Here is a 57,671-nt window from a genome sequence, read left to right on the forward strand (position 1 = left end):
GCAGCAGCAAGTCCAGCTCGGGCAGGCTGTCGGGCGCCAGCAGGGCGGTCGGCAGCAAGGCGCTGGAGTACCGGGCGCCCGTGGCATCGCCGCCGGCCAGGCGCAGACACAAGCCCGCCGCCGGCCATGCTAGGCAGGCCAGCAGGGCGCCGCAACCGACGGCGTAGCGCGCCTCCGCACGCGCATTGCGCAGGGCCGCCCACGCCAGCGCCGTGGCGCAGCCGATCAGCAAGCCTTGCCACAGGAAGTGCAGCAGGGTCCAGCCTAGCGCCGGCACGAAGCCGTTCATGACTGATCGTCCTTGAGCATTTTTTCGATTTCCTCGCGTTCGGCGCGCGACACGCCAGTGCGCAGCGCCGCCAGCACCAGCGCCTTGGCCGAACCGGCAAAGGCCTTCTGCATCAATTCCTTGAGCAGGTTCGTCTGCAGGCTGTCCTGCGCCTGGGCCGGCGCATACACGTGCGAACGCTGGCTTGCGTCGCGGATCAGCAAGCCCTTGCCGTGCATGATCTGCATCAGGCGCAGCACGGTGCCATACGTGATGGCAGGCTTGGCCATCGCCATCGCCTCGTGTACCTGCTTGGCCGTGGCGGCGCCCAGCGGCCATAGTGCCTGCAGCAGATCGAGTTCGGCTGCCGTCGGTTTCGGGATGTCGTGCGTCTTGGCCATGCTGTTTTCCTCTTGCCTGAAATTCAATATGGCTAGATTAAACCTTGTAGACAAAAATGTATACTTTAATTTCTGGCGGTCTGAAAACGCCCTTGAAGGAAGAGGAAAAGTCTAGACAAGACTGTTTATAAACGATGCGTACAGGCGAAAAAAAAGACGCCGCAGCGTCTTTTTTGGGGATGGGGAGAGTTAGCCCGCCAGCTTGGCCTTCAGCAGTTCCGTCAGCTGGGCCGGGTTGGCCTTGCCCTTGGATGCTTTCATAGCCTGGCCGATCAGCGCGTTGATGGCTGCCTCCTTGCCGGCGCGGTATTGCTCCACCGACTTGGCGTTGGCCGCCAGTACTTCATCGACGATGGCTTCCAGGGCGCCCGAATCCGAGATCTGTTTCAGGCCCTTGGCGTCGATGATGGCGTCGACCAGGTGCTCGTCGCTGGACTTCGCTTCCCACATGCCGGCGAAGACTTCTTTCGCCGCCTTGTTCGAGATCGTGCCGTCGGCGATGCGCTTGAGCATGGCGGCCAGCTGCGCGGCGGAGACGGGGGCATCGTCCAGGTCCACGCCTTCGCGGTTCAGGGTCGACGAGACGTCGCCCATCAGCCAGTTGGCGGCGGCCTTGGCGTTTTCCTTGCCGGCCTTGTCGACCACGGAGACGAAATAGGTGGCCATGGCTTTCGATTGCGTCAGCACCAGCGCATCGTAGTCCGGCAGCGCGTATTCGCTGATGAAACGGGCGCGCATGGCGGCCGGCAGTTCCGGCATCGAGGCCTTGACGGTGTCGATCCACGCTTGCGAGATGACCAGTGGCGGCAGGTCAGGATCCGGGAAGTAGCGGTAATCCTGGGCGTCTTCCTTGCTGCGCATTTCGCGCGTTTCCTTGCGGTCCGGATCATACAGGCGCGTCGCCTGCACGACCTTGCCGCCATCTTCGATCAGTTCGATCTGGCGGCGCACTTCCACGTGCACGGCTTCCTCGATGAAGCGGAAGGAGTTCAGGTTCTTGATTTCGCAGCGGGTGCCGAATTCCTTCTGGCCGACGGGGCGCACTGAAACGTTGACGTCGCAGCGGAACGAGCCTTCCTGCATGTTGCCGTCGCACACGCCCAACCACATGACCAGCGAGTGCAGCGCCTTGGCGTAGGCCACGGCTTCGGCGGCGCTGCGGATTTCCGGTTCCGAGACGATTTCCAGCAGCGGCGTGCCGGCGCGGTTCAAGTCGATGCCGCTCATGCCGGCGTAGTCTTCGTGCAGCGACTTGCCGGCGTCTTCTTCCAGGTGGGCGCGCGTCAGGTTGACCGTCTTGGTGACGAATTCGCCATCCTTTTCATAGCCGAAGGTCAGGGCGCCGCCGATGACGACGGGGTCCTCGAACTGGCTGATCTGGTAGCCCTTCGGCGAATCCGGATAAAAATAGTTCTTGCGCGCGAAGACCGAGTGCGGCGCGACGGTGGCGCCGACGGCCAGGCCGAAACGGATCGCGCGGTCGACGGCCTGCTTGTTCATCACCGGCAGCACGCCTGGCAGCGCCAGGTCGACTGGGCTGGCCTGCGTGTTGGCTTCGGCGCCGTACTTGATCGGCGAACCGCTGAAAATTTTGGATTCGGTCGTGAGCTGCACGTGGTTCTCAAGACCGATGACGACTTCCCATTGCATAGTGTTCTCGCTTATTTTTTGGTGGCGCCGCCTGGGCGGCGCGAATTTTTTCTTAGATGCCTGCAGGGCTGCGCGTATGCCAGTCCGTCACTTGCTGGAACTGGTGGGCCACGTTCAGCAGTTTGGCTTCGCCGAAGTAATTGCCGATGATTTGCAGTCCGACGGGGCGCTTGCTGTTTTTCTCGCCGTCGCCAAAGCCGCATGGAATCGACATGCCGGGCAGGCCGGCCAGGCTGGTCGACAGGGTATAGATGTCGGCCAGGTAGTTCGCCACCGGGTCATCCGTCTTGTCGCCCAGGTCCCAGGCGACGGTCGGCGCGACCGGTCCCATGATGACGTCGCAGACGGCGTTCGGGCCATTCAGCACGGCGTCGAAATCCTGCGCGATCAGGCGGCGGATCTTTTGCGCCTTCAAATAGTAGGCGTCGTAGTAGCCGTGGCACAGCACATAGGTGCCGACCATGATGCGGCGCTGTACTTCCGGGCCGAAGCCCTGCGCGCGCGACTTCTTGTACATGTCCTGCAAGTCCTTGTACTCGGTGGCGCGGTGGCCATAGCGCACGCCGTCGTAGCGCGACAGGTTCGACGACGCTTCGGCCGGCGCGATCATGTAGTAGGCGGGAATCGACAGGGCCGTGTTCGGCAACGAGATATCGACCAGGGTGGCGCCCAGCTTTTCATACTGCGCCAGCGCGCCGCGCACGGCCGCTTCCACGTCCTTGGCCAAGCCTTCGCCAAAGTACTCGCGCGGCACGCCGATGCGCAAGCCCGTGAGGGGCTGGTCAAGATCGCGCGAAAAATCTTCCGCCACGCCGCCCTGTTCCGGCGACAGGCTGGTCGAGTCGCGTTCGTCGAAGCCGGCCATGGCGGTCAGCAGCAGGGCGCAGTCTTCGGCCGAGCGGGCCATCGGGCCGCCCTGGTCCAGCGACGAGGCAAAGGCGATCATGCCGAAGCGCGAGACGCGGCCATACGTCGGTTTGATGCCGGTGATGCCGCAAAAAGCGGCAGGCTGGCGGATCGAGCCGCCCGTGTCGGTGCCGGTGGCTGCCGGCGTCAGGCCAGCCGCGACGGCGGCGGCCGAGCCGCCCGACGAGCCGCCTGGTACGGCATTCTTGTCCCACGGATTCTGCACGGCGCCGAAGGCCGAGTTCTCGTTGCCGGAGCCCATGGCAAATTCATCGCAATTGACCTTGCCCAGGGTGACCATGCCGGCCGCGCGGAATTTCTCCACCACGGTGGCGTCAAACGGGCTGGCGTAGTCGGCCAGCATTTTCGAGCCGGCCGTCGTGCGCCAGCCTTTGGTGACGAACAAGTCCTTGTGCGCGATCGGCACGCCCGTCAATGGCGTGGCCGTGCCTGCCGCGATGCGTGCGTCCGCCTCGGCAGCCTGCGCCAGGGTCAGGGCACGGTCGACGTGCAAAAAGGCGTTCGAGTTGTCCGCTTCGATGCGGTCGAGGAAATGCGTCGCCAGCGCAACGGCGGAAATTTCCTTGTTCTGCAAGAGCGTGGACAGCTGTTTGATGGATTTTGTATGCATGGCGTTTCTATTTTTATCTATTCGGCAAGGTTGGGATTCGTGCACTGCGCCGTTCTAGCGCCTGACAGAAGCGTAGCGAGCGGAAGTGAGTTGTGGCCGAGAAGCGGAGCTGTGCTTTAGCACAGTGAGCATCGCAGGCCGCAAATCGCGACGCGCAGTAGCTTATGTCAGGTGCCAGTTACTCGATGACCTTGGGCACGAGATACAGGCCATCCTGTACCTTCGGCGCCACGGCCTGGTAGGCATCGCGGCGGTTTTGTTCCGTGGCGATGTCCTCGCGCAGACGCAGGGCGATATTGTCCATATGGGCGGCCAGCGGGTGGCTCAGGGGCGCCACGCCATCGGTATTGATGGCTTGCATTTGTTCTGCCAGTGCAAAAATCTTGTTCAATTGGGCCAAAGACGTGACGGCCTGGTCGTCGGCCATTTCAAGTTGGGCCAGGTGGGCGATGCGTTTTACGTCGGAGAGTGTCAGGGACATGGCGAATGGCGCGGAGTGCCGCGCATTAGTATTAAGTTGGCGTTTTGATAAAACGCGGGTATTTACTGCTATTTTGCTCACAAAAATCGAGGAATGCCGCGTAACTCGCGGCTGCAAGAGTCGCACTTTTCCATGGTTTTTGAGCAAATCGCATTCAAATTATAAGGTAGAATGGCGGGTTAATGCGTTGCCGGCGCTGATGGACTGCTGCCGCAGCATAGAAAAGATTGCGCAAGCGCCAAGCGAAACCCGGAAAAATCGCCTTTTGGATTTTCAGGGTGCCTGAAAGCGCCCGCTTTGAAACTCCCCATAAACAGCTTTTGCGCAGCTCGATGCGCTACAGGACACTCATGTTTGGTTTTTTACGCAGGTATATCTCCACCGATCTGGCCATTGACTTGGGCACGGCCAACACCCTTATTTATGTACGCGGCCTCGGTATCGTCCTGGACGAGCCATCCGTTGTCGCCATCCGCCAGGAAGGCGGTCCGAATGGCAAGAAGACCATTCAGGCAGTCGGCAAGGAAGCCAAGCAGATGCTGGGCAAAGTGCCGGGCAATATCGAAGCGATTCGTCCGATGAAAGATGGCGTGATCGCCGACTTCACCGTGACCGAGCAGATGCTCAAGCAATTCATTCGCATGGTGCACGACTCGAAATTCTTCCGTCCATCGCCGCGCATCATCATTTGCGTGCCGTGCGGTTCGACCCAGGTTGAGCGCCGCGCGATCCGCGAATCGGCCCTGGGCGCCGGCGCCTCGCAGGTGTACCTGATCGAAGAACCGATGGCTGCGGCCATCGGCGCGGGCTTGCCCGTGTCCGAAGCGACCGGCTCGATGGTGGTCGACATCGGCGGCGGCACCACCGAAGTGGGCATCATTTCGCTGGGCGGCATGGTCTACAAAGGTTCCGTGCGCGTCGGCGGCGACAAATTCGATGAGGCCATCGTCAACTACATCCGCCGCAACTACGGCATGCTGATCGGCGAACAGACGGCTGAAGCCATCAAGAAGGCCATCGGTTCGGCCTTCCCTGGCTCGGAAGTGAAGGAAATGGAAGTCAAGGGCCGCAACCTGTCCGAAGGCATCCCGCGTTCGTTCACCATCTCCAGCAACGAAATCCTCGAAGCGCTGACCGACCCGCTGAACAACATCGTCTCGGCCGTGAAAAACGCGCTGGAACAGACGCCGCCGGAACTGGGCGCCGACATCGCCGAAAAAGGCATGATGCTGACGGGCGGCGGCGCACTGCTGCGCGACCTGGACCGCCTGCTGATGGAGGAAACCGGCCTGCCGGTGCTGGTGGCCGAGGATCCGCTCACCTGCGTGGTGCGCGGTTCCGGGATGGCCCTGGAACGTATGGACAAGCTCGGCTCGATCTTTTCCTACGAATAATCTGACAGAAGGGCCGGAAACCAACTCCGGCCTTTTTTTGGTTTTGGCGCCGGCGTTTGACCGGGGCCTGCACGTTGGCGCACTGCGCCTGGCCTGATTATTGGAAGTCATGGAATACAGTCCTCCGCCACTTTTCAAACAAGGCGCCTCCGCCCGCGTCAAGATGATGGTGTTCGCCGGCATTTCAATCGCCCTGTTGCTGGTCGATTCGCGCATGCACGCGCTGACGGCCGTGCGCCAGGCCGTCGGCACCGTGCTGTATCCGGTACAGATGGCAGCCCTGGTGCCGCGCGATGTGGCGGTTGGTGTCGGCAACTACTTCTCTTCGCTGTCCGCCCTGGAAAAACAGGTGCGCGACCTGAAACACGAACAGATCGCCTCGGCGCAGATCCTGCAGCAGGCGCAGCTCAACATCGTTGAAAACAACCACCTGCGCAAGTTGATGGAAGCGCGCGAGCGCGTGCCCGTCAAGACCATGATGGCCGAAGTGCTGTACGACACGCGCGATTCGGCCACGCGCAAGATCGTGCTTGACCGGGGCATCCAGCATGGCGTGGAACTGGGCCGCCCCGTGATCGACAACCTGGGCGTGGTGGGACAAGTCACGCGCGTGTTCCCGTTCACCTCCGAAGTGACGCTCCTGACCGATGAAGAGCAGGCCATTCCCGTGCAGCTGCTGCGCAATGGCGTGCGCAGCGTGGCCATCGGGCGCGGCAAGTCCGGCACCATGGAGCTGCGCTTCACTGCCCCCAGCGCCGACATCCAGATCGGCGACATCGTCATTACCTCGGGCCTCGACGGCCTGTATCCGGCCGGCCTGGCCGTGGCGCGCGTGACCCTGGTCGAGCGCAATGCGCATGGCCCGTTCGGCCGCGTCGTGTGCCAGCCGCTGGCCGGCATCGAACGCAACACCCAGCTGCTCATCTTGATGACGTCGCCGGAAATTCCGCCGCGTCCGCCCGCTGAAGAAGTCAAGACGGGACGCAAGATCGCCGGCAAGATGGCGCCGATCAAGGATCCCGCCAAGGAGCCGGCCGCTGCGACACCAGCGGCCGCCAATGCGGCGACCGCGCCGGCCGCGAAACCGCCGGCCAGCCCGGCGCCGAAACCGGCGGCGCCTGCCGCAACACCAGCAGCAACGCCAACACCTGCCGCCGTGCCACCGAAGGAAGCGACACGATGAACCGCCCGCATTACATCCTGCTGCCGGTCAGCCCCCTGTTCATCGGGTTTTCCCTGCTGTGCGCTTTTCTGCTGAACCTGCTTCCATGGGGGCAGTTCGTCGGCGTGCCCGATTTCGTCGCCCTGGTGCTGGTCTTCTGGGGCATCCACCAGCCGCGCAAGGTCGGTATCGGCGTGGCGTTTTTCATGGGCCTGATGATGGATGTGCACGACTCGACCCTGCTGGGCGAGAATGCGCTGGCCTATACCTTGCTGTCGTACTTCGCCATCATGATGCACCGCCGCGTGCTGTGGTTCCCCATCATGACGCAGGCGCTGCACGTGCTGCCGCTGCTGCTGCTGACGCAGGCGCTGCAGTTGCTGACGCGTCTGATCGTCTCGGGCCGCTTCCCCGGCTGGCTCAATTTCATCGAGAGCTTCGTCGCCGTCGCCCTGTGGCCCATCGTCACGTGGATCTTGCTGGCACCGCAGCGCCGCGCCGTGGACCGCGACCATAACCGGCCGATTTGACGGGCGCCTGCAATGACTGAACTTAAGAACACCGAGCGCGAACTGCATTTTTTCCGCATGCGCCTGACCATCCTGGGCGCGCTCGTCTTCGTCTGCTTTTCGCTGCTGCTGGCGCGCTTCATCTGGCTGCAGGTGATCAAGCACGAGGACTACGCGACCAAGGCCGAGGACAACCGTATCGCCGTGGTGCCCATCGTGCCCACGCGCGGCCTGATCCTCGACCGCAACGGCGTGGTCCTGGCGCGCAATTACTCGGCCTATACGCTGGAAATCACGCCATCGAAACTGAGCGCCAGCCTCGATTCCGTGATCGACGAGCTGTCGACCCTGGTGCAGATCGACATCAAGGACCGCCGCCGCTTCAAGAAGCTGCTGGAAGAATCGAAGAACTTCGTCAGCGTGCCGCTGCGCACGCGATTGACGGACGAGGAAGTGGCGCGCTTCACGGCGCAGCGTTTCCGCTTCCCTGGCGTCGAGGTGCAGGCGCGCCTGTTCCGCCAGTATCCGATGGGCGAGGTGGCGTCGCACGTGGTGGGCTTCATCGGCCGCATCAACCGCAATGAAGCGAAGGCGCTGGAAGAGGGCGAGGACGCGGCCAATTACAACGGCACCGACCATATCGGCAAGGAAGGTCTGGAAAAAAGCTACGAAAAGCAGCTGCATGGCACCACCGGCTACGAAGAGGTGGAAGTGTCGGCCGGCGGGCGCGCCATGCGCACCCTGTCGCGCACGGCCGCCACCCCTGGCAACAATCTGATCCTGTCGATCGACATCGAGCTGCAGAAGGTCGTCGAGGAAGCGTTCGGCGAATGGCGCGGCGCGGCCGTGGCCATCGACCCGGCCACGGGCGACATCCTCGCTTACGTGTCCAAGCCAGGCTACGACCCGAACCTGTTCGTTGACGGCATCGACCAGCAAAGCTGGAACGAACTCAATACCTCGCTGGACCGGCCGATGGTCAACCGTCCCCTGTCCGGCACCTACGCGCCCGGCTCGACCTTCAAGCCCTTCATGGCGCTGGCCGCACTCGAATTGGGCAAGCGCACGCCGAGCCAGTCGATTTCCGATCCCGGTTTCTTCATCCTCGGCGGCCACACCTTCCGCGACGACAAGGTGGGCGGCCATGGCACGGTGGACATGCACAAGTCGATCGTCGTTTCGTGCAACACCTATTACTACCAGTTGGGCCGCGACATGGGCATCGACGCCATCCACGACTTCATGAAACCGTTCGGTTTCGGCCAGCTGACGGGCATCGACCTGAATAACGAAAAGACGGGCGTGCTGCCGTCGACGGAATGGAAGCGCAACCGCTTCAAGACGCCGCAGCAGAAAAAATGGGTGGGCGGCGACACGATTTCGGTGAGTAACGGCTCCGGCTACAACTCGTATACGCCGCTGCAGATCGCCCACGCGACGGCCAACCTGGCCAATAACGGCGTGGTGATGAAGCCGCATCTGGTGAAGATCATCGAGGACGCGGCTACGCGCGCGCGCACCCTGACGGTGCCCAAGGAAAGCTACCGCATCGCGCTCAAGCAGGAAAACATCGACGTCATCAAGCGCGCCATGGTGGGCGTGACCAGCGAGCAGGGTGGCACGGCCGCGCGCATCTTCACCGGCGTGCAGTACACGGTGGGCGGCAAGACGGGTACGGCGCAGGTGGTGGGCATCAAGAAAAACGAGAAGTACAATGCCAAGCTGCTGGCCGAACGCCTGCGCGACAACGCCCTGTTTACGGCCTTTGCGCCGGCCGACAAGCCGCGCATCGCGATCGCCATCGTGGTGGAAAACGCGGGCTTCGGCGCCGGCGTGGCCGCGCCGATCGCGCGCAAGGCGCTCGACTACTACCTGCTGGGCAAGCGCCCGAGCGACAAGGAAAAGGACACCACCAAGGTGCCCAAGGAAGATGTCGACGAAGTGCGCACCCTGGAAGAAATCACTGACGAGCAGGCCGCCCCGGCGGTACCTGCCAGGCAATAAGGAAGCACATGCCCATTAACGAGAGGCGCTCGCTGTGGCGGCGCGCCAAACCCTATCTGGCGGTGTTCGATCCGCCGCTGATGATCATCATCCTGATGCTGCTCAGTACCAGCTTGCTGACCCTGTATTCGGCCAGCATCGGCATCCCCGGCAAGATCGAAGACCACCTGCGCAATATTTTGCTGTGCTTTTTCGTCATGTGGGTGGCGGCCAACGTCACGCCGCAGATGATGATGCGCATCGCCGTGCCGGCGTACACGATATCGGTGATCTTGCTGGTGGCCGTGGCGCTGTTCGGCACCATCAAGCTCGGTGCGCGGCGCTGGCTGCATATCGGCGTGATCGACATCCAGCCGTCCGAATTCCTGAAGATCGCCACGCCGCTGATGCTGGCCTGGTTCTTCCAGCACAATGCGGGCGCCTTGCGCTGGAAATCGTTCCTGATGGCGGCGATATTGTTGCTGGTGCCCGTCTACCTGATTGCGCGCCAGCCCGACCTGGGCACGGCGCTGCTGGTGGTGGCGGCCGGCTTTACCGTCATCTTCCTGGCCGGTTTGTCGTGGAAGGTGCTGGCCGGCTTGCTGATCACCTTTGTTTCCTGCCTGCCGATCGCCTGGTCGCACCTGCATGATTATCAGCGCGACCGCGTGATGATGCTGATCGACCCGACCAAGGACCCGCTGGGCAAGGGCTTCCATATCATCCAGTCCATCATCGCCATCGGTTCCGGCGGCATGACGGGCAAGGGCTGGACGCACGGCACGCAAGCCCACCTGGAATTTGTTCCCGAGCGCACGACCGATTTTATTTTTGCCGTATATTCCGAGGAATTCGGCCTGGTCGGTAACTTGATCCTGATGCTGATGTATTTGCTGCTGGTGGGACGGGGGCTGATGATCGCCGCCAATGCCCCCAGTTTTTTCACTCGCCTGCTGGCAGGAGCGATCACTATGATTTTCTTTACTTACGCCTTTGTAAACATGGGCATGGTCAGCGGCATCGTGCCGGTGGTCGGCGTTCCCTTGCCATTCCTTAGCTATGGCGGCACCGCGCTGCTGACCCTGGGCGTGGCCACCGGTATCCTGATGAGCATTCAGCGCCACCGCAAGCTGGTGCAGACCTGATGCGCGCGCCTTTCGATACTTTCGCCATGCGCGGGCTGAGTCTGACGGTCTTGCTGACCCTGGCCGCTTGCGGTACGACGCCGCAAAAGCCCGCATCGAATAACGTGCCGCTGCCGTCCGGCGGCAAGGTCAAGGCGCCCGTGCGCCAGGATCCCACCTTGCCGGCATTGCCGGCGGCCGGCTCCGGGCGCGGCGGCTACTACAAGGATGACGGCCCGGGCGACAATCCGCCGGCCAACCTGCGCGACGTGCCCGATGCGGAAGTGCGCAACGAGCCGTATTCGACGCGCTCGAACCGCCCGTATGTCGTCTTCGGCAAGACCTACACGCCGATCACCGACAATGAGCCCTTCAAGCAAAAGGGCACGGGCACCTGGTATGGCAAGAAATTTCATGGCCAGCGCACCTCGTCGGGTGAAATCTACGATATGTACAAGATGACGGCGGCCCATCCGACCTTGCCGATTCCTTCGTATGCGCGCGTGACGAGCATCGACAGCGGCGAGCAGGTGATCGTGCGCATCAACGACCGCGGCCCCTTCCATGCCACGCGCGTCATCGACGTGTCGTACACGGCGGCGCTGAAACTGGGCTTCCTCGGCAAGGGCAGCCACCAGGTGGTGGTCGAACGGCTGCTGCCTGCCGATATCGACGCCATCCTGGCCGCCCGTGCGGCACCGAAGCCGGTGCCGTCCGTGGTGGCCATCTCCATCGATACGCCGGTGGAAACGGGCGCCGTGGTGCAGCCGGAAGTGTCGTCGCAAATGCTGCCCGTCGACGCGACGGTCGCCGCACCGGCACCGGCGGCGCTGGCCAGCGGTTTCTATCTGCAGCTGGGCGCCTACTCGCGCGCCGACAATGCGGAAACGGGCCGCTCGCGCCTGGAACCCTACGCGGCAGCCCTGGGGACCCTGGGCGTGGTGCAGGCCGGGAATCTGTTCCGCCTGTACGGTGGCCCATTCTCGAGTCGCGCCGATGCGGCGCGGGCGGCGGCCAGCCTGCCTGAATCGACAGGCATCAAGCCCATCGTCATTCAACGATAAAGCACCTGACAAAACCGTAGCGAGCGGAAGGGAGAGGCGCCCGAGAAGCGGAACTGTGCTCAAGCACAGCGAGCATCGCAGGTTGCCTATACCGACGCGCAGCAGGTTTGGTCAGGTGCTTATTTGCAGCTGCGCAGTTCCTGGTCTGGGAATTGTGATTTGATCTTCTCGAGACGCGCGCGTGTTGCGGCGTCGAGGTCGCGGAACTGGTAGGCCAGCTGCTTGCCGGCGCTGTAGCGCGGCGCGACGCGGGCGCTGTGCACGCCCTGTTTGTTGAGCGATGCCAGCTGGCTTTGCGCGCTGGTTTCCGACTTGAACACGCCCAGTGAAATGCCCCAGCGCAGCGGGCTGCTTTCATTCATGATGAAGTAATTCGTCACGCCCAGCTGCTTCAATTCGCCGGCCTTGCGGTCGGCGCCTTCCTTGCTGCCCTGCGGCGGGATATACACCATGTAGCTGGAAATCTCCTGGCCGGCCACGTTGCGGCGCGACTGACGGTCGCCCAGGTCCAATGCCGCCACTTGCGCTTCAAAGCGGCGCCCATCGGCCAGCAGGAAATTGCCCACTTCCGTGCAGGCATACGATGTCGGCGGTGCCGGTGCCGGTGCCGCCGTCGGCGTCGCGCCCTCTTCGGCGGCGGGCGCCGTGGCCTGCTCCTGCGTCAGCAAGGTGAGCTTGCCCGCCTGCAGCTGGTTTTTCAGGCGCGCCGGTTCGCGCGTCTCGGTGCGAAAACTGCCCAGATAACCCTGGCCGATGGCCAGCACCAGCAGGTTGACGCCGGCCAGCAGCCAGAAGACGAATTTCAGCATACGTGGTTTCCTTGTGTTCCTGCGGTCCCGGCGCGCGCGGCCGCCTGCAGGCCGAGCATGACGATATTGTCCACCAGATGCAGCGGCACGGCCAACGCCAGGGCCGGTGCGATGCGCGGTGCGGCGCCGCCCGACAGCAAACAGGCGCTGGCGCCATGCATGCGCACGGCCCGTTCGATGGCGCCCGCCTGTGCCGCCAGGCAGCCGGAGAGGATGGCGTCGTCCGTGTTGTCGGCAAAGCCGGCCGGCAGCAGGGCGTCGCTAGCGATTTGCGGCAGCTGCGCCGTGTTGCGCGCCAGCGAGCTGGCCATCAATCCCAGTCCCGGCAAGATCATCCCGCCGAGGAAAACGCCATCGGCCGTGACGGCGTCGATGGTGGTGGCGGTGCCGCAATTGGCGACGATGACGGCCTGGCCAGGCGCCAGCGCCTGCGCGCCGATGGCGGCGGCAAAGCGGTCGCAACCCAGCTGCGACGGCGCGCGGTAGCCATTCGTGAGGCCCGCCAGCTGCGGCAGCGATACAAAGTCGCGGGCGACGACCGGCAGCATGGCGCGCAGGCGCGTGCCGATGGCGGCGCCTGCCACGTTCGACAGCAGCGCTTCGCTGATGCCGAGTGTCTCCCACTGCGCGGCCAGGGTGTCGATCTGCGCATGCGCGACGGCGCCGCTGGCCAGCCAGCCGCCGAGGGGACTGCCGGCGGCCACGAGCGCCCATTTGATGCGCGTATTGCCGGCGTCGATCAGCAGTAGCATGCGCTTACTCCCCCGTCAGGCGCAAGGACACGTCGCCGGACATGATTTCCTGCAGGCCGCCATCGGTGCGCAGCAGCAGGCGGCCCAGCTGGTCCACGCCTGCCGCCACGCCTTGCTGCAGCAGTTGGCCATTGTCGAGGATTTTTACGTGCTGGCCTTGCCAGGCATGCAGCACGTTCCAGCGTTCGGTAAACGGTGCAAAGCCCGTGTCGTCGAATTCGGCCAGCACGCCGGCCAGGCGGCTGAGCAGGGCGGCCACCAGGGTATTGCGTTCCATCTGCGCCAGCCAGGGCACGGCCGAGACGCTGCGCCCGATCTGCCGTTCCAGCGCATCAGGCATCAGCAGATTGATGCCGCAGCCGATGACGGCCCACACGCCACCGTCCGCTGCCTGCTGGGTCTCAACGAGGATGCCGGCCAGCTTGTGTCCATCCTTGAGCATATCGTTTGGCCACTTCAGCTGCACCGGCACGCCCAGCGACGTCATGGTCTCGGCCAGCGCCACGCCGACGGCCAGCGGCAAGCCGACCAGCTGCTGCAGCGGCCCCTTGAAGCGCCAGGCCAGCGAAAACATCAGGCTGGCGTCCGGCTGCGACACCCACGGCCGCCCGGCGCGCCCCCGTCCGGCCGTCTGCTGGCCGGCGATGCGCAGGGTGGGGCCGGCCAGGGTGGCGCAGCGCGCCAGCAGGTCGGCGTTGGTCGATCCCGTTTCATCGACCACCTCGATGGCCACGTGGGAGGCGCCCGTGGCGCAATGGGCGGCGATGGCCGCGCTGTTCAGGTCTGAGTGCTTCGTCATGGGGAGAGGTTGGTTTTACTGGCTGCCGCCGGATGGCTTGCTGCGTGCCTTGTGCGGCGCGTTGGCGAAGGCCATGTCGTAGACGGCATTGGGCAGCGCGCGCAGCAGCTTGGCGACGACGCCCATCTGCCACGGGATCACGCGGTAGCTGTCGCCATCGGCGATGGCGCGCGCGGCGCGCACGGCGAATTTTTCGGCCGGCATCAGGAATGGCATGCGGTAGGCATTGTGGCGCGTCATCGGCGTGTCGATGTAGCCGGGCGTGATGGTGACGACCTTGACGCCCGCCGGTTTCAATTCCAGGCGCAGCGATTCGCAGTAGCTGATGACGGCCGCCTTCGAGGCGCTGTAGGCTTCGGCGCCGGGCAGGCCGCGGATGCCGGCCACGCTGCCGATGCCTACCAGGCGCCCGCTGCCCTGGCTTTTCATGGCGGCGATGAAGGGCGCGAAGGTGGCGACGGTAGCGGTGACGTTGATGGCGATGAGGCGCGCGAAGGCGTCGAGGTCTTCCGCGTGTTCGCTCAAGGTACCGTAGGACACGCCGGCGCTGGCGATGACGACGTCGATGCCGCCCGCATGGGCGATGAAGTCACCGGCGGCGCTTTTCAGGGCGGCGTGGTCGCACACATCGACGGCGTAGGCGCGGTGGCGTTCAGGGTAGGGCAGGGAGGCGATCAGTTGCTGCAGGGTGTCGCCACGGCGGGCCAGCAAGCCCAGATGGGCGCCCTGGCGCGCGTACTGCAGCGCCAGGGCGGCGCCCAATCCGCTCGACGCGCCCGTGATGAAAACGCGATGCATCAGGCGATGCCCGGGCGCGCCAGGGAAGTGGCCATGCTTATTTCTTTTCCGCTTTGGCTTTCGCGACCAGCACGTCCATCACGCTGAGCGCCTGGGCGTTCAGCTGCTCTTCGTTCCTGGCAGACTTGCTGCCCTGATCGGCCTGCGAAGGCGAGGTGATGTAGCGGCCGTCGATGGCGATCATGGGCCAGAACGTCACGTTATAGCCCTGCATCATGGCGTCAGCGCGGCGCACGCGGGCCGAGACGCCCATCGAACGGTAGGTGTCGATGAATTTCTGGCGGTCCACGCCTTGCTTGGCGACGAAATCGAATACGGCGTCGTCCGTGTTCAGGCGGTTGCGTTCCACGTGCATGGCGTGGAATACGCTGGTGTGCAGCTTGTCGACCAGGCCCATGGCTTGCAGGGTGAAGAACAAACGCTGCTGCGGCGCCACGCTGTCATCGCGCGACACGTGCACGCGCTTGAAGACGATGTTGTCGCCCTGCTTCTTGACCCAGGCCGCCAGCTGCGGTTCGAGCACGTTGCAATGGGGGCAGTAATAGGCGAAGAATTCCGTCACTTCGATTTTCTTGCCCGATTCCGTCGCCTGCGGCGTGGGCAGGGTTTCGTATTCGACGCCGTTTTTCGGCTCGGCCGGCGAGGCCGATGCGCCCATGGCGGCGGTGCACAGGGCGGCGGCGAACAGGATTTTCTTCAGAAAACGCATGCTGGTTCCTTATTTTTGGTTGCGGACGACGGCGACATCGATGCCGTTTTCAGACAGTTTGGTGCGTGCGCGGTTCATCGCTTCGAGCTGGTTGAACGGCCCGATGCGCACGCGGTGCAGCACGCCGGCGTCGGTGCTGCGGTCGCTGATGGCCGCTTCGAAGCCGAGCAGCGCCAGTTTGCCGCGCGTGCTTTCGGCGTCCGACATGTCATGGAAGGCGCCGGCCTGCAGATAATAAATCCATTTGTCGCTGGCTGCATCAGCCTTGGCCTCTTTTGCGTCGGCCTTGGCTTGCGGCGCGGGCGCCGCTGGTGCTGCCGCCGGCGTTTTCGGCGCCGGCTTGTCCTTTAATGTACCGATCAATTCCTGCAGCGCGTCCGGCGGTGGCGCCTTCGGCTGCTGCGCTGGCGCCGGCGCAGCAGGCTGCGTTGGCGTGACGATCTCGCGTGGCTCCTTGGAGAAGTCGCGCGCCGCTTCCTTGGCCGCTTCCTTGTTGCCGTACATCGGCTTGTTCGGGTCGGCGATCTGGCCGGCCGTCGGTTCGGTCGATTTGCCGGCCTTGCCCGACTTGTCGGTGAAAGGCGAGGCGCCCTTGGTGATCACCAGGGCGACCACCACGGCGATGCCCAGGCCGATGACCAGGCCGATGATGATGCCGACCAGGGTATTGCCCTGCTGGCGCCGGGTCGAAGAGAAGCGGGAAGCGTGATTCATTTTGACGGTTAGACCTTCGCGATTACATTTTGTTTGGCGCGGACACGCCGATCAGTGCCAGGCCGTTGCGCAGTACCTGGCGCGCGGCGATGACGAGGGCCAGGCGGGCCATCTTGACGGCTTCGTCCTCGACCAGCACTTTTTCGGCGAAGTAGAAGCTGTGCAGGTTGGCGGCCAGGTCGCGCAGGTAGAAGGCGACCTGGTGCGGGCCCAGTTCCGCTTGCGCGCGCGCCAGCATTTCCGGGTAGGCGGCCAGGGTCGCCAGCAGGGTCGCTTCAGTCGGCGCTGTCAGGGGAGACAAGTCGACGCCGGCGACCGTGCTGGCATCGCCGCCCCAGTTTTCCAGGATGCGGCAGATGCGCGCATGCGCGTACTGCACGTAATAGACCGGGTTTTCATCGGTGGTTTTCAGCGCCACGTCGACGTCGAAGACGAATTCCGTGTCGGCCTTGCGCGAGATCAGGAAGAAGCGCACGGCATCGCGGCCCTTGGCGATGTCGCCGCCGCCCGACCATTCGATCAGGTCGCGCACGGTCACGTAGGAGCCGGCACGCTTCGAAATCTTGACTTCTTCGCCGTCCTTCATGACGGTGACCATCTTGTGCAGCACGTAGTCGGGGTAGCCTTGCGGGATGCCCATGTCGACGGCCTGCAGGCCGGCGCGCACGCGCGCTATGGTGCCGTGGTGGTCGCTGCCCTGGATATTGATGGCCTGTACGAAGCCGCGCTGCCATTTCACCAGGTGATAGGCCACGTCCGGCACGAAATACGTGTAGGTGCCGTCCGTCTTGCGCATCACGCGGTCCTTGTCATCGCCGAAGTCGGTGGTGCGCAGCCACAGCGCGCCATCCTGCTCGTACGTGTGGCCCGCCTTGATCAGGGTTTCCACGGCGCTATTGACCTTGCCGTCCGCGTACAGCGACGATTCCAGGTAGTAATTGTCGAACTTCACGCCAAACGCCTGCAAGTCGATGTCCTGCTCGTTGCGCAGGTAGGTGACGGCGAACGGGCGGATCGAATCGATGTCTTCCACGTTGCCATTGGCCGTAGCAGGCTGGCCATCGCTGGCCGAGACGGTCTTGCCGGCCTTGAAGTCGCTGGCGATATCGGCAATGTAGTCGCCGTTGTAGGCGGACTCGGGCCATTCTGCGTCGCCCGGCTTGAAGCCGCGCGCGCGCGCCTGCACGGAGTTGGCCAGGGTCTGGATCTGCACGCCGGCGTCGTTATAGTAGAACTCGCGCGTCACCTGGTAGCCTTGCGCGTCGAACAGCGAGGACAGGGCGTCGCCCAGGGCTGCCTGGCGGCCGTGGCCCACGTGCAGCGGACCGGTCGGGTTGGCCGAGACGAATTCCAGGATGACCTGCTTGCCGGCGCCTGCCGTGCTGCGGCCATAGCTGTCGGCCTCGCTCAGGATGGTTTTCACCACGGCCTGCTTGGCGGCGGCGGAGACGCGCACGTTGATGAAGCCGGGGCCGGCGATTTCCACTGCCTCGACCAGGCCCTTGCCGGCCGGATTGGCCAGCACGGCCGCAACGATGGTTTGCGCCAGTTCGCGGGGATTCTGTTTCAGCTGCTTGGCCAGTTGCATGGCGATATTGCAGGCGACGTCGCCATGCGATGCATCGCGTGGTCGCTCGAGCACTACGCTAGGCGCAAGCGAAGTGCCGGCCAGGACGGGAGCGAGGGCGGCCTGGAACAGGGCGATGATTTCTTGTTTCTGTTGGGCGAGCATGAGCAGGATGGCGGTGGAACCGCGTTAAGAATGAATAGAATGAATCAAAAAGCAAAACGGACGGCAAGTACCCAAGCCGCCCAGACTGCGTTAATTATACTGGTTTGCTGCCGGGAACAATACGCTAGCCGGCAGTGTCCCCGTGCCGGCGCGTTTCACGATATTATCAGGACAGCATGCCCATGTTGGTGCACGAAAACATCACCATGGGACATTCTGCTTGTATATATGCAGTTTTTTGCCGCAATTTACATGTATCGCTGCAATCGCTTGGGTCAGAGGGCGCCACAAACGCTACAATCGACCCTTTATTGATGACGCGCGGCCGCGACTTTGCCACCATGCAGCCCGCCGCGCGCAGCCACACCGGATAACTATGAACAAGCGCCCCACGCTGAAATTGAAAACCAAGCCGGCGCCAGGCCAAGCTCCTGCCGCACCGAAACTGCGTCCCAGCTACCATCCCGACCTGAAACCGGTCTTGCAGCCAGGCTTCCAACCCGATTTGCGTGCCGATTCGCTGGCGTTTTGCCTGCTCGGCGCGGCCAATGCCGTGGCGCAAGTGCGCACGGGCACGGCCCTGCCGCAGGCGCTGGCCAAGGTGTTTGCGCAATCGAACGCCAGCCCGCAGGCGCGCGGCGCCATCCAGGATATTTCCTACCGTACCATGCGCCAGCTGGGCCGCAGCGAAACCCTGGTCGGCCTGATGACGTCGAAGGCGCCCGAGCCGCCGATGCTGGCCGCCCTGCTGTGCTGCGCGCTGTCGCTGATGTCCGCCGAGCCGGGCGAACAGCCGTACGAAGAATTCACCGTGGTCGACCAGGCCGTCACGGTCGCCACCTCGCACCCTGACCTGGCGCATGCCAAGGGCATGGTGAATGCCGTCTTGCGCCGTTTCTTGCGCGAGCGCAAGTCCTTGCTGGAAGCGGCCCTGCAGCAACCTTTAGCGCAATGGAATTATCCGCAGTGGTGGATCGACTCGCTGCGCCTGGCCTATCCGCGCGACTGGCAAGCCATTCTGACGGCCGGCAATGCCGTGCCGCCATTGACCTTGCGCGTGAATCGCCGCAAGAGCACGGTCGAAGCGTATCTGGCCGTGCTGGCCGAGGCGGGCATTGCCGCGCGCCAGGTGGGGCCGTTCGCCGTGCGCCTGGACAAGCCGATCGGCGTGGCCTTGATTCCCGGCTTCGAGCAGGGCGTCGTTTCCGTGCAGGATGCTGGCGCGCAATTGGCCGCGCCGCTGCTGGATTTGCAGGATGGCATGCGCGTGCTGGACGCCTGCGCGGCGCCGGGCGGCAAGACGTGCCATATCCTTGAGCTGGCCGACGTGCAGGTGACCGCCATTGATGCGGACGCCAAGCGCCTGCCGCGCATCGCGGAAAACCTCGAGCGCCTGGGCCTGGACGCCACCTTGAAGGCGCAGGATGCGCAATCGAGCGCGTGGTGGGACGGCCAGCAGTTCGACCGCATCCTGGCCGACGTGCCGTGCACGGCTTCGGGCATCGTGCGCCGCCATCCTGATATCCGCTGGTTGCGCCGCAAGGGCGATGCGTTCCAACTTGCAACACTTTCATCCAAAATTCTGGACAACCTGTGGCAGATGCTGCGCCCCGATGGTAAATTGCTGTTCGTGACATGTTCATTGTGGCCGCAAGAGTCCGAGGCACAGGCGGCGGCATTTGCGGTACGCAATAATGCAACCCGATTGACAGCGCCTGGCCAGCTGTTGCCGACTGGCAGCGCGGAGCAGGACCACGACGGTTTGTTCTATGCGCTATTCCAAAAAAATGCGGCTTGAGCGATTCGTCGATACTTATCCTACGGACTACACCGGCACACTTGTGACAACACGACTCTTCCGACTCCTGGCCCTGCTGCTGATGCTGGCATGTACCATGCCACGCGCGCATGCCGCCGACATGGTCGAGATCACCCGTGCCTACATCGAGTCGAGCGAAGAGGGCTACAAGCTGGCCGCCACGTACTCCTTCGAGCTCAATCACGACCTCGATGATGCGGTACAGCATGGCGTGCCGCTGTATTTCACGACCGAAATCGAACTGACCAGGCCCCGCTGGTACTGGTTCGATGAAAAAGCCATCGTGGCGCGCCAGACCAGCAAGCTGTCCTACAACGTGCTGACGCGCCAGTATCACGTGTCGGGCGTGGGCTTGCAGCAAAGTTTCCCCACGCTCGACGATGCGCTGTTCCTGATCCGCCGTCCCAGCCGCTGGCTGGTGGCGCGGCGCGGCGAGCTGAAAGTGGGGCAGACATATAACGTTACCTTGCGCATGGGCATGGACCGCGACTACCTGCCCAAGCCGATACAGGTCAATGCCTTCAATAACAGCGACTGGCGCCTGGCTTCGAATAAAAAAACCTTCTTGTATACGGCGGAGTAGTGAGTCAAGCATTGCGCTATCTGCTGGTGGTGGGCGGCGGCATCGTCAGTATCCTGCTGTTCCTGCTGGCGTCGGCTTCCGATAATTCCGGCTTTTTCGACCGCTACTACACCTGGCTGCTGGGCTTGAACGCGGCCGTGGCCGTGTCTCTGCTGGCGCTGGTAGGCATTTCCCTGGCGCGCCTGTACGCGCGCTACAAGAGCGGCAAGTTCGGCTCCAAGCTGATGACGCGCCTGGTGATGCTGTTCGCCGCCGTCGGCATCCTGCCGGGCCTGGTGATTTTCCTTGTTTCCGTGCAATTCGTCTCCCATTCCATCGAATCCTGGTTCAACGTCAAGATCGAAGCGGCGCTGGAATCGGGGATTGAGCTGGGCCGTGCCGGCCTCGATGCGGCCCTGGTCGAGCTCGACCACCGGGGCCGCAAGGCCGTCGAAGAACTGGGCGCCGACCCGGTGGCCGGCCCGGCCGTGCTGACCAGCCTGCTGCGCGAAGAGGGTATGCAAAATGTCATGCTTGTCAGCGGCGACGGCGTGCTGCTGGCCAGCGCCGGGCCGCATAGCGCAGCCGACTTGCCGACGCCGGCCATGCTGGTGCAGGCGGCCTTGCCGGCCGGCTATGCCTCCGCCGAGGGCGGGCTGGAGCTGCACGACGATGGTACGGAGTCGGGCGGCGGCGGTTTCCGCTCGGGCTTGCCGGCGTCGGTGGAAACGGCGGCCAGCCTGCGCCTGCGCGTGCTGGTGGCCGTGCCGGGGCCTTCCGTCTCGCCCCGCTACCTGCAATTGCTGCAATCGGTACCGCCCAAGCTGGCGACGAATGGCGAAGTGCTGCGCGCCGCCTACAGCGAATACAAGGAACGTTTCGTCGCGCGTGTGGGACTGCGCAAGATGTACATGGAAATCCTCACCTTGACCTTGCTGCTGGCCATCTTTGGCGCCATCGGCAGCGCTTTCCTGATCGCGGGCAACCTGGCCCAGCCCCTGCTGCTGCTGGCCGAAGGCACGCGCGCCGTGGCCGAGGGCGACCTGTCGCCGCGCCCCATCGTCGCCACCAAGGATGAACTGGGTACCCTGACGCAATCGTTCAATATCATGACGCGCCAGCTGCTCGATGCGCGCACGGCCGTGGAAAGCAACCGCGCCGCCCTGCAAAACGCCAAGGCCCACCTGGAATCGGTGCTGGCGAACATGTCGGCCGGCGTGATGGTGCTCGACGGCGATTTCAAGCTGGTGACCTGCAACGAGTCGGTCGAACGCATCCTGCAGCATTCGGGCATGAGCATGGTGGGCCAGCCGCTGGCGCATATTGCTGGAATGGAAGAATTTGGCGGCGCCATCATCAGCGCCTTCACGGCGCAAAGCGCGCAATCGGCGTCGGGCCGCAACCAGCAGCGCCTGCACTGGCAGCGCCAGATCGAGATTCCCCGCCGCCTGGGCAGTAGTGCCGACGAGCATGACATCACCTTGCTGGCGCGTGGCTCGCGCCTGCCGCTGGAGTCCGGCAGCGGCTACATCGTCGTGTTCGACGATATTTCCGACGTGATTTCCGCGCAGCGCTCGATCGCCTGGGGCGAAGTGGCGCGCCGCCTGGCGCATGAAATCAAGAATCCGCTCACGCCGATCCAGCTGTCGGCCGAGCGCCTGCAGATGAAGCTCGAAGGCAAGCTGGAGCAGCCGGACGCCGACCTGCTCAGCCGCGCCACTACCACCATCGTCAAGCAGGTCGATGCGATGAAGCGCATGGTCGACGACTTCCGCGACTATGCGCGCACGCCGCCGGCCGTGCTCACGCCGCTGCGCTTGAACGAGCTGATCGAAGAGATACTGAACCTGTACCTGCGCGGCGACGATGGCGACATCATCCACCCGCTGCTGGCGCCGAATCTGCCGATGGTGATGGGCGATCCGACCCAATTGCGCCAGGTGATCCATAACCTGCTGCAGAATGCGCAGGACGCGATGACCGACTTGCCGCCGGACTCGCCGCATCCGCGGATTGACGTAAGGACGGAAGCAATTCATTATCGCAGTGCGGACGGCGGCGTGAATATCGCCGTGCGGCTGGCCATCAGCGACAATGGCCCTGGTTTCGCGCCAAAAATCCTGGCGCGGGCTTTCGAGCCGTATGTGACCTCGAAGGCGCGCGGCACGGGATTGGGCCTGGCGATGGTCAAGAAAATTATCGATGAACACGGCGGACGCATCGATATCGAGAACCGGGTCGACGGCAATGGCGCTTCGGTGGTCATTTTGCTGTTAAAGTTAGCTCCCGACACTCCTGCCCAGGAATTCCTGGCGTGAGGGTCTGGTTTAGTATTTAAAACACTAATAAAATCATAGTTGTCCGCCGCGTGCATCTTGTGCGCGACGGCCGGCGAAATGAGGAAGGCAAGACACGAATGGCAAACATACTCGTAGTGGATGATGAAATGGGTATCCGTGAGTTGCTCTCGGAAATTTTGGGCGACGAAGGACATGCTATCCAGCTGGCCGAAAATGCGCAGCAGGCGCGCGAAGCGCGTGCCGCCGGTGCGCCGGATCTGGTATTGCTGGATATCTGGATGCCCGACACCGACGGCGTCACCCTGCTCAAGGAGTGGCAGCGCGACGGCTTGCTGACCATGCCGGTAATCATGATGTCGGGCCATGCCACCATCGATACGGCGGTCGAGGCGACGCGCATCGGCGCCATGAACTTCCTGGAGAAACCGATTGCCCTGCAAAAACTGCTGAAGGCGGTCCAGCAAGGCTTGACGCGGGCACAGGAAACCGTGCGCGCGCCGAGCGTGGCGCCGCGTCCCGTGGCACCCGTGGTGGCCGAGGAAAGCAGCCATCCCGTGCCCAGCTTTGGCGGCAGCGCGCCGCAACAGCTGATGGTACGCCCGGGCATCGCCGTACCGGCGGTGGCCGAAGGCCATGGCTACAACCTGTCGTTCGACTTGCCCCTGCGCGAGGCGCGCGACGCGTTCGAGCGCATGTATTTCGAACACCACCTGGGGCGCGAAGGCGGCAGCATGACCCGCGTGGCGGAAAAAACGGGCCTCGAACGCACCCATTTGTACCGCAAGCTGAAACAGCTGGGCGTCGAACCGGGCAAGCTGGCCAAGAAAAGCCTGTGACGGCAGCCGTGCGGCGTCCGACGCCGCTGACCCTGGTCAGCGGTGGACGCGCCGCCGGGCGCGAGGCGGCCATCGCGCAAGCCTTGCCGCCGGACCAGCCGGCCGCCGTGATCCTTGAAGGATTGGCTGACGGTAACGGCATCCTGGCCGACCTGGCCGAGCAAGTTTCTCCATCCCCATCATTTCCATTGCAACTGTTGCGCATCGCGCCCGGTTGCCTGTGCTGCAGCGGTAATCTCGTATTGCGTGTAACATTGAATCGTCTGCTGCGCCATCCACCCGCGCGCTTGTTCATCAGCCTGGCCGACGCCTCGCACATCGAACAACTGCGCACCTGGCTCACCGCCAGTCCCTACGATGCCCTGCTGGCGCTGCAAGCAGACATGGTGGTTTCCTGACGATTTCCTGATCGACTTACCGCAAGCGCAGTTTGCATCTCGTTACAACTCTGTAGCCCGCAGGGTGGCATGGCCGCTTGAAATGGCGCCGTGTAACCCCACCTCTGTTCTGACACCGCAGGAGCTTCTCCTGCTTGAGCGAAGGATGCAAAATGAACCTGATCTATAACAGCGAACAATATAGCGTCGTGGAATTCGGCGTCGACGGCGACCTGGAAGCCTTGCGCTTTGGCGGCTATGAAATCGTCGACAAGGGGGGCAAGCGGGAAACGTTTATCGCCGGCATCCTTGCGCAAAACTTCCGCCGCGATGTGACGGAGCTGATCGCCAGCGAACCCAGCATGGAAGAGATCGATGAATTTTTGGGCAGCTATGATTCCCTCATGAGCCAGCCCGTGCTGTTGCATTAGGGTGATGGCTATCGCCGCCATACCAATCCGCCAGGCGGCGTGGTATGGTGGCCGTGTTATCCCGCTGCAAACAGACCATGTGCCAACTTCTTGGAATGAATTGCAATGTCCCTACGGACATTGTCTTTAGTTTTACCGGCTTCGCCATGCGTGGCGGCCATACCGATACCCACCATGACGGCTGGGGCATCGCCTTTTTCGAGGGCGCCGGCGTGCGCCATTTCGTCGACCACCAGGCGGCCATCGCCTCGCCCGTGGCCGAACTGATCAAACGCTACCCCATCAAGTCGCGCAATGTCATCGCGCATATCCGCAAGGCCACGCAAGGCCAGGTGGCGCTGGAAAACTGCCACCCTTTCGTGCGCGAACTGTGGGGCCGCTACTGGGTCTTTGCCCACAATGGCGATTTGAAGGATTTCCACCCCGTGCTGACGGGCAGTTACCGCCCCGTCGGCTGCACGGACAGCGAACTGGCTTTCTGCTATCTGCTGCAGGAGTTGCATGCGCGCTTTGGCGATGCCCCGCCGGCGTTGCCGCAACTGCATGCCGCCCTGGCGGAGTTGTTGCCTGGCATCGCCGCCCACGGCACCTTCAACATGATGCTGTCGAGCGGCGAGGCGCTGTTTGCCCATTGCTCGACCAGCTTGCACTATCTGGTGCGACAACATCCGTTTCCAACTGCTAAACTCTCCGATGAAGACCTGAGCGTGGACTTTTCCCAGGTGACGACTCCCCAGGACAGAGTGGCCGTGATCGTTACCCAGCCGCTGACGACGAATGAGCAATGGACGGCGTTTGTGCCGGGTGAATTGAAATTATTTGTCGACGGGATGGTGCAAGAACCCCCTGCGCCCTAATTTGTTGACGACAATAAACTGGATTGCTGCCAAAATACCCACAGCGCGGGCGGAATTCAGCTAAAGTATTGTCAATAGTGAACCTTGATGCGGGCGCGGCGCGGCCGGTGTCACTCGACGTGATTGATGAAGAGTTAATGATCGATATTTCCAGCAACGACATCACCCCGAAACCCTTGCGCGTGCGCGAGTTCTATCTGGGGCGACAACCTATCCTTGACCGCAATCAAGCCTTGTTTGGCTATGAGTTGCTTTTCCGCAACGCTCCGGTCGGTCCCGCCAACATTACCAGCGACCTGTCCGCCACGGCATCCGTTATCGCCCACGCTTCTCAGCTGGGCATGGAAAAGGTCATCGGCGACGCGCTCGGTTTCGTCAACGTCGATGCCGACGTGATCATGAGCGACATCTTCGTGTTTCTGCCGCGTGAAAAAGTCGTGCTGGAAATCGTCGAATCGATGCCCGTCACGCCGGAAGTGCGCGCGCGCATCAGCGAACTGGTGGGCCATGGCTTCACCTTCGCGCTGGAAAACGTCGTATCCGATACGTCGCAAGTGCAGGAACTGCTGCCGCTGGTGCAGTACGTCAAGATGGACATGAGCACGGTCGACCCGAAAGTGCTGGCAGCGCTGGCGCCCCGTTTCAAGCAGGAAAACAAGAAACTGGTGGCGGAGAAGGTCGAGACGCGCGAAGAATTCAAGTCGGGCCTGGATCTGGGCTTCGATTACTTCCAGGGCTATTACTTTGCCAAGCCGGCCATCATGACGGGCAAGAAGCTGTCGCCGTCGCAACTGGCCGTCATGGAACTGATGACCTTGGTCACGTCGGACGCCGACAACATGGATATCGAGCGCGCCATCAAGCGCGACGTGTCGCTGGCCCTGAACCTGCTGCGCCTGGTCAATACGCCGGCCGTGGGTGCGCGCCAGCGCATCGATTCGCTGAGCCAGGCCGTGACCGTGCTGGGCCGCCGCCAATTGCAGCGCTGGCTGCAAATCATGCTGTACGCGGAACCAAGCAAGCGCGGCCATAGCATGACGCCGCTGCTGATGCTGGCCACCACGCGCGGCCGCCTGCTGGAATTGCTGGCGCATAAACTGCGCCCGAACCACGCCCATTCGGCCGATATCGCCTTTACGGTCGGCATCATGTCCCTGATGGATACCCTGTTCGGCGTGCCGATGTCGGAAATCCTCAGCCAGATCGAAGTCATCGACGAAGTGGCCGAAGCACTGCTGTCGCGCGAGGGCTTCTATGGCGACCTGCTGCGCCTGGCCGAGTGCATCGAGCGCATCGAAGACATGGAAGGCGAGATCGTGCCGACCTTGCGCGACCTGGCCATGTCGCCGGACGACCTGGTGGAGCTGGAAATGGCCGCCTACGAATGGAGCGATAACGTAGTCCGCTACGCGCTGTAGATCGGATTAGCGCGGCCGCCAGGCCACGCGTAATCCGACGACATTGTTGACGCTGATCGTAGTGATGTCGGATTACGGCCTGCGGCCTAATCCGACCTACCCGATTTATCTAAAAGAGCCCTGCACGGCGTCGCCGTGGCAGGGCTTTTTTACGCCGCTACGCGGCGGCGCCGGGCCAGTGCTTGTGCAGCTCGGGGTCGGTGCGCAATTCCCACAGGGCGAGCACGACGACGGCGATACCGACGAGCAACTCGTTCCACATGACGACGGGCTGATCGGCGAGCCGCAGTACCCATGGCGAGGCCGCCACCCAGACGCCGACCAGCAGGTTGACGACGACGGCCCAGAAATAGGTCTTGTACAGGTCGAAGGCGGCCAGTACGGCGATCACCAGTCCCGAGACAAAGGCGTTGATCATCTGCGGTGAACCCTCGGGATAGGAAAAGGCCCAGGGCGAGACGACCAGCCATAGGCCCAGCAACAGGATCACTTGATCCTGCCAGCGTTTCAGTTTGAAATTGGTTGCCATATATCCTCCTTGCCGGTTGGGAACGGGCCGGAGCGGGCATGCAGCATGCCAGCCGGCATACTGCGTTAGTGCGCTTCGGCGCGCGATAAGTTCCGCGCGCCTTGTGCATATATTATGACAGATTGGGTGCCAGCCAGCGTTCCACGTCCTCGATGTTGACGTTGCGGCGCTTGGCCATGTCTTCCACCTGGTCCATGCCGATCTTGCCGACGACGAAGTATTTCGACTCCGGGTGGGCAAAATAGAAGCCGGAGACGGCCGCGCCGGGGAACATGGCATACGATTCCGTCAGCTGCATGCCGATTTCCTCGGCCTGCATGACCTCGAACATCTGTTTCTTGACCGTGTGCTCCGGGCAAGCCGGGTAGCCGGGCGCGGGGCGGATGCCGACATACTTTTCGGCGATCATGTCGTCGTTGCCCAGGTGTTCATCCGGCACATAGCCCCACAAATCCTTGCGCACGCGCTCGTGCAGGTATTCGGCAAACGCCTCGGCCAGGCGGTCCGCCAGGGATTTGAGCATGATGGACGAGTAATCGTCGTGCGCATCCTCGAAGCGTTTTTCGTACTTTTCAATGCCCAGGCCGGACGTGACGGCGAACATGCCGATGTAATCCTTCACGCCCGATGCCTTCGGTGCAATGAAGTCGGCCAGGCACTGGTTCGGACGCTGCACGCCGTCGACCACGGGCTTGACGCCTTGCTGGCGCATGCCGTAATAGGTGAACGCCACGGTACTGCGCGTATCGTCCGTGTACACCTCGATATCGTCGTCATTGACGCTGTTGGCCGGCAGCAAGGACACGACGCCATTGGCCGTCAGCCAGCGCCCGTCGATGAGTTTTTTCAGCAGGGCCTGGCCTTCCGCGTACACCTTGGTGGCCGCGTCGCCCACCACTTCATCCGTCAAAATGGCGGGGAAGGGACCTGCCAGGTCCCAGGTCTGGAAGAACGGGCCCCAGTCGATATAGTTGGCCAGCGTGGCCAGGTCGACATTCTTGAACACGCGGCGGCCGATGAACTTCGGTTTCACGGGCGTGCAGGGGCCGTCGAACGGCACGACCATCCTGTTGGCGCGCGCCTGCGCCAGCGGCAGGATGGGCAGGGCCTTCTTGTTGGCGTGCTGCTCGCGGATGCGCGCGTAATCGATTTCGATGTCTTCCACGTATTTGTCGCGCTGCTCCGGCGTCAGCAACGATTGCGCCACGGATACGGAACGCGAGGCGTCCGGCACGTAGATCACGGGGCCTTCGTAGTTGTGCGCGATTTTCACGGCCGTGTGGGCGCGACTGGTGGTGGCGCCGCCGATCAGCAGGGGGATCTTCAGCATGCGGAAGTGTTCGTCGCGCTGCATTTCCTTGGCGACATACGCCATTTCTTCCAGCGATGGCGTGATCAGGCCCGAGAGACCAATGATGTCCGCGTTTTCCACCTTGGCACGCGCGAGGATTTCCGAGCACGGCACCATCACGCCCATGTTGACCACTTCGAAGTTATTGCACTGCAGAACGACGGTGACGATATTCTTGCCGATGTCATGCACGTCGCCTTTCACGGTCGCCATGATGATCTTGCCTTTCGGCTTGGCGACGATGCCCGTGCGCTTTTCTTCCAGCAGCTTTTCTTCCTCGATAAACGGGATCAGATGGGCCACGGCCTGTTTCATCACGCGCGCCGATTTCACCACCTGCGGCAGGAACATCTTGCCCTGGCCAAACAGGTCGCCGACCACGTCCATGCCGGCCATCAAGGGGCCCTCGATCACGTGGATGGGGCGCCCGCCATTGTGCAGCAATTCCTGGCGCGCCTCTTCCGTGTCTTCCACGATGAATTGCGTGATGCCGTGCACCAGCGCGTGCGACAGGCGCTCCTGTACGGTGCCTTCGCGCCAGGCCAGGGTTTGCGCCTCGGCCTTGCCGCCCGCCTTCAGGGTGCCGGCAAATTCGATCATGCGCTCGGTCGAGTCTTCGCGGCGGTTCAGCACCACGTCTTCCACGCGCTCGCGCAATTCCGGGTCCAGGTTGTCATACACGCCCACCATGCCGGCGTTGACGATGCCCATGGTCATGCCGGCCTTGATGGCGTGGTACAGGAAGACGGTGTGGATGGCTTCGCGGGCTGGATCGTTGCCGCGGAAACTGAAGGACACGTTCGACACGCCGCCCGAGATCTTCGCGTACGGCAAGTTTTCCTTGATCCAGCGCGTGGCGTTGATGAAGTCGACGGCGTAGTTGTTGTGCTCTTCGATGCCGGTGGCGACGGCAAAGATGTTCGGATCGAAAATGATGTCTTCCGGCGGGAAGTCGAGCGCATCGATCAATAAATGGTATGCGCGGGCGCAAATCTCGATCTTGCGCTCGAAGGTATCGGCTTGCCCTTTTTCATCGAAGGCCATGACGATGACGGCTGCGCCATAGCGGCGGCACAGTTTTGCCTGGCGCAGGAATTCTTCCTCGCCTTCCTTCATGGAAATCGAGTTGACGATGGCCTTGCCTTGCACGCATTTCAGGCCTGCTTCGATGACGGACCATTTCGACGAGTCGACCATGATGGGCACGCGCGAAATATCGGGTTCCGAGGCGATCAGGTTCAAAAAGCGCGTCATGGCGGCCAGCGAATCGAGCATCGCTTCATCCATATTGATGTCGATCACCTGCGCGCCGTTTTCCACTTGCTGGCGCGCCACCGACAGCGCTTCGTCGTATTGCTCGTTGAGAATCATGCGCGCGAACGCTTTCGAGCCCGTGACGTTGGTGCGCTCGCCCACGTTGACGAACAGCGACTCGTCATTGACGACGAACGGCTCCAGGCCCGCCAGGCGCAAGTCGTGCGATGGGGCCGGCACGGTGCGCGGCGTGTTTTTCGACAGCAATGCGCCGATGGCGGCGATGTGCTCGGGCGTGGTGCCGCAGCAGCCGCCCGCCATGTTCAAGAAGCCCGCGTCGGCAAATTCGCGCAGCAGGGCGGACGTGTCGGCTGGCAACTCGTCGAAACCCGTGTCGCTCATGGGATTGGGCAAGCCCGCATTCGGGTAGATGCACACGAAGGTGTCGGCGATCTTGGCCAGCTCTTCCGCGTACGGGCGCATCAGGGCGGCGCCCAGCGCGCAGTTCAGGCCGATGGTCAGCGGTTTTGCGTGGCGCACGGAATTCCAGAAGGCGGGCACGGTCTGGCCCGACAAGATGCGTCCCGAGGCGTCCGTGACGGTGCCGGAAATCATCAGCGGCAGGCGCACGACATCCGGGTTTTGCTCGTAGAACAGGTCGATGGCGAACAGGGCCGCCTTGCAGTTCAGGGTATCGAAAATGGTTTCCACCAGCAGCACGTCGGCGCCGCCTTCCACCAGGCCCTGCGTCTGCTGCAGGTAGGCGGCCACCAGCTGGTCGAAGGTGACGTTGCGCGCTGCCGGGTCGTTGACGTCGGGCGAGATCGATGCCGTCTTCGGCGTGGGGCCCAGGGCGCCGGCGACGAAGCGCGGCTTGTCCGGGGTGGAGTACTTGTCGCAGGCGGCCCGCGCCAGCTTGGCTGCCTGCACGTTCATTTCATAGGCCAGGTGGGCCATGTGGTAATCGTCTTGCGCGATGGTCGTGGCGCCGAAGGTATTCGTTTCGATCAGGTCGGCGCCGGCCGCCAGGTAGCGCTCGTGGATTTCCTGGATGATGTGCGGCTGCGTCAGGGTCAGCAGCTCGTTATTGCCCTTGACGAACAATTCGCGCGCGCCACTGTCGGCTGGGGCGGCGAAATCGATGAAGCGGCCGGCGGGACCGCCACGGTAGGCTTCTTCGTCGAGCTTGTACTGCTGGATGATCGTGCCCATGGCGCCGTCGAGGATCATGATCCGCTGCGCCAGAATGGCGCGCAAGGTGGCTTCGGTCGGGGACATGGCGGGGATCACGGTATCGTTCATTTCATGCTTTCAATAGGCAAACGGGCGGCGGCGCGGCGACAAGACTGGTACGAGGCGGATGCGGGCCAGCAGGATCAGCTGACGGAGAGTGCCGGCCGGGTAGGGCAGGCAGAAGGTGGCAATCGCCTGATTTCACCGGGTCTAAAATTATACGGCATCAGGCTGCTTTGGTTTTAAGCAAAAGCGGCCGTACGCCCCACGGCTGGCCTTCTTGCAACACATCGCCTCCTGCCACGCCTGCCGCTGAAAATTACATTCCTGAAAATCTTACTCAAAACGTTAATTCTTCCGCCAAAGTTGGCAGAAGAATACCGCCCTCTAGGCTGTGGAAAAATTTCCACATTATTTGTGCTGCCTCAGCATATTTTTAATGAATTGAATGGCAATAGCTGCAAAGGAAATTAATTTTGATTTAAGGCAATACAGAGTGAGGGAAATAGTACTCAGAATAAAGTTTGCCAAGCAGATATTTTAACTATTATCAAAACCAATTGAATCAAAAGCATTAATAGTTGTCTTTGGGAATCGAATTAACCCATAATATTGGTTCTTAGAAATTAAATTCTCACCAAAAGTCACCAATATGTCACATTTATCTCGTGTCCTCCCCGGCATCGCGCTGCACAAACATGGTTGCCAGCCATGAAAAACCATCTGCTCGTAGCATTGTTTGTCGTGCTGGGCCTGTCCGCCTGCGGTGGCGGTGGTGGCGGTGGTGGCGACACGGTGGTGGCGACCACCTCGGGCACGCCCGTCCTGATTCCTGCCGTGACGGCCGTCTCGGCGGCGAATGTTGCCGTGGGCGGCAGCCTGGTGGTCACGGGCACGAATCTGAGCCGCGTGACGGCCTTCCAGGTGGGCGGCGTGACCGTTGCCACCAGCGCCGCCAGCGAGACCAGCGTGACCCTGGCCATGCCTGGCGTGCCCGTCACGGGTGCCTTGAGCCTGGTCAGCGCCAGCGGTACGGCGGCCACCAGCTATAACGTCAATGTGTACCTGCCGCTGAGCGTGGGCAGCGTCGCGCCGGCGACGGGCGGTGTCGGTTCCAGCGTGACGATCACGGGCGGCGGCATGGGCGCCGTGACGGCAGTACAGTTTGGCAATGGCGCGGCGGCAACGCCGCAAAGCCAGACGGCCAGCAGCGTGACAGTGGTGGTGCCTGCGGGTGCAGCGACAGGCGCGCTGACGGTGCGCGGTCCCTACAACGATGTGATCAGCAGCGACGCGTACACGGTCCTGGCCAGCGTGGCAGTGACGTCAATCACGTCGGCCGTCAACGGCGCGACCTTGTCGGTGACGGTGCAGGGCAGCAATCTCGACCAGGTCAGCTCGGCTTCGGTGGGCAATACGCCGGCCGTCATCGTCAGCGCCAGTGCCAGCCAGCTGCTGCTGTCCGCGCCAGCCTCGGCAACGGGCAATGTGATGCTGTCGGCCGCTTCGCGCATCGCCGTGAATGCGGGCACGGTGTCGGCCTTTACCTTGGGCAGCATTGATTTCGCGCAAGTGCTGAATTTGAACGCCAGCAATACGGCCTTGCGCCTGACGCGTGGCAAGCCGGCCGCCGTGCGCGTGTCCGTGCTGGCCACGCAGGCGGGCCAGGCCAGCCCGGCCGTGACCTTGAATGCGACCGCCGCCAATGGCAGCAACCTGGGCAGCATCGCAATGACGGGGCCGGCGCTCTTGCCGACGACGAAGAACGATGACAGTTTCAATGGCAATTTCAGTGCCGTCCTGCCCTCCGGCTGGATCTTGCCCGGCGTGCGCGTGCGCGTGACGGCCGTCGGCAATGACGGCGTGCAAGTGAGCCAGGAAGCGGCACCCATGGTGGCCAGCCTGGCCAGAATCCGTCTGGTGCTCGTTCCCTTGAGCACCGACGATGGCGTGGCGCAACTGCCGGACGCCGAGGTGATCCGCGCTGCGCTGTTGCGCGTGTATCCGTATGCGACGGAAAATATCAGCATCACTACGCGCGCCGCGCTGAGCATGCCAGGCAGCAGCACGGCCGACAGCTGGTGGAGCGATACCCTGGGCAAGCTGGAAAACAAGCGCGCGCTGGAAGACAGCGGCGCCTATTACTATGGTTTCGTGCCGAGAATGTCTTCCACCCGCGCCGCCGGCCTGGCCTACATCAACCAGCGCAGCAGCGGCAGCGACTTCACGTCGGCCATCGGCCTGGATGCCCGCTTCAACAGCATCGCATCGGTCGATCCATTCGGCAATCAATGGCCTGAATGGCTGACCACGCTCGTGCACGAGCTGGGCCACAACCACTCGCTGCAGCACGTTGCCTGCGGCGGCCCGGCCGGCGCCGCTGCCGATTACCCGTATGCGGATGGTAATCTGGGTCCGCAACCCCTGTATAACAGCAACTATGCGGGCAGCATCGGCCAGCTGAGCAAGGCAGTCTATGGCAGCACGCCGATGAAAGACGTGATGAGCTATTGCAGCGGCGCCTGGTTCTCCGACTACAGCTATGCGCGGGTGCAGCAATTCCTGGAAAAACGCAGCACGCAGGGGACGGGCAGCAATGTGCTGGCCGCCAGCATGTCCGTGGCCGAGAACGGCTATCTGACCATTTCCGGCCGCATCACGCCAGCCGGCGTGGCCTTGCGCCCAGCCGTTGCCTCGTCGGCGCGCATCGGCGCCGCTGCCAGCGGCAGTGGCCATGCTTATACCTTGCGCGTGTTGACGGCGTCCGGACAGACTATCGACTTGCCCTTCGATGGCGTCTCCGTGGCCGACCATGGCGGCAACGCCATGAGCCACTTCCGCGTCAGCTTCGCCAATCCGGGCGAAATCAGCGATGTGCAAGTGCTGGCAAATGGCAAGGCTTTAGCCAAGCTGGAACGCCCGGCGCGCCGCAGCAAGGCTGCCGCCAACGATGCCACGTTTGATGCGACGCAAAGCGGCGGCCAACTGGTGCTGGTTTGGAATGCCGAGGCGGAACCGTATGCCGCCGTCATGTACGTGGCTGCCGATGGCCGCAAGACGGTGGTTGCCAGTGACTTGACGGGTGGCAAAGCCAATGTCGACGTGAGCGCCGTGCCGGCCGGTGGCCGTTTCGAAGTCAGCCTGTCGTCGTCCGTGGGCGCACGCCTGATGAAGGTGCAGCGCCGCTAAGCGCTGTGGCTGGATACAAAAAAGGCTTGCCGCGGCAAGCCTTTTTTTATGGCCATCGGCATGATGGCGCGGTGCAACCCGGTGAAGTCAGGCGAAGCGCTTGCCTTCGAGGGGGAAGCCCTTGATGAATTCGGCCGCAGGCAGGCGCTTGCCGCCCGGTTTCTGCAGTTCTGTCAGGCGCAGCGAGCCATTGCCGCAAGCCACGACGATGCCGTGCTGGGCGTCGGCCGCCAGTACCTGGCCGGGCGCTTCCTTGCTGTCCGCTTCGAGCACGTCGGCGGCCCAGATCTTGATGGTGGTGCCATCGACCTGGCCGCAGGCGCCGGGAAACGGATTGAAGGCGCGGATCTTCAGGCCCAGTTCCAGCGCCGGCAGGCTGAAGTCGAGTGCCGCTTCTTCCTTGGCGATCTTTGCCGCATAGGTGACGCCCGCTTCCGGCTGCGGCACGGCTTCCAGCGGCTGCTGCTGCATCTTGCGCAGGGTCTCGACGATCATCTTGCCGCCCAGGGTCGCCAGCTTGTCGTGCAGGCTGGCGGTGGAATCGCCCGCTTCGATGGGCGTGCGCTCGATGGCCAGCATGGGGCCCGTATCGAGGCCTTCTTCCATCTGCATGATGGTCACGCCCGTCTCGTCGTCGCCCGCTTCGATGGCGCGGTGGATGGGCGCCGCGCCGCGCCAGCGCGGCAGCAATGAACCGTGGATATTGATGCAGGGTTTGATGTCGAGCGTGCTGCGCGGCAAGATCAAGCCGTAGGCCGCCACCACCATCACGTCGTAGTCGGTGGCCAGCAGGCGCGCATGGGCTGCCTTGGCTTCGGCGGCGCGCTGCGGGTCCTTGCTGTCCATGCGCAGCGACAAGGGCTGCAGCACCTCGATGCCATGCTGCTGCGCATATTGCTTGACGGCCGAGGCGTGCAATTGCATGCCGCGTCCGGCAGGGCGGTCGGGCTGGGTCAGCACCAGCGGAATCTCGAATCCCGCTTCGTGCAAGTCTTTCAGGGCCGTGGCGGCAAATTCAGGCGTGCCTGCGAAGATCACTTTCATATGGTTCCTTGACGTGAGGTGTACAGGCCCGCGCCCAAATGCGCCAGGCTGGCGTGGTGTGACGACTTCTGTTGCGGCTTAGTCTATCAGCAGTGGCTTAGAAGCGGCGGTTCTGAGCGCGCAGGCTCGCTTCGCGCTCGAGACCACGGATTTCCTTGATCATCTTGGTCTTGATGCGGTTGCGCTTGAGCGGCGACAGGTATTCGACGAATACCTTGCCCAGCAAGTGATCCATCTCATGCTGGATGCAGACGGCCAGCAAGCCATCGGCTTCCAGTTCGAACTGTTTGCCGTGGCGGTCCAGGGCGCGCACCTTGATGCGGGCCGGGCGCTCGACGCCATCGTAGACGCCAGGCACGGAAAGGCAGCCTTCATCGTAGACCTGCTTTTCTTCGCTGGCCCAGGTGATTTCCGGGTTGATGAACACTTGCAGCTGGTTTTTCTCTTCGGTGATGTCGATCACCATCATCTGGATATGCTCGTCCACTTGCGACGCGGCCAGGCCGACGCCCGGGGCGTCGTACATGGTTTCGGCCATGTCGTCGATCAGGGTTTGCAGGCGCGCGTCAAATTCGGTGACGGGCTTGGCGATCGTGTGCAGGCGAGGATCGGGGTAACGCAGGATATTTAATATGGACATACGGATTCGACTGGTTAAGGTGGGCGCCGGTGCGCCGGATTATTCATGCCTGGGCCATGCGAACGATGGCAGGGCTATTTTATTTGAGTACGCTACGGTTGGGCGCGTATGGCACAACGGCGCGGCAGATGCGTTTGCCAGTGCGCTATTCGTCTGCTGCAAAGGGAAATTTTATCACAGACGCCCATGCTCCTGTGGATGACGGGCCGTTTTGCACGGCCATTGCACGCATTGTTGCGCGCGTCGGTATCGCGTGCGCGCCATGGCGCTAGCATGGGATGGCACAGTACACAGCGAGGTTGTCATGCATGCAATTGCCACGACGGCAGACGCGGCCACGGAACTGGCGGGCTGGCTGCGCCTGCAGCATCTGCCCGGCGTGGGGCCGGTGGCGGCGCGTGCCTTGCTGGTCAGCTTCGGCTTGCCGCCGGCCATCTTCAGCGCGTCATTCGAGGCCTTGCGCGAAGTGGTGCCGGCCAGCGTGGCGCGCGCCATCGTGCAGCCGCCCAGGCCGGTGGCCAACAGCCAGCTCGAGCTCACTCTGCAGTGGCTGCAACGCCCCGGCAATGCCGTGCTGACCCTGGCCGATGCCGCGTATCCGCCTCTGCTGCTGGAGATCGCCGATCCGCCGCTCTTGTTATATGTACGGGGGCGGGCGGAACTGCTGTCGCGTCCCGGCGTGGCCATCATCGGCAGCCGCAATGCCAGCGCGCAAGGCATGCAGAATGCGGCCGCCTTTGCGCAAGCCCTCAGCACGGCAGGCTTGACCATCATTTCCGGGCTGGCGCTGGGCATCGACACGCACGCGCACGAGGGCGGCTTGCGCGGCGCGGGGGCAACCGTCGCCGTGATCGGCACGGGCGCCGATCTGGTGTATCCGCGACGTAACCTTGATCTGGCGCAAAGAATTGCCGAACAGGGTTGCATCGTCAGCGAGTATGCGCTGGGGCTGCCCGCCATGCCCGGTAACTTTCCGCGCCGCAACCGCCTGATCAGCGGCCTGGCGCGCGGCGTGCTGGTGGTCGAGGCGGCTGCGCAATCGGGCTCCCTGATCACGGCGCGCCTGGCCGGCGAGCAGGGGCGCGATGTGTATGCCTTGCCCGGTTCCATCCATGCCACCCTGGCCAAGGGGTGCCATGCGCTCATCAAGCAGGGCGCCAAGCTGGTCGAGTCGGCCGATGACGTGCTGCAAGAGCTGCAGTGGCTGGGCGGCATCCCCGGCGCGCCGGCCGTGGTGGAAGACGAACCGCCGCTGCTGGCCGCGCTGGGCCATGATCCCCTCGATGCCGATACCCTGGCCGCGCGCAGCGGTCTGGCCATGGGCGCGCTGATGGGCGAATTGCTGGCGCTGGAGCTGGCGGGCCGGGTGGAGCGCTTGCCAGGAGGACTGTTTCAACGCTGTAAATGACAGCTTGTCACTTGTGTGGCGGCCTTGCCGCACGGCCGCGCTTTGTCGGCGCGCACCCTTGTGTCGCAGCGAACTTAGCTGATAGAGTAGAGCCATGTTCGATATCCTGGTGTACCTCTACGAGACTTACTATCGCCCCGATGCCTGCCCCGAGCCGGCAGTCCTGGCGCGCAAACTGTCGGCCGTCGGTTTCGACGACGTGGAGATTTCCGAAGCGCTTGTCTGGCTGACGGATTTGAATGCCATGGCTGGCGTCGAGCAAACCCTGACGGCCAGTTCCACGGGCACGCGCTTCTATGTGCAGCAGGAAAGCGACGTGCTGGGCACGGCCGCCATCGGCTTCATCCAGTTCCTGGAAAGCGCCAAGGTACTCTCGCCGCTGCAGCGCGAAATCGTCATCGAACGGGCGCTGGCGCTCGACGAGGCACCCGTGTCGCTGGGCAAGCTGAAAGTCATCGTGCTGATGCTGCTGTGGAGCCAGGGCAAGGAACCGGATGCCCTGATGTTCGACGACTTGTTCGTCGACGATGAAGACCTCCCGCCGCGCTTATTGCACTAATATATAGCCGTATTCTTCGCTGTCTGTCCGACCCTGGCGCCGCTGCCGCGCCATCCCCTTTACCATGTGCCGCACCAGCGCGCCCGCCAGCCTGTTGTGTTTGCGCTTGCGCATTCTTGCTTGCAGATAACTTGCCGAATTCTTCAATAGGCGCTTATCATTGGCCGCTTGACAAGACCACAAGTCACACGGCCTTGCGCAGACAAAAGCGTCGGCGCCTGGCAATGCACTGTATGATGCGCATGCTGAAACTATCCTAGAGCATTTTTCGAGACTAAAAAATATGACAAAAACCCTCATCATCGCCGAGAAGCCTTCTGTCGCGAACGATATCGCGAAGACGCTTGGCGGCTTTACCAAGCACGATGAGTACTTTGAATCGGATGAGTACGTCCTGTCGTCGGCGGTCGGCCACTTGCTGGAGATCGCCGTACCGGAAGAATTCGACGTGAAGCGCGGCAAATGGAGTTTCGCGCACTTGCCGATGATTCCACCGTATTTCGCGCTGAACCCGATCGCCAAGACGGAAGCGCGCCTCAAAGTATTAAACAAGCTGATCAAACGCAAAGACGTCACCACCCTCATCAACGCATGCGATGCGGGGCGCGAAGGCGAGCTGATTTTCCGCCTGATCGCGCAGAACGCGAAAGCCAAGCAACCGGTCAAGCGCCTGTGGCTGCAGTCGATGACGCCGGGCGCCATCCGCGACGGTTTTTCGCACCTGCGCAGCGACGAAGAAATGCTGCCGCTGGCCGATGCGGCGCGCTGCCGTTCGGAAGCCGATTGGTTGATCGGCATCAATGGCACGCGCGCCATGACGGCGTTTAATTCGAAAGAAGGCGGCTTCTATCTGACCACCGTGGGCCGCGTGCAGACGCCGACCCTGTCCATCGTGGTCGAACGCGAAGATAAAATTAAAAAATTCGTGCCGCGCGACTTCTGGGAAGTGCGCGCCGAATTCGTCTGCGCGGCCGGTATCTATGAAGGCCGCTGGCTCGACACGAAGTTCAAGAAGGACGAGAACGACCCCGAGAAGCGCGCCGAGCGCCTGTGGAGCAAGACGGCTGCCGACTCGATCGCCACCGCCTGCCGCGGCCGCCAAGGCATCGTCACGGAAGAGTCGAAACCGACCACTTCGATGGCGCCGGGCCTGTTCGACCTGACCAGTTTGCAGCGCGAAGCGAACTCGCGTTTCGGCTTCTCCGCCAAGAACACCCTGGGCCTGGCCCAGGCGCTGTATGAAAAGCACAAGGTATTGACGTATCCGCGTACCGATTCGCGCCACCTGCCGGAAGACTACATGCCGACCGTGCTGCAGGCGCTGGAAACGGTCAAGGACAACAGCAACTACCACCAGTTCGCCAAGCAGATCATCGACAAGGGCTGGGTCAAGCCGAACAAGCGCATCTTCGACAACACGAAGATATCGGATCACTTCGCGATCATCCCGACGACGATCGCGCCAAAGAATTTGTCCGAGCCGGAACAGAAGCTGTACGACCTCGTCACGCGCCGTTTCATGGCCGTGTTCTTCCCGCCTGCTGAATTCCAGGTCACCACGCGCTACACGGAAGTGTCCGGCCATCAGTTCAAGACTGAAGGCAAGGTCATGACCAATCCGGGCTGGCTGGCCATCTACGGCAAGGAAGCATCGACGGACGCGGACAAGGAAAGCAATGGCAACGGCAATCTGGTGCCGGTCGCCAAGGGCGAGAAAGTACAGACGGAAAGCGTCAACGCCAACGGCCTGGTCACCAAGCCGCCTGCGCGCTTCACCGAGGCAACGTTGCTGTCGGCCATGGAAGGTGCCGGCAAGCTGATCGACGACGACGAGCTGCGCGATGCGATGGCTGGCAAGGGCCTCGGCACGCCAGCGACGCGCGCGGCCACCATCGAGGGCTTGCTGACGGAACGCTATCTGATTCGTGAAGGCCGCGAACTGATTCCGACGGCCAAGGCGTCGCAGCTGATGACCTTGCTCAAAGGCCTGGGCGTCAACGAATTAACGGCGCCGGAGCTGACGGGCGAGTGGGAATACAAGCTGTCGCAGATGGAAAAAGGCAAGATTTCGCGCGAAGAATTCATGCGCGAAATCGCGCAGATGACGCAAATCATCGTCAAGCGCGCCAAGGAATACGATAACGACACGATCCCCGGCGACTACGCGACCTTGGAAACGCCGTGCCCGAATTGCAGCGGCGTGGTAAAGGAAAACTACCGTCGTTTCGCCTGCACCAAGTGCGAATTCTCGATGAGCAAGACGCCGGGTTCGCGCCAGTTCGAAATCGCCGAAGTGGAGCAATTGCTGAAGGACCGCACCATCGGCCCGCTGCAAGGCTTCCGCTCGAAGATGGGCCGTCCGTTCGCCGCCATCCTGCGCATCGTGCGCGATGAAGAGATCAAGAATTTCAAGCTGGAATTCGATTTCGGCCAGAACGACGAGAGCGAAGATGGCGAAGGCGTCGATTTCACGGGCCAGACGCCTGTGGGACCGTGCCCCAAGTGCAATGCCGGCGTGTACGAAATGGGCCTGGCCTATGTGTGCGAACACAGCGTAGCCAAGCCGAAGACGTGCGATTTCCGCAGCGGCCGCATCATCTTGCAGCAGGAAATCTTGCCGGAACAAATGGCAAAACTGCTCAACGATGGCAAGACGGACTTGCTGCCGGGCTTTGTTTCGCAGCGTACCCGCCGTCCGTTCAAGGCCTTCCTCGTGCGCGGCAAGGATGGCAAGGTGAGCTTCGAGTTTGAAGAGCGCAAGGCCAAGCCGGGCGCGAAGACCAAGGCGGCAGCCGTCGAAGCCGAAGGCGAAGAAGGCGCGGCGCCAGCGAAGAAGACGGCCGTCAAGAAAGCGGCAGCCGTCAAAAAGGCGCCAGCCAAGAAAGCCACGGCCGTGAAAAAGCCGGCCGCCAAGAAGGCGCCGGCGAAGAAAGCAGCAGCGGCGGAGTAATCCGGCGCCAGCCAAACAAAAGCCAGGGATGTCCCTGGCTTTTTTTACGTCCCGAGACTCTTAGTCAAGGTAGTCCGAATACTCGCGCTGCGCGTAATTCTGCAAATTCGCCCACGGCTGCGCCTTGCTGACGGTCGGCTGCAGCTTGACGTCGACCCGGCGATAGAAGGTATTCGCGCGGTCGCCGCTTTCGATGATCAAGGGAATCTGCTTTTGTTCATCCCACAGGATGCGCTGGAACACGCCATTTTTTTCCACTTCGCGCCAGCGCGCGCCCGTCACGTTCGATGCCTGTTTCGACAGCGGCATGGCGGCCACCAGTTTCGGGTCCAGCAGATAGAAACTGTTTTCCCAGGAGCCGTCGAAATTGACGTTTTCGTATTCCGCTTTCGGGATCGCCACCACCACCTTGTCATGCGCATCGATGTATTCCACGCGCACGGTGTTCTTTTCCAGCATCACGTGGCGCGGTATCAGCACGGGATTGAAGTGCTTGTGTTCATGCTGCGTGGCCTTCAGCGCCACTTTGGTGTTGTCTCCGTGCTTGTGGCCCGCATGTGCATCGGTCGACGGCGCCAGCACGCGCTCGACCCACACGTGGCCGGGGCGGCGCAGCATCTTTTCTTCGTAGCGGCTCTCGCGCGTCACGCCTTCCGGCGTCAGGACGCGGCTGTAATAGGTGATGCCCAGGTCCAGGTCGGCAGGAGCGGACGGCGTGGCAGGAGCGGCTTGCGCGCTGGCGGCAAAGCCGGCGGCGAGGAGGATGGCGATCAGGGACGATTTCATGGTGTTGCCTCTACGTGCAGAGGGGCGGAGGGCATACGCCATCCGCCCCGGTGGGGTTGCCGTGTTGATGTGGATCAGAAGCCGAAGGCCGCCTTCAGCAAGTCAAACACCTTGGTATTGTCCAGGGTGCCCTTGAAGGTCTTGGAGCCGGCGCCCGTGGCCAGCAGCTTGACGTCGCCGCCGCCGTGGGTTTCGCTGGCCAGGCGCACGCCTGTTTCCTGCAGGTAGTTGTCTTTCAGGGCCGTGGCGCTGTCGACATTGCTGCGCAGGGCAGGGCGGTTCGGGCCGTTGCCGAACACCAGGGTGGTGTAGGTATTGCCATCGGCATCCTTGCTTGGCTGGTTATCCTTGTAGCCGCGGTTGATGTCGAGGATATGGTTGCCGCGCTTGCCGTAACCGTTGAAGGCCAGGGTATGGTCATGGTCGGCCGTGACGACGATCAGGGTATTTTCCAGTTTCGGATCGGTTTCCTTGATCTTGCCGATGGCTGCCTTGATGGCGTCGTCGAATGCGATGGTGTCCGTCAGCGCGCGCTTGGCGTTGATGCCGTGCAAGGCGTGGTCGATGCGGCCGCCTTCGACCATCAGGAAGTAGCCGTTCGCATTTTTCGACAGCAAGTCGATGGCTTTCAGCGTCATTTCCGACAGGCTAGGCTGGGTCGCGCCTTCGCCCAGCGGTGGCGTGGCGGTACGGTCCAGTTCATATTCCAGGTGGCTGCGGGTACTGTACAGGCCGATGAATTTCTTGCCACTCGGCGCTGCCGCCATTTCCGCTTTCGTCGCGGCCACGGTGTAGCCCTTGGCGGCAAATTCCGTCAACAGGTTGCGGCCATCGGCGCGGCCATACTTGTTGCTTGCCGACCAAGGCGTAAAGTGGTTGCGGCCGCCACCCATCAGCACGTCGACGCCATCGCCCAGGGCCGCGTTGTAGCCCGCGCCGCCTGGCGCCGTTTGCGCGGCGATCGCGTATTGCGCATTGCGGTTGCAGATGTGCGAGAAGGTCGTCGCCGGCGTGGCGTGCGTCAGTTCCGTGGTGGTGATGGCGCCCACGGCCTTGCCCTTGGCCTTTGCCAGTTCCAGGATGGTCGGCGCGCTCTTGCCGCCGGCCGGGCAATTGTCCACGCCCAGGTTGCCGTTGGCATCGCGGCTGGGTTCCTTGGCGATCGTGTCCTGCGCCATCGAGATGACTTCATTGTTCATCTTGACGCCGGTCATGTAGGCGGCCATCGATGGCGCGCTGTCCGTCGTTTGCGCATCGTTCGAGAACGTCTTGATGCGCGCCGTGCGTTCCAGCGTGTCCATGGTCAGGCTGCCATCTTCCTTGTACTGGTAGATGCGCGCCGCCGTCACGACGGACGGGCCCATGCCGTCGCCGAGGAAGAAGATGACGTTCTTGGCGTCGGCGGCGTAGGCGCTGGCAACGCTGGCGGCCACGAGCGTGGTCAGCAAGGAGAGTTTCAGGGCCGATTTCAGTACGGCGGGTGTCGATGCAAGTTTCATGTGCTTGTCCAATTCTTGTCTCTTGGGGATTACAGACCGCCGGCGGTCTTGACCAGGCCGAATACTTTGGTGTTGTCGATGGTGCCGAGGAAGGTTTCCGAACCCTTGCCGATGGCGCCCAGGAAGACGTCGGTGCCGCCGTGGGTTTCATTGCCCGCCGTGGTGCGGATCACCGCTTCCTGGTGGTAAGTATTGGCGCTGGTGACGGTTTCATCGAGGCTGGCCATGGCGGCGCGGCTCGACTGGGTGCGGTTTTCGCCATTGCCGAAGCCGATGATCGAATACGGTGCGCCATCGAGGTCTTTCTCGACCGCGCCGGTCACGTAGTTCTTTACCACGCCCAGCACGCCAGGGTTGCCGGCAGCCGTCTTGCCCGTGCGCTTGGCGTAGCCGTTCAGCACCAGGGTGTGGTCATGGTCGGCCGTGACGACGATCAGGGTATTGGCCAGGGTCGGGTCGGTGAGCTTGGCTTTGTCGATGGCCGCCTTGATGGCGTTATCGAATGCGACGGTATCTTGCAGAGCTTTCTTGGCCGTGGTTTCGTGCAGCGCATGGTCGATGCGGCCGCCTTCGACCATCAGGAAATAACCCTTCTTGTTCTTGGCCAATACATCCATGGCCTTGGTGGTCATTTCCGCCAGGCTCGGTTCCTTGGCGGCATCGCGGTCCAGGTCGTAGCTCATGTGGCTGGAGGTGAACACGCCGAACAGGCGCTCCGTCTTGGCCGCATCGACGGCCTTGAAGTCGGCGCCCGTGTTGGCGACCGTGTAGCTCTTCGCTTTCAGTTCGGCGAGCAGGTCGCGTCCGTCGGAACGCTTGCCGCCATCCTTGAACGGCTTGAAGAATTGCGCGCCGCCACCGAGGACCACGTCCAGGCCGGCAGTGCCCAGCGCGCTGTTGTAGCCCGTGCCGCCAGGCACCAGGGCCGCGGCGATATCGTTTTCCAGGTCGCGGTGGCAGATGTGCGAATAGGTCGCGGCCGGCGTGGCGTGCGTCACGCGCGCCGTGCTGACGACGCCGGCGGCAAAGCCCTTGGCCTTGGCCAGTTCCAGCAGGGTGGTGGCGGGCGTGCCGTTGCCGGTGCCGCATTTGTTGACCAGCTTGTTGCCGTTCGCATCCGTGCCCGGATCGATGGCGACCGTGTTGGCCGACATCGAGATGACTTCATTGTTCATCTTGACGCCCGTCATGTAGGCGGCCATCGATGGCGCGCTGTCCGTCACTTGCGCATCGTTCGAGAACGTCTTGACGAAGGCCGTTTCCGGCAGGGTGTCCATGGTCAGCGCACCCTCTTCGCCCACCGAATAGATGCGCGCGGCCGTCATGGTGGTCAGGCCCATGCCGTCGCCGAGGAAGAAGATGACGTTTTTCGGCGGTGCTTCAGCCACTACCTCTTCTTTTTTGGCGTCGCTGCCGCAGGCGGCCAGCATCAGGGTGATGGCGACGCTGCAGCCAGCGACGGAAATTTTTCTGCGTGTCATGTGGTTCATCCGGCTAGGTTTGAAAGAGCTAGCAAGATAACAATCCAATGTGACGCCCTCATGACGCTGTGACACATTTGGCCACGCCGGTGCGCGTCCGCCTGGCGTGTTGTTTTAGCGCACGTCCTCGGTGGAAAAGTACACCGTGCCGCGCAAGCGTGCCGTTGTTCCCAGCTGCGCGCGCAAGGCCGCTTGCAAGCTGGCGGCCGGGGTTTCCTGCACGCCCCGCTTGGCCGCCACGATGTCGCCATGCGGCGCCTGCGCAGGGCTGGTCCAGGCGACGATATGTTCGAAATCGGGGCGGCTGTCGATGCGCTTGACGAGGAAGCGCTGCGTGCCGTCTCCCACCTGCAGATAGCGCGCGCTGGCGTGCGCGGCGGGTGCCGGCGACAGCTGGCGCATCAGCAGGACGCGCTCGACGATGATGGCGGCAGTGCCGTAGCCGGCTTCGGCTTTTCCAGCCTTCTCGAAGTGCCCGCGCATCACCGTCGCGCGGAACTGGCGCAGCGGCAGCGGCGCGGCGGGCAGCAAGCGCGCCAGCTCGAAATGTTCCGGTTCGAGGGTCCACAGCGCCGTACGGCCATCGAGCTGCTGGCGCAGCCGCGCATCGAGGGCGGGGTCGGCCAGCCGCACTTGCAGCACCACCTGGTAATCGTGCGGCGCATGGAACATCGGCAGGTGCGAGGCATACAGCCCTTGCTTGCCGCCAAACAGCACCATGCCGTGCAGGCCCCAGGTCGGGGGCGCGGCGTGGGCGAGGCTGGACAACATCAGGAGCAGGGCGGGAAGGAAGAAACGTAGCATGTGAGGACGTGATGAGTTTTAATACCAGGATGATAGGGGCGGTATCATGCACGGTACAGCAACCATTTTTCACCTTTCGTGTCCCATTTGGAAATCATCATGCACATGAGCCTTGCCGACCTGCGCGTGTTTTGCAGCGCCGCGCGCCAGCCGACCCTGGGCGCGGCGGCGCTGGAATTGCACCTGACGCCATCGGCCGTGTCGAAAGCCTTGCGCCGCCTGGAGGGGGACATGGGCGCGCCCCTGTTTGACCGGAGCGGCAAGCAATTGCTGCTCAACGACAGCGGCCGTTTGCTGCTCGAGCGTGCGCGCACCTTGCTGGCGCTGGCCGAACAGGCGCGCCTGGACGTGATGGGCGAACGGGGCGCCATCGATGGCCGCATCGCCGGCCCTGCCTTGCTGCTGTGGCGCCACGCGGAGACCCTGGCGGCGGCGCTGGACGCCTATCCGCAGGCCAGCTTGCGTTTGCAACCGGCTTTCGAGGATGCGGCGCTGGCGGCCCTGGCGCGCGGCGATTGCCATGCGGCACTGGTGACGCAGGACGCCATCGCCCAGCGCGGCGCCGACTGGCCTGCCACCTGGCACAGCACGGCGCTGGGCAGCATGCGCATGCTGCTGGCGGCCGGGCGCGGCCATGTGCTGGCGCGCGGCGTGCCGGCAGCCTGCGCATCCGTGCGCTGCGCCATGCAGGACGTCTTGCCGCACGCGTTTGCCAGCCCTGCCCACTCCCTGCTGTGCGGCGAGGAGCGGGGCCGCCACGCCGATGCCTGGCGCGGGGTGGCCGGGCGCACCATCCGCTACTGGAGCGACGACGTGCAGCTTCTGCTGGGCTATGTGCAGTCCGGCCGGGCGCTGGCCTACCTGCCCGACTTCGCCGTGCGCGCGCATGATTTGCTGCAGGTCGAGCTGGCCGGCAGCGTCGATTGCAGCGAACAGGTGCTGCTCGTGTGGGATGGCGCGCTGGCGGGGCAATGGCTGCATGCATTGGCGCGGCAGCTGTCTATTCATCCGAAATAAGCAACAAACTATTGCGCTTTAACGGGTTTTTCTACCGGATTGAGCAACGTAAGATGCATGCATCCCAATCATTTTGTGAAGGCACAGCATGTTCTCCAAATCCATCAGCAGCGTTCTTGTTTCCACCCTGTTCTCCGCCGGCGCCGCGTCGGCCGCCGCCAGCGCTCCCTTGACCCTGGAAGTCTTCAACCCGGGCGAAGCGGCCATCTTCCCTGTCGCTTCCGTGCTGGTTGCGGGCAAGCATGACGCCGTGCTGATCGATGCGCAATTCTCGCGCGCCGAAGCGCAAAAGCTGGTGGAGAAGATCCGTGCCAGCGGCAAGAAACTGACGACCGTGTACATCAGCCACAGCGATCCCGATTTTTACTTTGGCCTCGATGTGATCAAGGCCGCTTTCCCGCAGGCGAAAATCGTTGCCACGCCGGAAACAGTCGCGGAAATCCGCCGCAAGGCCGACGCCAAGGTCGGCTACTGGGGGCCGATCCTGAAAGACAATGCGCCGAAAAGCATCGTCATTCCCGAAGCGTTGCAAGGCAAGCGCATCAGCCTGGAAGGCCAGTCGCTGGACATCGCCGGCCCGACGCCAGCGCGCACCTATGTGTGGATTCCATCGATCAAGGCCGTCGTCGGTGGCGTGGTGCTGTTTGGCAACTTGCACGTATGGACAGCCGATACGCAAAGCCTGCAATCGCGCCAGGACTGGCTCAAGACACTGGACGGTATCGCCGCCCTGAAACCCGTCACCGTCGTGCCCGGTCATTTCAAGGTGGGTTCGCCCCTGACGCCGGACAGCATCAGTTTTACGCGCGACTATCTGGTGACGTTTGAAGCGGAAACGGCCAAGGCCGCCAATTCGGCCGCCCTGATCGAAGCGATGAAAATGCGCTATCCGAAGCTGGGCCTTGATGGCGCCCTGGAAACGAGCGCCAAGGTGGCCAAGGGCGAAATGAAATGGTAAGCGGCAACAAGGAGTCAAGCATGCCCACACTGCATTACATTTTCGACCCCCTGTGCGGCTGGTGCTACGGCGCCGCGCCGCTGGTCGAGGCGGCGCGCGCCGTGCCCGGACTGACGGTGGCGTTTCACGGCGGCGGCATGATGACGGGCAGTAATCGCCGCCAGATCACGCCCGCCTGGCGCGGCTATGTGCTGCCGCACGACCGGCGCATCGAGCAATTGTCGGGCCAGCCGTTTGGCGACGCCTATATCGATGGCTTGCTGAACGACACGACGGCCATGCTGGATTCCGAACCGCCGATCACGGCCATCCTGGCGGCCGAATCGCTGGCCGGCAAGGGCCTGGACATGCTGCAGCGCGTGCAGCGCGCCCATTACGTGGACGGCTTGCGCATTGCCGACGTGCCCGTGCTGGTGACCTTGGCGCAAGAGCTGGGCATGGATGGGACGGCATTCCAGGCCGCGTATGCGCAACAGGCGGGCGCTGTCACGCAACGGCATATCGATGCCAGCCGCGCCTTGCTGGCGCAGGTGGGCGGGCAGGGCTTTCCCACGTTCGTGCTCGACGATGGCAGCGGCAAGCTGTCCGTGATCGATATCGGCGGCTTTTTGGGCCAGCCCGCGAAGTTGCAGGCGCAACTGGGTGGCGTGTGCGATGCGCAAGGGTGCGCATTGTAAATAGCTATCGATTCGATAAAATCAATTAACTTTTCCTTTGTTGTTGACCTCGTTACACTGGCTCCATTAGTCAACAACGAAGGAAAAGCAGCATGAGCCAACAGCCGCCATTCAGTACCGCCTCGGGCATCCCCGTCGCCGACAACCAGAATTCCATCAGCGCCGGTCCCCGTGGCCCGCTGCTGCTGCAAGACTTCCACCTGATCGAAAAACTCCAGCATTTCAACCGCGAGCGCATCCCCGAGCGCGTCGTCCACGCAAAAGGTTCGGGCGCCTACGGCACTTTTACCGTCACGCACGATATCTCGCGCCATACCAAGGCCAAGCTGTTCAGTGAAGTGGGCAAGCAGACGGCCACCTTTGCGCGTTTTTCCACCGTCGGCGGCGAACGCGGCAGTGCAGACACGGAACGCGATCCGCGCGGCTTCGCCGTGCGTTTCTATACGGAAGAGGGCAACTGGGATTTGGTCGGCAACAACACGCCCATGTTCTTCATCAAGGACCCGATCAAGTTCCCCGATTTCGTCCACACGCAAAAGCGCGATCCGCAAAGCAACCTGAAATCGGCCGAGATGATGTTCGATTTCTGGAGCCATGCGCCGGAAAGCCTGCACCAGGTCACCATGCTGTTCTCGGACCGCGGCACGCCGGATGGCTACCGCCACATGGATGGCTTCGGCAGTCACACGTATAGCCTGATCAATGCCGACGGCCAGCGCGTGTATGTGAAATGGCACTTCAAGACGCGCCAGGGCATCAGGAATCTGCCTGCCGCGGAAGCGGGCCGCCTGGCCGGCGCCGACCCCGATTACGCCCAGCGCGACCTGTTCGGCGCCATCGAACGCGGTGATTTCCCCCAGTGGGAAGTCAAGCTGCAGGTGGCCACGCAGGAGCAGCTCGATGCATGGGAGCAGCGTACGGGCTGGAACCCGTTCGACCTGACGAAAGTATGGCCGCATGCGGACTTCCCGCTGCTGCCGGTAGGCATCTTCGAGCTGAACCGCAACCCGGACAATTACCACGCGGAAGTCGAGCAGGCGGCCTTTTCGCCGGCCAACGCCGTGCCGGGCATGGGATACTCGCCGGACAAGATGCTGCAAGGCCGGCTGTTCGCCTACCACGACGCCCAGTTGTACCGGGTCGGCACGAATCACCAGCATCTGCCCGTGAATGCGGCCCGCTGCCCCTTCCATAACCAGCAGCGCGACGGCGGCATGGCGATCCACAATGGCGGCGCGGCGCGCAACTATGCGAACGTGGCGGCGGCGGGCACGCAACCGCAAGGCCTGGGCCACGGCGAGGGGGCGCTGGCGCTCGATGGCGGCGCGGCGCGCTACGATGGCCGCGGCGTGGAAGACGACTTTACGCAGGCCGGCAATCTGTTCCGTTTGATGTCGGCACAGGCCAAGCAGAACCTGTTCGATAACCTGGCCGGTCCCTTGAGCCAGGTGCGCGCGGAAACCCTGCAGCGTCAGCTGGGCCACTTCGACCGGGCCGATGCCGCCTACGGCGCCGGCGTGCGCGCCGCCCTGCAGGCGCGTGGCGTGACCCTGTAAGCGTGTATTGCAGGCGGAACAAGCTGGTTCCGCCTGTTGTTGATCCAGCACAAATTAGAGATGAATACCAAATATTGCCGTATGGACATATTTGCCGCCCATGCGTAGACTTGTCGGTCTGATGATCGCGCCGTCTTCCTGGCGGCGCCCTGACTAGAAAGTCTTGCAATATGAATATGGCGAAGCTGTCGGTGCATGGGGACGACCCCACGCTCAAATCCATCCTTGAAGTCTTGCCCACCGATCCGGAGCGGCAATGGCGCAAGGGCGAGGCGAAGGGCGCGGGCCGCGTGCATCTCGATTCCGGCTTCGAGGTGCTGATCGCGCAGGCATCCAAATCGCAAGTGTTGCCCTCGCGCATACGCAGCTACCTGGCCGAATGCCGCTCGCGCGGCGTCAGCTTCAGCATGCCGCGCATCGTGGCCGAACTGCAACTGGAGTTGAATGGCGACGATACGCTCGATGCGCCGCTCGACCTCTCGCTGGCCGACATGCAGCATCTGACGGAAATGGGCATCAGCCTGAGTCTGGTAACGCGTTCCGCCGCAGCCTGATGAGCGCCTGACACTTAAAAAATGGCCACCTGTTCAGGGTGGCCATTTTTTGTCATGCTTCGGCGATGTCGACGGTGACCATATTGTCGTCCGGCTTGCGGTCGATCAGCTTGTTGTCGGGATCGATGCCCGCCTTGTCGGGGCGGCTGCCGACGATGACGGTATAGCTCGCTTCGCGCTTCGCCATGCGCAGGCGTTCGCGCAGCAGCGGATGGCCATTCGCGTCGTCGACGCCGATCTCGATCCAGTCGTGCAGGGGCGCGTCGTGTTCCTCGCCCTGTTCGCCGGCCGTCAATTTGCTCGCCTGCACCTTGATGGTGACAGCGTACTTGCCGTCGCTGCGTTTCGTGGCCGTGGCCGACAGGGCGCGGTTGTCGAACAGCACGATTTTCTCGAACAGGTCGTCGATCAGGTAAGCCTGCTCGGGTGGCGCGACCTGGCGCAAGCCGGCAATCAGGGCTGTCACGCTCGCATACGGCGGGCCTTTCTGGCCATAGGTCTTGAGCAAGTCGCGCAGCACGCCGTTGACCTTGTCTTCGCCGATGATGTCTTGCAGCAAGTACATGGCCAGGCTACCCTTGTTGTAGTGGATATACGCCTGGTTTTCATTCTCGGCCAGCGGCAATTCCTTCTTGCGCTCTTCGCTGCGCCCCATCAGGTATTGATTCAGGTCATAGCGCAGGAAGCGGCGCATCTTGGCCGGCCCCACGGTTTTCTTCATCACCATCAGGGCCGAATATTCGGCCAGGGTTTCGCTGAGCACGGTAGCGCCGCGTGTATTGCCGCCCACCAATTGATGCGCCCACCACTGATGCGCCACTTCATGCGCCGTGACGTAGAACGGATAATCGATATCTTTCGGGTTCTTGTCATCCACCTTGGCGATGAAGCCCAGCCCTTCCGAGTACGGTATCGTGTTCGGGAACGATTGCGCAAACGTGGCGTAGCGGGGGAACTCGACGATGCGCAGGATCTTGTGCTGATAAGGGCCGAAGTTTTTCGTGTAGTACTCGAGCGCTTCCTTGCTGCCGCGCACGAAGCGGTCCAGATTGTATTCATGGCCCGGGTGGTAATACACGTCGATGGCCACGTCTTGCCAGCGTTCGTGCCTGACGGCGTAGCGGGCCGACTGGAACGCGTAGAAATTCAGGATCGGCTGCTCCATCGTGTAGTGGAAGTAATGGCGGCCCTTGGCGATCCAGTCGTTGTCCAGCATGCCCGGCGCGATGGCCGTCTGGCCGTCGATGGTGCTGACGGTGGCGTCAAAGTTGATGCGGTCGGCATCGTTGCTGACGTAATTGTCGGCCAATCCCTTCGCATCGTCGCGCGGCAAGGCCCGTTCGCGCGCGGGCAAGCCGTGTTTCTTGCGGTCGCGCGGATCCGTCAATTCCTGCTGCGCCTGGTAGCCGATGTGCGGCAGCACGGCATTCGTGAAGAAGGTGCCGTTGGCGACCACGGGCGTGTCCTGGCCCAGGCCGAAGATGCCGCGCGGCGCATAGCGGACGTCGAAATCGAGGCCCAGGGTAGCGCCCGGCGCCAGTGGCGCGGCCAGGCGGTAGCTGTAGAAGCCCAGCTTCCCATCATCGAGGCCGGGATGCACGCGCGCGTCAAAACGCAGGCGCATGGTGGAGGTCGGGTCTTGCTGCACAAAAATGTGGCTGATCGGCAGGCTGGTCTTGTTTTGCAGCACATAGCGGCCCGTGACGGCGAGGGTGCGCTGCGCCGGATAGATGGCCACGTCGAGTTTCACGTCGGTGATTCTCGGCTGCGGCGTGGCGGCAAACTTGCGGTACTGGCGCTCGACACTGGCGCGGTCCGCATCGCGGGTGAATTCGGACTTGTAATCGTTGGCCACGTGGAAGACGTAGAACAGCACCGTGCCGGCGCCGAGGAAGAGCAGGGCGCCGCCGGCAAAGCTGGCCAGTACGCCGTGCGTCAGGCCATGGCGCGCCAGGCGCAGGCGGATGCGCCAGCTATCCTGCGCGCCGCGGGGCCAGAACAGCAGGGACAGCACCGTCAGCATGACGGCCGCGCCGCTCCAATACAGCAAGTACCAGCGCTCGCGCAACAGATAGTGGCCGGCGCCGTTCATGGCCGAATACACGATGTCCGGCGTGTTGCCATACAGCAGCAGCGGGTCGCCCAGGCCCAGCGAGGAAAAGCTGATGCTGGCGATGTGGTACAGAATCATGGCGAAATACGCCAGGTACTTGTGATTGATCAATACCTGCAAAAAGATGGCCAGCACGGCGATCAGCGCGTAGGACGGCAAGTGCGACAGGAACAGCGATTCCAGGTACAGGCCGGGGTCGAGGCGGTAATAGCCCTTGAAGACCTGAATCGACATGCCGCACAGCATGATGACCAGACTCAGCAGAGCTTGCAGGCCGACCAGCGCAAACAGTTTCGACAGCAGGGGCAGCCAGTTCGGCACGGGCAGGGCGTCGAGCATCTGATACGTGCCCACTTCCCGTTCGCGCCACACCAGCTCGCCCGCGTAGAAGGTGGTAATGATCAGCATGAACAGGGCGAACGAAGCGTTGACCATGTCCAGCACCTTTTCCGTCACCGGATAGGTATTCGTGCCGTAGATGGAGCCCATGTCCAGCGCGCCCGCATACATGGTCAGCACGCCGGCCAGCACGATGACGACAAAATAGATGTTCTTGATGGTTTCGCGCAAGTTCAGCCAGCTCATCTTGACGAGCAGGGCGGCCAGGCTGCGCTGCGCGAAGTCTGGTGTTTCCTGCGTGGACAGCGAAGCGTTCGACAGGCGCAGCGGGACGTCGCCCTCGCTGCGGCGCTTGCCGGCGCCCGCGTCCGTCGTGGCGTGGAACTGGAAGCGCCAGTAGCCGAGCAGCAAGGCCACCAGGGCGAAGCCGGACCAGATGGCGCGGTTCAGCAGGTACACGCCTTCCAAGGTCACCAGGCGCGTGTTGCGCTCCGCGTTTGGCCAGTATTCCGTCAGGCGTATCAGCGCCGTGGTGCCGAAAGGATCGATCAGGGCGGCCAGGGTCTTGTAGTCGAGGTCGCGCGCCAGCGACGGGGCCACCAGGTAGCCGATCAGCATGACCACCGAGCTGATGTACACAGGCAGCATGCGCCGCGTCAGGGCCGCGATGACGAAGAAGATGGCGCCGAAGATGAACAGGTTGGGCAGCAGCGTAAACACATACGGCATCAGGTAGGCCAGCGCCCGTTGTGGCCCCAGCCGTTCCGGATCGATGCCGGGCAGCCAGGCGCCCAGCCAGGCACCGATGACGATGCTGGAAAACACCACGGCCAGCACCAGGTAGGCGCCGAGGAAGCGGCCGAAAACATACTGGTATTTCCTGATCGGCGCGCTGAAGAAGAAATGCTGCATGCCGTATTCGAAATCCTGCTGCACCGAGCGGCCCATCATGGCGGCTACCACCACGGCGCCGAAGCAGCCCAGCAGGCTGCACGTGAACGCCAGCGAGCGGGGCGCGTTGATCAGGAACTTGCCGCCGAAACTGATGCTCGCTTCCTTGAAGACGCCGCCGGCGGCAGCCATCCACAGCATGGCCAGCGCCAGAAACATGGCGAAATACACCCAGGTGGACAGCAGCTTGAGCCGCTGTCGCGCTTCAAAGCGGGCGATGGCAAGCATGGCCGTCCCCTCAGTCGCACTGCGGGGCGACGCGGTGGCGCCCGGCAATGGTGGCGAAATACAGGTCTTCCAGGTCGCCGATGGCTTCCTCGAAGCCGTCGCCCGGGTCGTCGTCGCTGTAGACGTGGATCAAGGTGCGGCCCGACAGCAAGCGCGTGGAAATGACGGCGTGGCGCTGCTGGAAGCTGGCCAGCTCCTTCTTCTCGACGAAACGCGCCCAGATCTTGCAGCTGACTTCGTCGATCAGTTCCTGGGTCTTGCCGCACAGCAGCAAATGGCCCTTGTTGATGATGGCCATGTTGGCGCACAGGTCGGCCACGTCGGACACGATATGGGTCGACAGGATCACCGTCTTGTCTTCGCCGATGTCGGACAGCAGATTATGGAAGCGCACCCGCTCCTGCGGGTCGAGGCCGGCCGTCGGTTCGTCGACGATGATCAGTTTCGGGTCGCCCAGCAGGGCTTGCGCGATGCCGAAGCGCTGGCGCATGCCGCCGGAAAAGCTGCCCAGGCGCTGGTGGCGCACGTCGAACAGATTGGTTTGCTGCAACAGGCCATCGACGACCTCGCGCCGGCGCGCCCGCTGCGACAAGCCTTTCAAGGTGGCGAAGTGGTCGAGCAGTTCGTAGGCCGTCACTTTCGGGTACAGGCCGAAGTCTTGCGGCAGGTAGCCCAGCATGCGGCGGATCTCGTCCTTGTCGTCGAGCACGTCGTAGTCGCCGAAGAAGATGGAGCCGGAATCGCATTCCTGCAAGGTGGCCAGGGTGCGCATCAGGGTCGACTTGCCGGCGCCATTCGGGCCCAGCAAGCCAAACATCCCAGGCGGTATCGTCAGCGACACGTTATCCAGCGCCGCCACGCCATTCGCGTAGGTCTTCGACAATTTGCGAATCTGCAATTCCATACAACTCCTAACTCATGCGTTGCAGCCCGATGGTGCAGGGCTTCTCTATGCTGGCATTGTATTGAATTTAAGACGTACTGGGCAGTTACATGCGATACACGGCATTTTCGCGTGGCCAGAGTGCAGATGGGAGGGGTGGACGGCACCCCGCTTCACCCTGGCTGGCGTGTCTAGTTGCGGAACAATACGGATTCCCGGTTGAACCACCAGCGGCACAGCATCAGCAGGGCGCCCGCGATCACCGTGGTCGAGGCCAGGATCACGCCGAACATGCGGTAATCCATGGTGCCCTTGACCAGTTCCTTCATGGCCAGCGACACATTGGTCAGCGGCACCATGGCCCACATCCAGTTCAGCTCGACGCCGGGCAGCATGGCCGCCACCGTGGGCAGGATGACGAACAGCATCAATGGCGTGATCATGCCGGCCGCTTCCTTGTAGCTTTTCGCGTAGATCGAGATCGACAGCAGCAGCGAGGCGAAGATGGCGGCGGTCGGCACCAGCATCAGGGTCACCATGGCCAGGTCGGGCAAGCCGATGCTGCGCACCATGACGGCCATGTTGCCTTCCAGCGAACTGCCGAAGATGGCCAGCAGGGCGCCCATGCTGCCCACCATCAGCACGGCCGAGGTCATGCCGACCGTAAACAGCACGAGGAACTTGGCCAGCACGATGGCGCTGCGCGGCACGGGCGCCAGTAGCAGGGTTTCCAGGGTGCCCCGCTCCTTTTCGCCGGCGCCCAGGTCGATGGCCGGGTACATTGCCGCCGTCAGACACACCATCAGCAGCAGATAGGGCAGCATGCCACCGACGATGGCGCCCATCTGCTCGCGTTCGTTGGCCGTCGATTGCTTGTCGAGCACGATAGGATTGAGGGCAAAGGCCAGCTGGGCAGGACTCAGGTTCAGGGCAGACAGCGTCCCTTCGCGCAGGCTGGCGTTATAGGTTTCGACGATCTCGCGCACCCGCTGCTGGGTCACGTCGACGGTGCTGGCGCTGTTGTAGTGCAGTACCACCTTCGCTTGTTGCTGTTGCTGCAGCGCCTCTTCGAACCGGGGCGGAATGACGACGGCAAACTTGATGGTGTCGTCGCCGATGGCGCGGCGGATATCGCCCTCGCTGGCCAGTGGCACTTCGCGCAGGTTGTGCTGCTGGGTAAAACGCGCGCTCAAGCCCGGCGAATGGTCTTTGCCGAACAGCGTGTAGCGCATTTCCGCCGTCTTGGCATTCTTGAACATATTGTTGGAGACATAGGCGAAGCCGCCAAAGATCAGCGGCATTGCAAAGATGGGGATGAGGATGGTGAAGATCAGCGTCTTGCGGTCGCGCGTGAGTTCCAGCAACTCTTTCAGATAAATGGTCCACATGGCTCAGGCTCCCTGGTTGATGACGCTGACAAAGGCGTCGTACAAGTCCGCGCTGCCGCCCAGGTGGCGCAGTTCGTTGACCGTGCCATTGAAGGCGGTGGTGCCGCGGTTGATGATGCAGACGCGGTCGCACAGCTTTTCCACCTCGTGCAGGTGGTGCGTGGAAAAGATCAGCGGCACGCGCAGCGCCTTGTAGCTGGCGATGAAGTCGAGCAGGATCTTGGCCGACATCACGTCCAGGCCCGTCGTCGGTTCGTCGAGGATGACCACCTGCGGCTCGTGCACGACGGTGCGGGCGATCGCGCACTTCTGTTTCATGCCCGTCGACAACTGATCGGCCCGCTTGCCGCCGTATTCTTCCATCTGCAGAAGTGCAAACAGTTCGTCGCAGCGGCGTTTCAGCTTGTCGGCCGGCATGCCATGCAGGCGGCCGAAATATTCCACGTTCTCGCGCGCCGTCAGGCGACCGTACAGCCCCGTCGAGCCGGACAGGAAACCGATGCTCTGGCGCGCCACCAGCGGCTGGCGCAGCACGTCTACGCCGTTGACGAGGGCGCTGCCCGCGTCCGCTTGCAAGGCCGTCGACAGCAGGCGCAGGGTGGTGGTCTTGCCGGCGCCATTCGGGCCCAGCAGGCCCAGCACTTCGCCGGGGGCGCAGCTGAAACTGACGTCGCGTACGGCGTGAAACCAGCCTTCATGTTCGCGCGGATCGCTGACGTGCACGCCCTTGCCCTTATGGGGCGGCAGGCGAAAACGTTTTGCCAGGTGCTTGACTTCAATCATGTGCTTCATCCATTTGACGGTGAAGAACGAGAGTAGCATGCAAAAAATGTAACTTGCAAGGTGGAAATATCGTTTGGTCTATTGAAAAAAACAGCATCTTCATGCAAGCTGGCCCGGTGGGCGCCGGCGGACGGCGCGGGAGAGCGCAATGCAAACGATCGATCAGGCGATGCAGGACAAGGTACTGGCCGTGGCGCGCGCCGGCATGACCAGCGCCGAAGCCATCGGTTTCTTCCGCGTCAGCCTGGGGCTGTACTACCTGGCCGGCCTGATGACGGAGGAAACCCTCGATTTCAAGCAGATTGACGCGAAGTACAACCGTTTTATCTACCACTCGATAGGTGGGGGGCACAGCATCGCCAGCGTGCTGCAATTCATGAGCGGCGAGAAAGTCTTGCGCGTGCTGCAATCGGAGCGTTTTCGCGCCGCGTTTGCCGAATACTGCCCGGACATCCCCGTCGACAGCATTTCTTTCCTGATTTCACTGAACCTGGGCGTGGCGAAAAGCCTGTCCGGCCTGGATGCCGTCGGCCCCGTGGTGGACTGGATCGAGCAGGAAAAAGCGCGCACAAGTCAATAAAGCCCCGTTCACCCTGTGCGCAGCGTGGGGACGGCTGGCCCTGATCGTCCTATAATTCATGTTTTCCCTTACATGAATAGCCACGATGACCGCGAACCGCCATTTTGACCCCCTGGATCGTTTGATTGTTGGCGCCGACAAGGCCCTGCGCGTCATGGCGGGCGTGGCCTCGGCCTCGCGCCCCACGCCGGCCGCGCATGCGCCCGATGCGGAGCTGAGCCCGGCCGAGCAGCGCCACAGTGCCGGCTTGATGCGCGTCAACCATGTGGGCGAAGTGTGCGCACAAGCCCTGTACAACTCGCAGGCGCGCTATGCGCACAGCCCGGCCATCCGCGCCCAGTTCGACGAAGCGGGACGCGAAGAGGAAGACCACCTGGCCTGGACGGCGCAGCGCCTGACGGAGCTGGGCTCGCGTCTGAGCCTGCTCAATC

Annotated in this window: 49 protein-coding genes (2 of these 49 cut by a window edge); 25 read left to right on the forward strand and 24 right to left on the reverse strand. The window is 62.8% G+C overall.

What is annotated here, in order from left to right; genetic code table 11:
- The 5 genes from LSO07_RS04740 to gatC all read right to left on the reverse strand — a co-directional run.
- A protein-coding gene (locus LSO07_RS04740) for a M56 family metallopeptidase (protein ID WP_151092592.1) crosses the window boundary here: on the reverse strand, positions 1 to 289 show its 5' end (the start). It extends 959 nt beyond the left edge of the window; the window shows 289 of its 1,248 coding nt (coding positions 1-289); its start codon is at positions 287 to 289; its stop codon lies beyond the left edge, outside the window.
- Positions 286 to 669 (reverse strand): BlaI/MecI/CopY family transcriptional regulator, encoded by a 384-nt coding sequence (locus LSO07_RS04745; protein WP_151092594.1) that lies wholly within the window; start codon positions 667 to 669, stop codon positions 286 to 288. Before LSO07_RS04745 ends, LSO07_RS04740 begins: the two co-directional genes overlap by 4 nt.
- A 189-nt stretch (positions 670 to 858) precedes the next feature.
- On the reverse strand, positions 859 to 2,319 hold the full coding sequence (gatB, locus tag LSO07_RS04750; protein ID WP_151092596.1) for an Asp-tRNA(Asn)/Glu-tRNA(Gln) amidotransferase subunit GatB: 1,461 nt from the start codon (positions 2,317 to 2,319) through the stop codon (positions 859 to 861).
- Between the two features lie 52 nt (positions 2,320 to 2,371).
- The gene (gene gatA, locus LSO07_RS04755) at positions 2,372 to 3,856 is read right to left on the reverse strand and encodes an Asp-tRNA(Asn)/Glu-tRNA(Gln) amidotransferase subunit GatA (RefSeq protein ID WP_151092597.1); all 1,485 of its coding nucleotides are present in this window, start codon (positions 3,854 to 3,856) and stop codon (positions 2,372 to 2,374) included.
- 178 nt (positions 3,857 to 4,034) lie between these two features.
- On the reverse strand, positions 4,035 to 4,337 hold the full coding sequence (gatC, locus tag LSO07_RS04760) for an Asp-tRNA(Asn)/Glu-tRNA(Gln) amidotransferase subunit GatC (RefSeq protein ID WP_151092599.1): 303 nt from the start codon (positions 4,335 to 4,337) through the stop codon (positions 4,035 to 4,037).
- A gap of 350 nt (positions 4,338 to 4,687) precedes the next feature.
- Here gatC and LSO07_RS04765 point away from each other — a divergent pair, with 350 nt between their 5' ends.
- From LSO07_RS04765 to LSO07_RS04790, 6 genes are all read left to right on the forward strand, one after another.
- The gene (locus LSO07_RS04765; protein WP_010393186.1) at positions 4,688 to 5,731 is read left to right on the forward strand and encodes a rod shape-determining protein; all 1,044 of its coding nucleotides are present in this window, start codon (positions 4,688 to 4,690) and stop codon (positions 5,729 to 5,731) included.
- A 109-nt stretch (positions 5,732 to 5,840) separates the two neighbouring features.
- On the forward strand, positions 5,841 to 6,914 hold the full coding sequence (gene mreC / locus LSO07_RS04770) for a rod shape-determining protein MreC (protein WP_151092601.1): 1,074 nt from the start codon (positions 5,841 to 5,843) through the stop codon (positions 6,912 to 6,914).
- A complete protein-coding gene (mreD, locus tag LSO07_RS04775) occupies positions 6,911 to 7,423 on the forward strand; it encodes a rod shape-determining protein MreD (RefSeq protein WP_034749354.1) in 513 nt (170 codons plus the stop codon). Before mreC ends, mreD begins: the two co-directional genes overlap by 4 nt.
- A 12-nt stretch (positions 7,424 to 7,435) precedes the next feature.
- Positions 7,436 to 9,406, forward strand: coding sequence for a penicillin-binding protein 2 (gene mrdA / locus LSO07_RS04780; RefSeq protein ID WP_034784702.1), 1,971 nt, complete (start codon positions 7,436 to 7,438; stop codon positions 9,404 to 9,406).
- A gap of 8 nt (positions 9,407 to 9,414) precedes the next feature.
- Entirely contained in the window at positions 9,415 to 10,530 is a 1,116-nt protein-coding gene (gene rodA / locus LSO07_RS04785) for a rod shape-determining protein RodA (RefSeq protein WP_034784703.1), read from the forward strand.
- The gene (locus LSO07_RS04790) at positions 10,530 to 11,573 is read left to right on the forward strand and encodes a septal ring lytic transglycosylase RlpA family protein (protein ID WP_151092603.1); all 1,044 of its coding nucleotides are present in this window, start codon (positions 10,530 to 10,532) and stop codon (positions 11,571 to 11,573) included. Before rodA ends, LSO07_RS04790 begins: the two co-directional genes overlap by 1 nt.
- 119 nt (positions 11,574 to 11,692) lie before the next feature.
- Here LSO07_RS04790 and LSO07_RS04795 read toward each other — a convergent pair whose 3' ends face one another.
- From LSO07_RS04795 to argS, 7 genes are read right to left on the reverse strand one after another with little or no spacing between them, the layout of a single operon-like run.
- Positions 11,693 to 12,382, reverse strand: coding sequence for an SPOR domain-containing protein (locus LSO07_RS04795; protein ID WP_151092605.1), 690 nt, complete (start codon positions 12,380 to 12,382; stop codon positions 11,693 to 11,695).
- On the reverse strand, positions 12,376 to 13,134 hold the full coding sequence (locus tag LSO07_RS04800) for a type III pantothenate kinase (protein ID WP_092612744.1): 759 nt from the start codon (positions 13,132 to 13,134) through the stop codon (positions 12,376 to 12,378). Before LSO07_RS04800 ends, LSO07_RS04795 begins: the two co-directional genes overlap by 7 nt.
- A gap of 4 nt (positions 13,135 to 13,138) precedes the next feature.
- Positions 13,139 to 13,933: a biotin--[acetyl-CoA-carboxylase] ligase gene (locus LSO07_RS04805; RefSeq protein WP_151092607.1), complete on the reverse strand. Its 795-nt coding sequence runs from the start codon at positions 13,931 to 13,933 to the stop codon at positions 13,139 to 13,141.
- A gap of 15 nt (positions 13,934 to 13,948) precedes the next feature.
- Positions 13,949 to 14,731 carry an SDR family oxidoreductase gene (locus LSO07_RS04810; protein WP_151092609.1) on the reverse strand — a complete coding sequence of 261 codons (783 nt, stop codon included), beginning with the start codon at positions 14,729 to 14,731 and terminating at the stop codon, positions 13,949 to 13,951.
- 37 nt (positions 14,732 to 14,768) lie between these two features.
- Complete coding sequence (locus LSO07_RS04815; protein ID WP_070253845.1) at positions 14,769 to 15,440, reverse strand: thiol:disulfide interchange protein DsbA/DsbL; 672 nt, start codon at positions 15,438 to 15,440, stop codon at positions 14,769 to 14,771.
- Between the two features lie 9 nt (positions 15,441 to 15,449).
- Positions 15,450 to 16,154 carry an SPOR domain-containing protein gene (locus LSO07_RS04820; RefSeq protein ID WP_034784711.1) on the reverse strand — a complete coding sequence of 235 codons (705 nt, stop codon included), beginning with the start codon at positions 16,152 to 16,154 and terminating at the stop codon, positions 15,450 to 15,452.
- A gap of 22 nt (positions 16,155 to 16,176) precedes the next feature.
- A complete protein-coding gene (gene argS, locus LSO07_RS04825) occupies positions 16,177 to 17,886 on the reverse strand; it encodes an arginine--tRNA ligase (protein ID WP_034784713.1) in 1,710 nt (569 codons plus the stop codon).
- A gap of 376 nt (positions 17,887 to 18,262) precedes the next feature.
- On the opposite strand from argS, the gene rsmB reads away from it, so the two are divergent.
- The 8 genes from rsmB (at position 18,263) to LSO07_RS04865 (ending at position 26,486) form a co-directional block, all read left to right on the forward strand.
- A complete protein-coding gene (rsmB, locus tag LSO07_RS04830) occupies positions 18,263 to 19,684 on the forward strand; it encodes a 16S rRNA (cytosine(967)-C(5))-methyltransferase RsmB (protein WP_034784714.1) in 1,422 nt (473 codons plus the stop codon).
- A 97-nt stretch (positions 19,685 to 19,781) separates the two neighbouring features.
- On the forward strand, positions 19,782 to 20,288 hold the full coding sequence (locus LSO07_RS04835) for a DUF4390 domain-containing protein (protein WP_225317180.1): 507 nt from the start codon (positions 19,782 to 19,784) through the stop codon (positions 20,286 to 20,288).
- A complete protein-coding gene (locus LSO07_RS04840; RefSeq protein ID WP_070253843.1) occupies positions 20,288 to 22,585 on the forward strand; it encodes a sensor histidine kinase in 2,298 nt (765 codons plus the stop codon). Before LSO07_RS04835 ends, LSO07_RS04840 begins: the two co-directional genes overlap by 1 nt.
- 98 nt (positions 22,586 to 22,683) lie before the next feature.
- A complete protein-coding gene (locus tag LSO07_RS04845) occupies positions 22,684 to 23,403 on the forward strand; it encodes a response regulator (protein WP_034784724.1) in 720 nt (239 codons plus the stop codon).
- The gene (locus LSO07_RS04850; RefSeq protein ID WP_052140360.1) at positions 23,400 to 23,801 is read left to right on the forward strand and encodes a hypothetical protein; all 402 of its coding nucleotides are present in this window, start codon (positions 23,400 to 23,402) and stop codon (positions 23,799 to 23,801) included. The genes LSO07_RS04845 and LSO07_RS04850 overlap by 4 nt, the downstream gene beginning before the upstream one ends.
- A gap of 152 nt (positions 23,802 to 23,953) precedes the next feature.
- Positions 23,954 to 24,211 carry a BTH_I0359 family protein gene (locus tag LSO07_RS04855; protein WP_034749313.1) on the forward strand — a complete coding sequence of 86 codons (258 nt, stop codon included), beginning with the start codon at positions 23,954 to 23,956 and terminating at the stop codon, positions 24,209 to 24,211.
- A 77-nt stretch (positions 24,212 to 24,288) separates the two neighbouring features.
- Complete coding sequence (locus tag LSO07_RS04860; RefSeq protein ID WP_151092611.1) at positions 24,289 to 25,068, forward strand: class II glutamine amidotransferase; 780 nt, start codon at positions 24,289 to 24,291, stop codon at positions 25,066 to 25,068.
- Positions 25,069 to 25,205: 137 nt separating this feature from the next.
- Positions 25,206 to 26,486: an EAL and HDOD domain-containing protein gene (locus tag LSO07_RS04865; RefSeq protein ID WP_034784728.1), complete on the forward strand. Its 1,281-nt coding sequence runs from the start codon at positions 25,206 to 25,208 to the stop codon at positions 26,484 to 26,486.
- A gap of 157 nt (positions 26,487 to 26,643) precedes the next feature.
- On the opposite strand, the gene LSO07_RS04870 is transcribed toward LSO07_RS04865, so the two are convergent.
- Both LSO07_RS04870 and metH read right to left on the reverse strand, forming a co-directional pair.
- Entirely contained in the window at positions 26,644 to 27,015 is a 372-nt protein-coding gene (locus LSO07_RS04870; protein WP_070253839.1) for an SPW repeat protein, read from the reverse strand.
- Between the two features lie 112 nt (positions 27,016 to 27,127).
- On the reverse strand, positions 27,128 to 30,922 hold the full coding sequence (gene metH, locus LSO07_RS04875; protein ID WP_191909585.1) for a methionine synthase: 3,795 nt from the start codon (positions 30,920 to 30,922) through the stop codon (positions 27,128 to 27,130).
- A gap of 642 nt (positions 30,923 to 31,564) precedes the next feature.
- On the opposite strand from metH, the gene LSO07_RS04880 reads away from it, so the two are divergent.
- Positions 31,565 to 34,042 (forward strand): IPT/TIG domain-containing protein, encoded by a 2,478-nt coding sequence (locus LSO07_RS04880; protein WP_151092613.1) that lies wholly within the window; start codon positions 31,565 to 31,567, stop codon positions 34,040 to 34,042.
- An 87-nt stretch (positions 34,043 to 34,129) separates the two neighbouring features.
- Here the strand turns inward: LSO07_RS04880 and fmt are convergent, their stop codons facing one another.
- Positions 34,130 to 35,086: a methionyl-tRNA formyltransferase gene (gene fmt / locus LSO07_RS04885; protein ID WP_151092615.1), complete on the reverse strand. Its 957-nt coding sequence runs from the start codon at positions 35,084 to 35,086 to the stop codon at positions 34,130 to 34,132.
- Positions 35,087 to 35,183: 97 nt separating this feature from the next.
- Positions 35,184 to 35,726 carry a peptide deformylase gene (def, locus tag LSO07_RS04890; protein WP_034784735.1) on the reverse strand — a complete coding sequence of 181 codons (543 nt, stop codon included), beginning with the start codon at positions 35,724 to 35,726 and terminating at the stop codon, positions 35,184 to 35,186.
- A 304-nt stretch (positions 35,727 to 36,030) separates the two neighbouring features.
- Here def and dprA point away from each other — a divergent pair, with 304 nt between their 5' ends.
- From dprA to LSO07_RS04905, 3 genes are all read left to right on the forward strand, one after another.
- A complete protein-coding gene (gene dprA / locus LSO07_RS04895) occupies positions 36,031 to 37,134 on the forward strand; it encodes a DNA-processing protein DprA (protein WP_151092617.1) in 1,104 nt (367 codons plus the stop codon).
- A gap of 94 nt (positions 37,135 to 37,228) precedes the next feature.
- The gene (locus tag LSO07_RS04900) at positions 37,229 to 37,693 is read left to right on the forward strand and encodes a DUF494 family protein (protein WP_034749287.1); all 465 of its coding nucleotides are present in this window, start codon (positions 37,229 to 37,231) and stop codon (positions 37,691 to 37,693) included.
- 283 nt (positions 37,694 to 37,976) lie between these two features.
- Positions 37,977 to 40,643, forward strand: coding sequence for a DNA topoisomerase III (locus LSO07_RS04905; RefSeq protein WP_034784739.1), 2,667 nt, complete (start codon positions 37,977 to 37,979; stop codon positions 40,641 to 40,643).
- A gap of 60 nt (positions 40,644 to 40,703) precedes the next feature.
- On the opposite strand, the gene LSO07_RS04910 is transcribed toward LSO07_RS04905, so the two are convergent.
- The 4 genes from LSO07_RS04910 to LSO07_RS04925 all read right to left on the reverse strand — a co-directional run bounded on the left by LSO07_RS04910 (position 40,704) and on the right by LSO07_RS04925 (position 45,213).
- Positions 40,704 to 41,429, reverse strand: a complete 726-nt coding sequence (locus LSO07_RS04910) for a hypothetical protein (protein ID WP_034784741.1) — start codon at positions 41,427 to 41,429, stop codon at positions 40,704 to 40,706.
- Positions 41,430 to 41,503: 74 nt separating this feature from the next.
- Positions 41,504 to 42,889, reverse strand: coding sequence for an alkaline phosphatase (locus LSO07_RS04915; protein ID WP_442905274.1), 1,386 nt, complete (start codon positions 42,887 to 42,889; stop codon positions 41,504 to 41,506).
- Between the two features lie 68 nt (positions 42,890 to 42,957).
- On the reverse strand, positions 42,958 to 44,409 hold the full coding sequence (locus LSO07_RS04920; RefSeq protein WP_099395689.1) for an alkaline phosphatase: 1,452 nt from the start codon (positions 44,407 to 44,409) through the stop codon (positions 42,958 to 42,960).
- Positions 44,410 to 44,523: 114 nt separating this feature from the next.
- On the reverse strand, positions 44,524 to 45,213 hold the full coding sequence (locus LSO07_RS04925; RefSeq protein WP_225317181.1) for a hypothetical protein: 690 nt from the start codon (positions 45,211 to 45,213) through the stop codon (positions 44,524 to 44,526).
- A gap of 99 nt (positions 45,214 to 45,312) precedes the next feature.
- On the opposite strand from LSO07_RS04925, the gene LSO07_RS04930 reads away from it, so the two are divergent.
- The 5 genes from LSO07_RS04930 to LSO07_RS04950 all read left to right on the forward strand — a co-directional run bounded on the left by LSO07_RS04930 (position 45,313) and on the right by LSO07_RS04950 (position 49,975).
- A complete protein-coding gene (locus LSO07_RS04930; protein WP_151092621.1) occupies positions 45,313 to 46,230 on the forward strand; it encodes a LysR family transcriptional regulator in 918 nt (305 codons plus the stop codon).
- A gap of 88 nt (positions 46,231 to 46,318) precedes the next feature.
- The gene (locus LSO07_RS04935) at positions 46,319 to 47,188 is read left to right on the forward strand and encodes an MBL fold metallo-hydrolase (RefSeq protein WP_191909586.1); all 870 of its coding nucleotides are present in this window, start codon (positions 46,319 to 46,321) and stop codon (positions 47,186 to 47,188) included.
- 20 nt (positions 47,189 to 47,208) lie between these two features.
- Positions 47,209 to 47,865 carry a DsbA family protein gene (locus tag LSO07_RS04940; RefSeq protein ID WP_151092623.1) on the forward strand — a complete coding sequence of 219 codons (657 nt, stop codon included), beginning with the start codon at positions 47,209 to 47,211 and terminating at the stop codon, positions 47,863 to 47,865.
- A 92-nt stretch (positions 47,866 to 47,957) separates the two neighbouring features.
- Positions 47,958 to 49,421: a catalase gene (locus LSO07_RS04945; RefSeq protein WP_151092625.1), complete on the forward strand. Its 1,464-nt coding sequence runs from the start codon at positions 47,958 to 47,960 to the stop codon at positions 49,419 to 49,421.
- A gap of 170 nt (positions 49,422 to 49,591) precedes the next feature.
- The gene (locus tag LSO07_RS04950) at positions 49,592 to 49,975 is read left to right on the forward strand and encodes a hypothetical protein (protein WP_070253828.1); all 384 of its coding nucleotides are present in this window, start codon (positions 49,592 to 49,594) and stop codon (positions 49,973 to 49,975) included.
- A 52-nt stretch (positions 49,976 to 50,027) separates the two neighbouring features.
- On the opposite strand, the gene LSO07_RS04955 is transcribed toward LSO07_RS04950, so the two are convergent.
- From LSO07_RS04955 to LSO07_RS04970, 4 genes are all read right to left on the reverse strand, one after another.
- Positions 50,028 to 53,606 (reverse strand): ABC transporter permease/M1 family aminopeptidase, encoded by a 3,579-nt coding sequence (locus LSO07_RS04955; RefSeq protein WP_151092627.1) that lies wholly within the window; start codon positions 53,604 to 53,606, stop codon positions 50,028 to 50,030.
- A 10-nt stretch (positions 53,607 to 53,616) separates the two neighbouring features.
- A complete protein-coding gene (locus LSO07_RS04960) occupies positions 53,617 to 54,510 on the reverse strand; it encodes an ABC transporter ATP-binding protein (RefSeq protein ID WP_034784750.1) in 894 nt (297 codons plus the stop codon).
- Between the two features lie 170 nt (positions 54,511 to 54,680).
- Entirely contained in the window at positions 54,681 to 55,877 is a 1,197-nt protein-coding gene (locus LSO07_RS04965) for an ABC transporter permease (protein WP_034784752.1), read from the reverse strand.
- 3 nt (positions 55,878 to 55,880) lie between these two features.
- Positions 55,881 to 56,660 (reverse strand): ABC transporter ATP-binding protein, encoded by a 780-nt coding sequence (locus LSO07_RS04970; protein ID WP_070253857.1) that lies wholly within the window; start codon positions 56,658 to 56,660, stop codon positions 55,881 to 55,883.
- A 148-nt stretch (positions 56,661 to 56,808) separates the two neighbouring features.
- Between LSO07_RS04970 and LSO07_RS04975 the strand changes: the two genes are divergently transcribed.
- Together LSO07_RS04975 and coq7 are read left to right on the forward strand one after the other, a co-directional pair.
- Positions 56,809 to 57,240, forward strand: coding sequence for a hypothetical protein (locus LSO07_RS04975; RefSeq protein WP_034784755.1), 432 nt, complete (start codon positions 56,809 to 56,811; stop codon positions 57,238 to 57,240).
- An 85-nt stretch (positions 57,241 to 57,325) separates the two neighbouring features.
- Positions 57,326 to 57,671: the 5' portion of a 2-polyprenyl-3-methyl-6-methoxy-1,4-benzoquinone monooxygenase gene (coq7, locus tag LSO07_RS04980; RefSeq protein ID WP_034784757.1), read on the forward strand. It continues 299 nt past the right edge of the window; only the first 346 of its 645 coding nucleotides appear in the window; it begins with the start codon at positions 57,326 to 57,328; its stop codon lies off the right edge, out of view.

It is taken from the genome of Janthinobacterium sp. PLB04 (assembly GCF_021165895.1).
GTDB classification, from domain to species: Bacteria; Pseudomonadota; Gammaproteobacteria; order Burkholderiales; family Burkholderiaceae_D; genus Janthinobacterium; species Janthinobacterium lividum.

Coding starts and splice junctions, on each gene's coding strand:
- LSO07_RS04745 (WP_151092594.1), bottom strand. CDS start 669: ATGGCCAAGACGCACGACATCCCGAAACCGACGGCAGCCGAACTCGAT.
- gatB (WP_151092596.1), bottom strand. CDS start 2,319: ATGCAATGGGAAGTCGTCATCGGTCTTGAGAACCACGTGCAGCTCACG.
- gatA (WP_151092597.1), bottom strand. CDS start 3,856: ATGCATACAAAATCCATCAAACAGCTGTCCACGCTCTTGCAGAACAAG.
- gatC (WP_151092599.1), bottom strand. CDS start 4,337: ATGTCCCTGACACTCTCCGACGTAAAACGCATCGCCCACCTGGCCCAA.
- LSO07_RS04765 (WP_010393186.1), top strand. CDS start 4,688: ATGTTTGGTTTTTTACGCAGGTATATCTCCACCGATCTGGCCATTGAC.
- mreC (WP_151092601.1), top strand. CDS start 5,841: ATGGAATACAGTCCTCCGCCACTTTTCAAACAAGGCGCCTCCGCCCGC.
- mreD (WP_034749354.1), top strand. CDS start 6,911: ATGAACCGCCCGCATTACATCCTGCTGCCGGTCAGCCCCCTGTTCATC.
- mrdA (WP_034784702.1), top strand. CDS start 7,436: ATGACTGAACTTAAGAACACCGAGCGCGAACTGCATTTTTTCCGCATG.
- rodA (WP_034784703.1), top strand. CDS start 9,415: ATGCCCATTAACGAGAGGCGCTCGCTGTGGCGGCGCGCCAAACCCTAT.
- LSO07_RS04790 (WP_151092603.1), top strand. CDS start 10,530: ATGCGCGCGCCTTTCGATACTTTCGCCATGCGCGGGCTGAGTCTGACG.
- LSO07_RS04795 (WP_151092605.1), bottom strand. CDS start 12,382: ATGCTGAAATTCGTCTTCTGGCTGCTGGCCGGCGTCAACCTGCTGGTG.
- LSO07_RS04800 (WP_092612744.1), bottom strand. CDS start 13,134: ATGCTACTGCTGATCGACGCCGGCAATACGCGCATCAAATGGGCGCTC.
- LSO07_RS04805 (WP_151092607.1), bottom strand. CDS start 13,933: ATGACGAAGCACTCAGACCTGAACAGCGCGGCCATCGCCGCCCATTGC.
- LSO07_RS04810 (WP_151092609.1), bottom strand. CDS start 14,731: ATGCATCGCGTTTTCATCACGGGCGCGTCGAGCGGATTGGGCGCCGCC.
- LSO07_RS04815 (WP_070253845.1), bottom strand. CDS start 15,440: ATGCGTTTTCTGAAGAAAATCCTGTTCGCCGCCGCCCTGTGCACCGCC.
- LSO07_RS04820 (WP_034784711.1), bottom strand. CDS start 16,154: ATGAATCACGCTTCCCGCTTCTCTTCGACCCGGCGCCAGCAGGGCAAT.
- argS (WP_034784713.1), bottom strand. CDS start 17,886: ATGCTCGCCCAACAGAAACAAGAAATCATCGCCCTGTTCCAGGCCGCC.
- rsmB (WP_034784714.1), top strand. CDS start 18,263: ATGAACAAGCGCCCCACGCTGAAATTGAAAACCAAGCCGGCGCCAGGC.
- LSO07_RS04835 (WP_225317180.1), top strand. CDS start 19,782: ATGCCACGCGCGCATGCCGCCGACATGGTCGAGATCACCCGTGCCTAC.
- LSO07_RS04845 (WP_034784724.1), top strand. CDS start 22,684: ATGGCAAACATACTCGTAGTGGATGATGAAATGGGTATCCGTGAGTTG.
- LSO07_RS04855 (WP_034749313.1), top strand. CDS start 23,954: ATGAACCTGATCTATAACAGCGAACAATATAGCGTCGTGGAATTCGGC.
- LSO07_RS04860 (WP_151092611.1), top strand. CDS start 24,289: ATGTGCCAACTTCTTGGAATGAATTGCAATGTCCCTACGGACATTGTC.
- LSO07_RS04865 (WP_034784728.1), top strand. CDS start 25,206: ATGATCGATATTTCCAGCAACGACATCACCCCGAAACCCTTGCGCGTG.
- LSO07_RS04870 (WP_070253839.1), bottom strand. CDS start 27,015: ATGGCAACCAATTTCAAACTGAAACGCTGGCAGGATCAAGTGATCCTG.
- metH (WP_191909585.1), bottom strand. CDS start 30,922: ATGAACGATACCGTGATCCCCGCCATGTCCCCGACCGAAGCCACCTTG.
- LSO07_RS04880 (WP_151092613.1), top strand. CDS start 31,565: ATGAAAAACCATCTGCTCGTAGCATTGTTTGTCGTGCTGGGCCTGTCC.
- fmt (WP_151092615.1), bottom strand. CDS start 35,086: ATGAAAGTGATCTTCGCAGGCACGCCTGAATTTGCCGCCACGGCCCTG.
- def (WP_034784735.1), bottom strand. CDS start 35,726: ATGTCCATATTAAATATCCTGCGTTACCCCGATCCTCGCCTGCACACG.
- dprA (WP_151092617.1), top strand. CDS start 36,031: ATGCATGCAATTGCCACGACGGCAGACGCGGCCACGGAACTGGCGGGC.
- LSO07_RS04900 (WP_034749287.1), top strand. CDS start 37,229: ATGTTCGATATCCTGGTGTACCTCTACGAGACTTACTATCGCCCCGAT.
- LSO07_RS04905 (WP_034784739.1), top strand. CDS start 37,977: ATGACAAAAACCCTCATCATCGCCGAGAAGCCTTCTGTCGCGAACGAT.
- LSO07_RS04910 (WP_034784741.1), bottom strand. CDS start 41,429: ATGAAATCGTCCCTGATCGCCATCCTCCTCGCCGCCGGCTTTGCCGCC.
- LSO07_RS04920 (WP_099395689.1), bottom strand. CDS start 44,409: ATGACACGCAGAAAAATTTCCGTCGCTGGCTGCAGCGTCGCCATCACC.
- LSO07_RS04925 (WP_225317181.1), bottom strand. CDS start 45,213: ATGCTACGTTTCTTCCTTCCCGCCCTGCTCCTGATGTTGTCCAGCCTC.
- LSO07_RS04930 (WP_151092621.1), top strand. CDS start 45,313: ATGCACATGAGCCTTGCCGACCTGCGCGTGTTTTGCAGCGCCGCGCGC.
- LSO07_RS04935 (WP_191909586.1), top strand. CDS start 46,319: ATGTTCTCCAAATCCATCAGCAGCGTTCTTGTTTCCACCCTGTTCTCC.
- LSO07_RS04940 (WP_151092623.1), top strand. CDS start 47,209: ATGCCCACACTGCATTACATTTTCGACCCCCTGTGCGGCTGGTGCTAC.
- LSO07_RS04945 (WP_151092625.1), top strand. CDS start 47,958: ATGAGCCAACAGCCGCCATTCAGTACCGCCTCGGGCATCCCCGTCGCC.
- LSO07_RS04950 (WP_070253828.1), top strand. CDS start 49,592: ATGAATATGGCGAAGCTGTCGGTGCATGGGGACGACCCCACGCTCAAA.
- LSO07_RS04955 (WP_151092627.1), bottom strand. CDS start 53,606: ATGCTTGCCATCGCCCGCTTTGAAGCGCGACAGCGGCTCAAGCTGCTG.
- LSO07_RS04960 (WP_034784750.1), bottom strand. CDS start 54,510: ATGGAATTGCAGATTCGCAAATTGTCGAAGACCTACGCGAATGGCGTG.
- LSO07_RS04965 (WP_034784752.1), bottom strand. CDS start 55,877: ATGTGGACCATTTATCTGAAAGAGTTGCTGGAACTCACGCGCGACCGC.
- LSO07_RS04970 (WP_070253857.1), bottom strand. CDS start 56,660: ATGATTGAAGTCAAGCACCTGGCAAAACGTTTTCGCCTGCCGCCCCAT.
- LSO07_RS04975 (WP_034784755.1), top strand. CDS start 56,809: ATGCAAACGATCGATCAGGCGATGCAGGACAAGGTACTGGCCGTGGCG.